Raw genomic sequence first — 57,097 nt, 5'->3', positions numbered from 1 at the left:
GCTGCGCGGCACCCGCATCGGCTTCGTCTTCCAGTCCTTCCACCTGCTGTCTCACCGGACGGTCGTGGAGAACGTGATGCTAGCCGAGGTGTACGGCCCGCATCCGCGAAGCGGCCGGCGGGCACGGGCCGAACAGGCACTGGAGCAGGTGGGCATGGGGCACCGTGTCGGCTTCGTCCCCGACCGGCTGTCGGGTGGCGAGCGCCAGCGCGTGGCCATCGCCCGCGCTCTGATGGCCAGGCCCGCCCTGCTGCTGTGCGACGAGCCGACCGGCAACCTCGACAGCCGCAACACCGAGGCCATCCTCGACCTGTTCGACGGCTTGCGCGCCGATGGCCTGACCATCCTGGTGATCACGCACGAGGACGAGGTGAGCGCCCGGGCCAAACGCCGGGTCCGGATCACTGACGGGGTGCTCCGTGAAGCTCCGTGACCTGTGGGCCGAGTCCCTGGCCGGGATGCTCGCCCGCCCGGTGCGCTCGGCGCTGACCACTCTCGGCACCGTCTTGGGCATCACCACGCTGGTGGTCACCCTGGGCATCGCGGCGACCGCGGGCAACCAGATCGTCGGCCGCTTCGACGAGCTGCTGGCCACCAGCATCACCGTCGAGGTGCCGCGCGGGGGCCACCACCCCCTGGTGTCCTGGGAGGCGGCCGGCGAACTGCGACGCCTGCGCGGCGTGACGTCGGCGACGGCGCTGGCGCAGAGCGACGGGAGTTCCAACCTCGTCGTGACCGCCAACAACCTGCTCGATCCGACCAGGGTGGCCGGGCAGACCCTCGCGGTCGTCGCGGCCACCCCCGACCTACCGGGGACCACCCACGGCCGGATGCTGGCCGGGCGCTTCTACGACGCCGGCCACGTCGCCCGCCGCGACCGCGTGGTCGTGCTGGGGGAGCAGGCCGCCGCCATGCTCGGCATCACCAGCCTGGAGCACGCGCCCGCCGTGTTCATCAAGGACCGCGCCTACACCGTCATCGGCATCATCGGCGGCATGCGGCGCGAGCAGATCCTGGCCAGCGCGGTCCTCGTCCCGCCCGCGCTCGGTCCCGACTTCGGGCTGAAGGACGTCACCCGCGTCCTGGTCGCCACCCAACTGGGCGCCGCCGAGCTGATCGCCCGCCAGGCGCCGCTCGCGCTCAGCCCCAACCGCAGCGGTGAACTGCAGGTGATCGCCCCGCCCAGCCCCAAGCGGGCGCGCGACGGCGCCCAGGACGACGTCAACGGCCTCTTCCTCGTCCTCGGCCTGGTCTCCCTGGTCGTCGGCGCGGTGGGCATCGCCAACGTCACCCTGGTCACCGTCATGGAGCGGGTCGCGGAGATCGGCCTGCGCCGCTCCCTGGGCGCGGCTCGCCGCCACATCGCCGCCCAGTTCCTGCTGGAATCCAGCCTGACCGGCCTGACCGGCGGGGTGATCGGGGCCAGCCTGGGCATGGTGGCCGTCGTCGCGGTGGCGGCCGTGCGTCAGTGGACCCCGGTCCTGGATGTACGGCTGGCGCTGGCCGCGCCCGTGGCGGGTGCGCTGGTGGGGCTCCTGGCGGGCCTGTATCCGGCGCTGCGCGCGGCCCGTATGGAACCGGTCGACGCACTGCGCTGAGCTTTGTGGCCCGGCCGGCCGTGCCACAAAGCTCTCCTCGACGCTCTTCTCGGCAACTGTGCGGCGTGGCCCGTCTCTCGCGCACCCCCGTCACTTCCTCCCGCGGAGTTCATACCCGGCGGGGTATGGGAGGCGGTCTACCTGGTCGAGGGCCTGCCGGCCAACGACTCGCCCGGCCACCGCGATGTCGCCAGTGCGCAGTTCCTCGGCCAGGTAGGTGAAGACCATCGCCGCAAAGTGTCGGCCCGGGAGCCGGCGGAGGTGTTCACCCCGACTGAAACGCGCCGGCGCGGGGTGCTGTGCGATACCTCGCGCCATGCCGGGAGCGGAGCTTTCCGGCCGCGATCGAGGGACCGGTGCGCCGAGGTCGGTGCACCCGTCGAGAACTTCGTTCGCGCGCTCGGCGGTGCGGCGGATGAGCAGGACGTGGTCGGTGACCTCGGCGGTGCGCCCGCCCGGTCCGGTCGCGATCCGGCGGGGTGCGTCGGCCCGCTCGACCGTCCATGTCGCCGGGTCCAGATCGATACCCGCGGCGACCTCCCGCGGGGTCGGGTACCGGACGTCGGGATCCTGGTTCCACGACCACGGCGCGGTCGAGCCGTGGTCGACGACCAGCAGCCGCCCGCCCAGGCGCAGCGCGTGCGCGGCCGCGCGCAGGACGGTTGCCCTGTCCAGGTCGAAGGGGGTGTGCAGGTAGTGGGCGCAGATCAGGTCGAACCCGCCCTGCGGGAAGGACTCGTGCAGGTCATGCCGCTCGGCGATGACCCGGTCGCCCAGGCCGCGTGAGCGGGCAAGGCCGGCGAGCCGCTCGACGGCCACGGCCGAGATGTCGACGGCGGTGACGTGCCACCCCCGGCGGGCGAGCCACAGCGCGTCGCCACCGTCGCCGCATCCGAGGTCCAACACGTCGCCGGGCGGCAGGCCCGTGACCGTCTCGGCGAGACGGTCGTTCGGCTGCGGGTCGGTGGCTGCGGGTCGGGCCGCGTAGACGCCCTCCCAGAACGTGACCGCATCGGTGGTGCTCATCGAGGCTCCTTCTGTCGGGATGCGCTCAGTCTTGCCGGACTCGCCACGATCTGGCACGAAATCTTGCGGTTCTGGCAAGATGGTCTCGTGGACCACGAAACGGAAGACGTGCTCGACGCGGTGGGGCCGCGGCTGCGTGCGCTGCGTCGTAACCGCGGCATCACCCTCGCCGACCTCGCGGCGACGACCGGGGTGTCGGAGAGCACCCTGTCCCGGCTGGAGAACGGGCAGCGCCGGGCGACCCTGGAGTTGCTGCTGCCGCTGGCCCGTACCTACGACGTTCCGTTGGACGACCTCGTCGGTGCCCCGCGCACAGGCGACCCCCGGATCCATCTGAAGCCGATCCGGCGGTTCGGGATGATCTTCGTTCCGTTGTCCCGGCGGCCGGGCGGTACGCAGGCGTTCAAGATGATCATCCCCGCTCAGCCGGAACCGCTCGAACCGACCCCACAGACTCACGAAGGCTTCGAATGGCTGTACGTGCTCAACGGTCGCCTGCGACTGGTGCTCGGCGAGCGCGACCTGACGTTGCCGCCCGGTGAGGCGGCCGAGTTCGACACGTCCTTGCCGCACTGGCTGGGCAGCGCCGACGGTGGTGTGGTCGAGCTTCTCATCCTGTTCGGCCTGCAAGGGATGCGTGCGCACGTGCGCGCCGGCACTGGAAGATCCACGACAACGACCTTTCCACCACCCACCTGCGGGGCAGGACGACGAAGCCGCTGACATCGTCGTTCCGTTTGACGATCTCCAGGGTGAGCTGGAGCTTCTCCTTGGCCCACGCGACGAGCCGGCCCGCGTACCCGCCGTCGGCCCAGATCAACGTGATCTTCTCGTACCAGTCGTGCAGGCGTTCCAGCGCGGGCCGGGCGCCGTCGCGGTCTTGTACGTTGGCGGCGGTGACCACAACGACGAGTAGCAGGCCCAGGCAGTCCACGATGACGTGCCGCTTTGCGGCCCTGCACTCTCTTGCCCGCGTCGTATCCGCGGCTTGCGGTGCCCACGGTCTCGGCGGCCCGTACCGACTGGGAGTCGGTGATCGCCGCGCATGGCAAGGTCACGGCCGCCCCGTGGCTCTGTCCACCCCTGGGAAACGGTCGATCTCGTTTCGGGAAGCGATCTTGTGGGGTCCTATTGCGCCGCAGGCCGGACCCACTCGTGAACACCCCACCAGGGGCCGTTCTCGAAACGGTTGACGAGATCCCGTCCGATCGCTTGATCGGGCGGGATTTCATCGTTTCCGAGGTCCTGGGGCCGTTGGCCAGTTCGATGCGGGTCTTCCACAACCGGCGGCGACGCCACAGCGCCCTGCGGATGCGCACCCCGATCGAATACGAGATGCTCTACCCGAACACCCGCCTGGCGTGAGAGTCAACCAAGCCGACTCCACAGAACTCGGGCACATCATTTCACCGGCGGCTCTACCGGATCGCGCCCGGCGGGCTCTCCGTCGTCAACGTCGGCACCCTTCAGTGGATCGGCCCCCTGGCGACAACGACCGATCGCTAGAGGTTCAGGGCGAGATCTCGCGATGCCGCCGAGACCGTGCGGAGCAGCTGGGGGAGCACCTCGTCGGTCATCTGCTCGCGACTGCGCAGCGTGGCCTGGCTGCCGACTTTGATCGCGGCCACCGCCTTGCCGTCCTTGCCGCGGACCGGCGCGGCGATGGCGAGCACGTGGGGGCTGAGCCGCCCTTCGACCAGGGCCCACCCCTGGGCGCGGATCTGATCCAGCTCGGTGCGCAGGGCGCCCTCGTCGACCACCGTCCGCGGTGTGTAGGTCTCCCGCTTGCTGGTGGCGAAGTAGTCGGCGAGCTGGGCCTCGGAGAGGTCGGCCAGGAGGACAAGACCGGTCGACACCGTGTGCGCGGGAACCCGGTCACCGACCGCCAGCCCGCCGTCGGCCGGGCGCCCGGACCTGGCCCTGGCCACGTAGATGACGTGGTCGCCGTCGCGTACCGCCGCCGAGGCGTCCTCGGAGAACTGTGCGGCCAGCGTGGTGAGCCGTGGCTGGAGCGTCTCGGTGAGCGACAGGCTCGTCAGGTAGGCGTAGCCGAGTTCGAGCGTGCGCGGGAGCAGGAAGAACTGGCGGTGGTCCCGCCCGACGTAGCCCAGCGACTCCAGGGTCATCAGCAGCCGGCGGGCGACCGCCTTGCTGAGGTGACCCCGCTCGGCGACCTCGGTGAGGGTCAGCGGACCCCGCTCGTCGGCGAAGACACGGATCACGGTCAGCCCGCGTTCGAGGCTCTGCACATGCTCCGAGGAGCGCTCTAGCTCTGTCTCCTGGTCCACCTTTGCCATGCGTGTCCCTCCGAACCGTCCCTGAGTCGAACTATCTTCGCATAGTGAACCAGAAGCCGTCGCCGGCTGAGTACGACTTGAGAAGTGTGGGGGAGATTCGACCATAAGTGAGCCTTGACATGTTACCTCTGCCGTGTCCACTATGGCGAACGAAATTCGAATAGCGAACTTTCGGCTGTGGCGGGGAAGAGGAGAGCGATGTCAGGACATCTACGGTTCGGGAGTTTCATGCCGCCCTACCACAGCCCGCTGAACAACCACGCCCTGGCGATCGAGCGCGACCTTGAGACCGTCGAACTGCTCGACAGGCTTGGGTACGACGACGTCTGGTTTGGTGAGCACCACTCCGGTGGCTACGAGTGTTCGCCGATGCCCGAGCTGATGATCGCTGCCGCGGCGCAGCGCACCCGCCGGATCCGGCTCGGCACGGGGGTGATCTCCCTGCCCTACCACCACCCGCTGATGGTGGCCGACCGGATGGTCTTCCTGGACCACATGACGAGGGGACGGTGCATCTTCGGAGTCGGTCCCGGCGCGCTGGTCGCCGACTCCCAGATGATGGGGATCGACTACGGCGACCTCCGCCCGCGCATGGAGGAGTCGCTCGAAGCGATTCTCGAACTGCTGACCTCGCCGGAACCCGTCACCCGCAAGGCCGAGTGGTTCGAGCTGCGGGACGCCCAGCTGCACGTCCGCAGTCACACCAGGCCCATGGTCCCGATCGCCGTCGCGGGAGCGGTCTCGCCGACGGGCCCCAAGCTGGCCGGCCGGCACGGACTGAGCCTGCTCTCCTTCGGCGCCGCGTCGACCGTCGGCTTCAACAAGCTGGCCGGCACCTGGGAGATCGTCGAGGCGGAGGCCGCGGCGTCCGGCGCCCGGGTGGAGCGCGAGGACTGGGCACTCGTCGGCTACATGCACGTGGCCGAGACCGAGCGTCAGGCGCGTGACGAGGTGCGCTACCAGATCCGGAGCTTCTTCGACTACCACCACACCGTCGCGCCGCCCCTGCTGGCCGACGTCGAGACGATGACCCACGACGAGCTCATCGACGGCATCAACGCCTCCGGTGCCGGCATCGTCGGAACCCCCGAGATGGCCGTCGCACACCTGCAGAAGCTGGTGGACCGGACCGGCGGCTTCGGCACCTTCCTCATCAGCAGTGTCGACTGGGCCAACCGCGAGGCGACGCGTCGCAGCCTCGAACTCCTCGCACGCGAGGTCATCCCGCACTTCGACGGCAGCATTCCGGCGCGGGCGGCCGCCTTCGCGCGGGCCAAGGCGCGGCAGGTCGCGGACGGCCGGCTCAGGGACGCCGGCCGTGAGAAGGCGACGGCCGCCTACAACGTGGCCGCGACGGCGACTGGTCAGCCGGATCGGGGCACCGTCTCCTGACCTCTGGCCCGCGCGCTCCCTAACCCATCAACGGCATTCATTTCGGGACACCCATCCCATTCGGGGCGATATTCCAGCACCACCGTAGGAGTTCAGCATGCCCAAAAACACCCTCTGGTCCCGTAATGTGCGCGTGGGTGCAGTAACACTTGCGCTTTTGGTGACATCGCTCGGCCTGACCGCATGCGGCGGCGAGTCGGCCGAGTCGGCCGCCGACACCATCGTGATCTTCCAGACCAACTCGTTCAGTGGCCAGGTCTCGAACAAGCCGCAGACCAAGACCGGCGCCCAGGCCGCCGTCGACGAGATCAACAAGGTCGGTGGGATCAACGGTCGCCGCCTCGAACTCGTCACCTGCGACAACACCGGTGACCCCAATGTCACCAACACCTGCCTCAAGAAGGCGCAGGAGGTCAAGGCGGCGGCGTTCGTGGGCTCGGCCATTTACTTCCCCGCAACCTGGAAGTTCCTCGAGCAGGCGAACATCCCCTATCTGCTCGGCACCGGGCTCACCCCCGACGAGTACAAGGCCAAGAACTCCTTCCCGCTCTCCGGGCAGGCCGGCTGGTACTACGGCATCGCCGACTATCTGAAGAAGCTCGGCGTCTCCCACCCGGCCATCATCCGGTGTGAGATCGACGCCTGCGCCTACGGCGAGACCCTCCTCACCGAAGCGCTGAAGCAGCAGGGCATGCCGGAGGCGAGGAGTGTGGTGGCGCCGCTGTCGACCACCGACTACAGCAGCTTCGCCGCCGCGGCGATGCGCGGCGACACCGACGCCGTCGTGGTCACGGGCAGCGAGGCGACCGCGACGTCCGAGGCCAAGGCGTTGTACCAGCAGGGCTTCAAGGGCAAGGTGATCAGCGTCTCGGCGTGCATCTCCACCCCGGCCGTCCCCAACCTCGGCGACGCCGGCAAGGACCTGTATGTGGTGGGCCTGCTGCAGCCCCCCACCCTGGACACCCCGCTGATGCGGACGTTCACCCAGAGCATGGACGCGGTCGACAAGGGCGCCAAGAAGGACGAGCTCGCCCTCTCGGCGTACGCGGGCGTCAAGCTCTTCGCCGAGGTCGCCAAGGGCCTCTCGGAGGTGAACGCCACGACGGTGCTGGACGCGCTGCAGAACGCGAAGGTCGGTGCCTACGACATCGGCTTCACCGCGCCGCTGCCCGGGGCCACCACCTCGCCGATCGCGGAGCTGCCCCAGCTGAAGTTCTCGCCGACCGTCACCTACAGCCAGATCCTCGACGGCACCATCAAGGAGAGCGTGGCCGGCTTCCACAACCCGTTCGTGGCGGCCTGACGCATCCGGGGCCCAGGAGGGTCGATGAACGAGCTCACCTTCATCCTGATCGGGATCGGTACGGGTTCCCTGTACGCACTGGTCGCCCAGGGACTTGTACTGATCTTCCGGGGATCGGGGATCGTCAACTTCGCGCAGGGGGCGTTCGCGCTCTTCGGTGCCTACGTCTACTACAACGTCGCGCAGCACACCGGCGCATCGCTCCTGGTGTGTCTGCTGGTCAGCGTCGCGGCCACGGGGCTGCTCGGCGTCCTGGTCCAGCTCCTCGTCCTCATGCCGATGCGACGGGCGTCGTCACTGTCGCGTCTGATCGCCACACTCGGCCTCCTGGTGACCCTTCAGGCGGCCGCAGTGGTGATCTACGGCGATCGCAATCTCGTGGTCCGGTCGCTGCTTCCGACCGACGGCATCGAACTCCTGCCCGGTGCCAGGATCGGCGCCGACCGGATCATCATCCTCGCCATCGGTCTGGTGACGACGGTGGTCCTGTGGGCCGTGTTCCGGTACACCTCCTACGGGCGCGTCACGACGGCGGTCGCGCAGAGCCCCCGTACCGCGGCGACCCTGGGGCACTCCCCGGATCGCATCGCCGCGGTCAACTGGGGGGTCGGCGGCGCGGTGTCCGGGCTCGCCGGCGCGCTCATCGTGCCCATCACCAACCTTGAACCGATCAATCTCCCCTTGATCGTGCTCCCGGCCCTGGCGGCGGCCCTCGTCGGCGGGTTCGCCTCCTTCCCGCTGGCCTTCGTGGCCGCACTGCTCATCGGGGTGGCCGAGTCGCTCATGGCGCTGCACCTCAACCAGCCCGGTGTGTCGCAGAGCGTTCCGTTCCTGGTCGTCATGGTGCTCCTGATGGTGCGCGGCCGGGGTCTTCCGCTCCGCAGTCATCTCCTGGACCGGCTGCCGAGCGTCGGCAACGGGCGGGTGCGTCCCGTCCCGGTCCTGGTCGTCGTCGCGCTGGTCGCCCTCGCCATGCTCGCCTCGGGCGAGGTGGCCAGCTACCTGACGGTGACCGTCACGATGGCGATCCTGTGTCTGTCCGTGGTGGTGGTGACGGGATACGCCGGGCAGGTCTCGCTCGCTCAGTACGTGCTGGGCGGTGTCGGCGCCTTCGTGGCCGCCACCCTCAGCAGCAGTCACGGGATGCCCTTCCTCGTCTGCCTGGCGCTCGCCGTACTGGCCACGATGATCCTCGGTGGCCTGGTCGGGGTGCCGGCACTGCGGTTGCGCGGTATCAACCTCGCGATCGTCGGGCTGGGACTCAGCGTGGCCGTCTACTCCCTGCTGCTCAACAACGAGCGCTACTCCGGCGGGGTCGACGGAATCCCGGTCGAGCCCGTCACCGTCCTCGGCTGGGAGATCGACCCCTTCTTCCATCCGGAGCGCTACGCCCTGCTCTGCCTGGCGGCTCTGGTCGTGGTGGCACTGGCGGTCTCGAACCTGCGGCGCGGCGACATCGGGAGGCGGCTGCTCGCGCTCCGCTCAAGCGAACGGGCGGCGGCGTCACTTGGTGTCAACGTCTACTGGTGCAAGATCTACGCCTTCATGATCGCGGCCGGTATCGCGGCCCTCGGCGGCACGCTCTTCGCGTTCATGCAGTCCATCGTGCTGACCGCGCAGTTCGGCGTGATGTCGTCGGTCAACCTGATCACGGTCACCGTGGTAGGCGGTGTCGGAAGCCTCCCCGGCGCCCTCGTGGGCGCCACCCTGATTCCCGGCGGTCTGGGCACCTGGCTGCTCAACGGCGCCGGGCTACAGGTCTGGCTCCCCCTGATCGGAGGGGTGTCGGTGCTGCTCGTGCTCCGCGCGGACCAGGGCGGCCTGGTCGACCTCAACGTGGGGCTCTACCGCTCGCTGCGTGACCGCCTCCGATCGCTCGGGAACGCCGCGAAGGTCTCTTCGGATCATCGAGAGCCGGCCGCCGGCACGCCTAAGGACATCTCTCCGGTCAGGGTGTCTCCCCTCGAACTGCGCGTCGAGGACCTCGGCGTACGCTACGGCGGCGTGGTCGCCCTCGAAGGCGTGAGCCTGCGGGTGAAGCCGGGCACGGTCCACGGGATCATGGGCCCCAACGGCGCGGGCAAGACCTCCCTGGTCGACGCGCTGACCGGATTCGCCCAGGTCGCCGCGGGGACGGCATATTTGGGCGACCGCCGGCTCGACGGATGCAGTCCGATGCGGCGCTCGCGCCTCGGTCTCCGGCGTTCGTTCCAGTCGGTCGAGCTGTTCTCCTCGCTCACCACCCGCGACAACATCGCGGTCGGCTGCGACGACGGAGCGCCGTCGTCGTACGTCACCGGGCTGCTCTGGCCGCGGGGCCCGCGACTGAGCGAGGCGGCGGAGGCGGCGCTGGAGAAGTTCGGCCTCTCCAGGGTCCTGGACGCGCCCGTCGAGTCGCTGTCGTTCGGCGACCGCCGCCTGGTGGCCATCGCGCGAGCGGTCGCGTCGGCCCCCTCGGTCATCCTGCTGGACGAGCCGGCCTCCGGGCTGGCGGACCGGGAGAGCGCCGAGCTCGCCGCGCTCGTCCGGTCGCTGGCCGACGACTGGGGGATGGCCGTGCTGCTCGTCGAGCACAACATCAACCTCGTCCTGTCGGTCTGCGACGAGATCACCGTGCTGCAGGCGGGACGCGTGCTCGCTCACGGAACCCCGGCGGAGATCTCGGCGGATCAGTCCGTCGTCGACGCCTACCTCGGTCAGAGCGCGACCCCCGGAGGAGTGGTGATCTCATGAGCGCCCCCATTCTGCAGGTGCGGCAGCTCAGCGCGGGATACGGTGATCTCGCGGCGGTGCATGGCATCGACCTGGTCGTCCACTCCGGCGAGATCGTCGCGTTGTTCGGGCCGAACGGCGCGGGCAAGACGACGACGCTGCTGACGATCGCGGGCGAACTGCCGGGCCTGGGCGGTGAGGTACGGCTCTTCGGGGCGCCGACGAAGGCGCCCGTCCACCACCGCGCGCGGCAGGGGCTGGCGTTCGTCCCCGAGGAGCGGGCGATCGTCCCGGGCATGTCGACGCGGGACAACCTCCGCCTCGGCCGAGGGGGCGTCGACCGGGCTGTCGCCGTCTTCCCCGAACTCGGCCGGCTCCTCGACCGTCCGGCCGGGCTGCTCTCCGGCGGGGAGCAGCAGATGCTGGTGCTGGCCCGGTGCATCGCCACGGAGCCGAGACTGCTGCTGGCCGACGAGCTGTCCCTGGGGTTGGCGCCCCTGGTCGTGAATCGGCTCATGGACACCCTGCGCCGGGTGGTGGACGAGCACGGTGTCGGCGTTCTGCTCGTCGAGCAGCAGGCCAAACGTGCCCTGTCCGTCGCCGACCGCTGGTACCTGCTGCGCCAGGGGGAGATCGCCGCCACGGGCGACCAAGGCGGTGACTGGCGGGAGGTCGAAGAGGCCTATTTCGGGACCCGCAGCCACCCACAGGAACTGGAGACACCCTGATGAGTACGACGGAACCGGCGACCGCCGGCATCCCTCTTGTCCAGGCCGGCCTGGCACTGGCCGACGGGCCGACCGTCCTGATCGGCGACGCCTGGCGCGAGGGTACGGGCACCACGGAGCTGACCTCCCTGAATCCGGCGACGGGTGCGGTGCTCGCCACTGTGCGCGCGGCCACCGTCGACCAGGCGGCGCGTGCGGTCGAGGCCGCTCGCGGGGCACTCGACGGAGCCTGGGGTGCGCTCAGCCACCGCGACCGGGCGGACCTGCTGGACTCCCTCGCCGACGTCATGGAACGGCACCGCGGTGAGCTCGAGGCGCTGGTGGTGACCGAACTGGGGTCACCGATCGCCAGTGCCCGTACGATGCAGGTCGGCGTCTCGATCGACAGGATCCGGTTCTTCGCCGATCTGGCCCGCCGGGGGCCCACCGGGGGCTGGGAACGCCATCTGCCGATGGGGGACGGGGTACCGGTCAGCACGAGTGTGCTCGTGTGGCAGCCGGCCGGCGTCGTCACCGCCATCACCGCCTACAACTTTCCGCTCGGCATCGCGGCGCTCAAGGTCGGGGCGGCCTTGGCCGCCGGTTGCGCGGTCGTGCTCAGCCCGTCGCCCCGGACCTTCCTGACCACGAGCGCCTTCGTCCGTCTCGTCCAGGAGGCCGGGTTCCCGCCGGGTGCGCTCAACCTGGTGACCGGTGACGCGGACTCCAGCGCGCTGCTCACCACGCACCCGAGCGTGGACGTGGTGACCTTCACCGGGTCGACCGAGGTCGGCCGCCGGATACAGGCGCAGGCGGCCGGCACGGTCAAGCGGGTGGTGCTGGAGCTCGGGGGCAAGTCGCCGAGCGTGATCCTGCCGGACGCACGGTTGGAGACGGCCGTGCGCGCCTCGGTCCTCCGCTTCACGCGCAATGCGGGCCAGGCGTGCGGCGCCACGACCCGGCTGGTGGTGCCGCGGGACAGAACCGGTGAGGTGGCCGCGCTGGCGCGCGAGGTGATCGGCGGACTCGAGGTGGGCGATCCCTGGCGTGAGTCGACGGCCGTCGGGCCGCTCATCCGCGAGGAGCAGCGGGCCTCCGTCGAGGGCGCCGTGGAACGGGCCACGGCGGCGGGGGCGGAGCTGGTCGCCGGCGGTGGGCGGCCCTCGATCGGAACGGGGTTCTTCATGAACCCCGTGCTGCTCGGCTCGGTCGCCGAGGACGCCGAGATCTGCCGCCAGGAGCTCTTCGGCCCGGTCGCGGTACTGCTTCCGTACGACGACCTGGACGACGCCGTCCGGCTGGCCAACGCGACCGACTTCGGTCTCAACGCGGCCGTCTTCGGACCTACCGGGAAGGCCATCGCCGTCGCCCGCCGGATCCGCTCCGGCACGGTCGCGATCAACGGCGGCGGCCCCAGCCGCCCCGACATGCCCTGGGGAGGCTTCGGCCAGAGCGGGGTCGGCCGCGACGGCGGCGAAGAGGGATTCAGAGAGTTCCTCGAGGTCCAGCATCTGCACTGGCCGCTGTGAGCCGGGGTCGGCGAGTCCGGCCGCTTTGCGAGAAAGGTCTTCCATGCTTCTGCGAATAGATCCGGCCGGCGGCGGATCAGTGTCTCTTGAGGATCCCGACGATCTGACCCGGCTGAAGATCGTCGCCCGTTCGGATGCCCGCGAGTCCGCGGTCTACGCCCTGCAGCGCGACCGGGTCGGCGTGATGGCCACCGACGGCACGGCGCTGGTCGACCCCGATGCCCTCCGGCGGCTCAGCGGTGACCGGGTCGGCCCCGGCTGGGAGGCGCGCTTCGCCGACATGCTGCGCATGGCCGGCGAGGTGGGCTGGACGGCGCCGGACGGACGGCTGTTCGTCCATACCGACTGGGTGACCGGCGAGGAGCTGGGCCTCGGGGCCGAGCCTCCGGTTGATCGCGACGAGCTCCGCCGGGCCCTGGGCCGCTTCGCCACCGGAGTGGTCGTGGCGGCTGCGGTGGGCGCGGAAGGACCGGTCGGACTCGCCTGCCAGAGCTTCACCTCGCTCTCGCTCGACCCGCCGCTGGTCTCGCTGGCGCCCGCGCGTACCTCGAAGAGCTGGCCCCAGATCGCGGCCACCGGCACCTTCTGCGTCAGCGTGCTGACCGAGGAGCAGTTGGACGTGTGTCAGCGCTTCGCGGTGTCCGGTGGCGACAAGTTCGCCGGACTCTCCTGGCACCCCTCCTCCGTGACCGGCAGCCCGGTCATCGACGACTGCCTCGCCTGGGTCGACTGCCGGATCGAGCTGGTCCACTCGGCGGGCGACCACGAGCTCGTCATCGGACGAGTCCTCGCGCTGGACGCCGCCGGCGGCCGCCCGCTGGTGTTCTTCGCGAGCCGCTTCGCCCAGCTGGCGCCGGCGGGAACGGTCACGTGAGCGCCCAGCCGCTGCTGGTCGACGCGGACGACACGAGCGTCGTCGTCAGCCTGAACCGTGCCGCCGTCCGCAACGCATTGGACCTGGCGACGGTGGAGGCGCTCCACACCGTCTGCGCGCGGCTCGAGAAGCATCCGCGGATCCTGGCCCTCCGGCTGACCAAGGCGCTCATCCATGCTCCGCGCTCGGCCCACCCGCTCGTCGCCAACCTGGCCCAGGCCGTGTTGTTCGAAACCGAGGAGAAGAAGGTACGGATGGACGCGTACCTCGACCGCCGGACGGTGCGGCCATGAAAGGACTGCCGGGCCGCGTCGTGGTCTGCGGAGGCGGACGGATGGGAGCGGGGATCGCGCACGCCTTCGCCTCCCGGGGTTCGGAGGTGACCGTTCTCGAGGTCGACGACGACGCGGCCGCCCAGGCCCTCGCGCGGGTCGAGCGCGACCTCCGGCGATCGGCCGGGGACAACGCCGGGGTGGTCAGATCGCGCCTGGCGGCGGCATCCGATCCGCAGGTGCTCGCCGGGGCGGAGCTGGTGATCGAGGCGGTTCCCGAGCGCCTCGAGGTCAAGCTCCAGGTGCTCCGGACCGCTCATCGGCACGCCCCCGACGCCGTACTCGCCTCCAACACGAGTTCGCTGTCCATCGACGAGCTGGCGGACGGCCTGCCGCGCCCCGAGCGGTTCGTGGGCCTGCACTTCTTCAACCCGGTCCCGGCCAGCGCTCTCGTCGAGATCGTGGTGGGCCGGATGACCACCGCCACGCTGGTCGAACGGGCGACCTCGTGGGTCGAGGCGCTGGGCAAGACCGCCGTCACGGTACGCGACCGCCCGGGGTTCGCGAGCAGCCGTCTGGGGGTCGCACTCGCGCTGGAGGCGATCAGGATGGTCGAGGAGGGCGTGGCGACGGCGGAGGACATCGACAACGCCCTGGTCCTGGGCTATCGCCATGCGACGGGGCCGCTGCGCACCACCGACCTGGTCGGTCTCGACGTGCGCCTGGCGATCGCCGAACAGCTCACGTCGAAGCTGGGCCCGCGCTTCGCCCCGCCGCGCCTGCTGGTCGAGAAGGTGGCCGCCGGTGAGCTCGGGCGTAAGTCGGGCCGCGGGTTCTTCGACTGGCCGCGGCCGTGATGTCAGCGACTGAGGTTGCCCGCGTCCACCGGCAGCGCCGCGCCGGTGATGTACCGGGCCTCGTCCGAGGCGAGGAACAGGACGGCGTTGGCGACGTCCTCGGGCTCGACCCAGGGCACGCGGAGCAGGTGCAGCGAGGTGAACGCCTCCATCGCGTCCTCCAGGGTCGGCTCCTCGAGATCCGGCCGGAAGGTGCGGTAGGTGGCCTCGTTGAAGATCAGGCTGGTGCGCACCGCGGTGGGATGAACCGAGTTCACCCGGATGCCGTACGGCGCCAGCTCGGCGGTCAGGCTGCGGGCAAGGCCGAGCAGGCCGTGCTTGGAGGCGGTGTAGGCGGACAGGGATCCCAGGCCCTTCAGTCCCAGTGTGGAGTTCACGAAGACGATCGCCCCGCCTCTGCCTCCGTCGATCATGGCCGGGGCCGCCGCCCGTACCGTGCGCTGCGCCCCGATGAGGTTCACTTGGAGCATCGACTCGAAATCCTGGGGATCCAGCTCCCAGGCAGGGACCTTGCGCCCAGAGATGCCCGCGTTGCAGATCAGCGTGTCGATGTGGCCGAATCGATCGACTCCGTCCGCCACGGCCGCCTCGAGGTCGGCGGAGGATCGCACGTCGGCGCGTCGCCAGAGGATGCCGCGACCGGTCGTCTCGACAAGCCGGACCGTCTCCGCCATGTCCGCCTCGCAGGCCAGTCCGTAGGCGAGCCCGTCGTCGTCGGCGAGCACGTCGAGAGCCACGATGTCGGCGCCCTCCGCGGCAAGCCTGACGGCGTGCGCGCGTCCTTGACCGCGCGCCGCGCCAGTGATCATGGCGACTCGACCTGCCATCCGCCCCATGTGCGCCTCCTGGAGTTCGGTATCCGAAAAAGAACCGATTTGCGAACCGACCATAGGATCCGCATTTCTCCCTGTCAACAAGGAAAAGGCCGATAGGGAGGGCTTCGTCCCCCTTGACATCCTCTCCGCAGAGCCTCAACATCTCGTAAATAGCGAACTAAGTCCAAATGCCGAACCCTGATGGTGTCCAGTCGGGGGACATGACAAGGAAGGACCTCTCCATGTTTGAGCATGTGATCTACGAGAAGTCGGGCAAGATCGCCCGGCTGATCATGAACCGCCCGGAGAAGCTCAACGCCCTGAACGTGAAGATGTTCGAGGAGCTGGTGGCCGGCCTGAAGATGGCCGAGGACGACGACGACATCAAGGTCATCATCCTGAAGGGCAACGGGCGGTCCTTCAGCACCGGTCACGACCTCAGTGAGGTCGGCTTCGTCTACGGCTTCTCCGACGGCAGGTCCGAGGAGGGCCGGCGCCGGCGGCCGAGCCAGCGGGTCCGTCTGCAGTTCGACCGCAAGCTCCTGGAGATGTACCAGGCCTTCATGTACTCGATGAAGCCGATCATCGCCCAGGTGCACGGTCACGCGATCGGCGGTGGCCTCTACCTGACCGAGGTGGTCGACCTCGCGATCGCCGCGGAGGACGCGTCCTTCAGCCACGCCGAGCAGCGCCTCATGGGAGGCGGGCGGTCGCTGGTCGGCAACACCGAGATCCTGCTGCTCGGCCCCAAGCGCGCGCGGGAGTTCCTGCTGTTCGGCGAGCCGATGAGCGGCGTACGGGCCGCCGAGATCGGGCTCATCAACAAGGCCGTGCCCGCCGACCGGCTGGAGGCCGAGACCGAACACTGGGCCGAACTGCTCGCCCGTCACCCCAAGGACGCCCTGGTGGTCGGGAGGGTCTTCCAGCAGATGGCGCTCGACTCCCTCGGGTACACGAGCCAGATGATGCGCGGCTACGTCGGCCACACCCTCAGCACCAACATGCGATTCGAAGACGACGAGTACAACTACTTCAAGGGGCGGCGGGACGAGGGCGCCCGCGGCGCGATGCACTCCCGTGACCGCTTCTTCACCGAGGCCCAGAAGTGACCGACCCGTCCGCGGAGCCGAGTGCCCCGGCGCCGTTCGACGGCATCCGGATCGTCGACCTGACGCATGCCGGGGCCGGGCCGTTCGCGACGATGCAGCTCGCCGACCTCGGCGCGACGGTGATCAAGATCGAACGGCTCCGGCACGGCGACGGCTCCCGTTACTTCGGCAGCCGCCTGGACGGTTTCGACGCCTCCGACTACTTCCTGGCGTTGAACCGCTCGAAAGCCTCCGTCGCGCTGGACTTCGCCCGACCGGAGGGCGCCGAGCTGGTACGGCGTCTGGTGGCCGACGCCGATGTCCTCATCGAGAACTTCCGCCCGGGCGTCCTCGCCCGGCACGGCCTCGACTTCGCCACCCTGGCCGACGCGCACCCCCGCCTCGTCTACTGCTCGATCTCGGCGTTCGGGCCGCACGGACCGTGGGTCGCCAACGGCGGCAACGACATCACGATCCAGGGCCTGTCAGGGCTGATGGCAGGGACCGGGTCCGGCGAGGGCGGTCCGATCAAGATCGGTTCCCCGCTGTGCGACCTGACGGCCGGGCTCTACGCGGCCTTCGGGATCGCGTCGGCGCTGCTGGCCAGGGAGCAGGTCGGTCGCGCGCAGCTGGTGGAGGTCCCGATGCTCGACGCCGCCATCTCCCTGATGGCCAGCTTCGTGCCGTCCGTCGCGGCGGGCGGGCCGCCGCCGCGACCGGAAGGTACCGGGCACGCCCAGATCGTGCCGTACCAGGCGTTCCTCTGCGCGGACGAGCGGCACCTGATCGTCGGGGCGTTCTCGAACCACTTCTGGCGTGCCCTGTGCGAGGTGATCGGCCGTACGGACCTCCTCGGCGTCGACGCGTACCGGACCAACGAGCTACGGGTGAAGAACCGGTCGGCGCTCGTCCCGCAACTCGAAGCCGCGTTCGCCACCCGAAGCCGGGCCGAGTGGCTGCGGCTGCTCGAAGCCGCGGCCGTGCCGTGCAGCCCGGTGCTGGGCGTCGACGAGGCGATCGTGTCGGAACAGGCCGTCCACAACCGGGTCCTGCGGTGGCTTGAGGTCGGGGACCGCAAGGTCGGGGTGACCCGTCAGCCGATCCGTGGATCGGCGTGGCGGGCCGTGCCCGCCACGATGCCGCCCGCGCTGGGCGAGCACACGCGTCAGGTCCTATCGGAGGAGCTGGGGATGTCCGACGCCGACATCGACGGCCTCATCGCCAGTGGCGTCGTGGAGAGCCGATGACGACCAACGATCAGAAAACGGGCGGCGGGGTCCTGGCCGGACTCAAGGTGCTGGACCTCGCACATCACTACTCGGCGGCCTTCGCCGGGGTACTCCTCGCCGACCTCGGCGCGGACGTGACGGTCGTGGAACACCCGGAGGGAAACGTGTTACGCGGCATGCTGCCGCAGCGGCACGGCGTACCCCTGTGGTCGACCCTGGTCGGCCGCAACAAGGGCAACATCAGCTTGAAGCTGTCCGAGCCGCGAGGTCAGGAACTCCTGCGGCAACTCGCTACCGAGTACGACGTCCTCATTGAGAACTTCCGTCCCGGCACCCTTGAGCGCTGGGGTCTCGGACCAGACGACCTGGCGGCCGCGGGCGCCGACCTGGTGATGCTGCGCGTGAGCGGCTACGGCCAGAGCGGGCCGAAGTCGGCACGCCCCGGCTTCGGCGGTGCGGCGGAGGCGATGAGCGGGCTCACCCAGATGACCGGTCCGGAAGGCGGGGATCCGATCCTCCTCTCCACCGCCATCGCCGACGGAGCCGCGGGCGCCTTCGGAGCCCTGGGAGTGCTGGCCGCGTTGTGGCAGCGGGCTTCGTCGCGGGCCGGCGGGGAACCTCGCCGACCCGGCGTCGAAGTGGTCGACATCGCGCTCTTCGAAGGGGTGTTCCGGCTTATCCCCACCCAGATCGTTGAATACGACCAGTGCGGCATCATCCCCGGCCGATCCGGCAGCGTACGGGAACACGGCGTGATCCGCGGGGTGTACCGCACCGGTGACGGTGTCGACTTCTGCGTGAGTTCGGTGGGACCCCGCGCGATACGCCGCCTGCTCGAGTCCATGGCGGCCGACAATCTCGTGGCCGAACTCGATCAGGGTGTGCTGGGCAGGGGCGAGGACGCCGTCGTCGACTTCGTGACCCGAAGCGAGAAGGCGTTCACCGCCTGGGCGGCCGGCTCGTCCTGGGCCGCGGTGGCGGCGGCGCTGGATCGTACGGGCATGGTCTACGAGCAGGTCTACACCGTGGCCGACATCGCCGAAGACGAGCACTTCCTCGCCCGGGAGGACGTGATCACCGCACACGACCCGATCCTGGGCGAGGTCCGGATGCCCGGCATCGTGCCCAAGTTCTCCGGCTTCCACCACGAGGTCCGCAACACCGGCAAACACATCGGCGCGGACAACGAAACCCTCTACGGGACCCTCCTCGACCTCACCCCCGACGCCCTCGCCGCACTCCGCAGCGATGGCGTCATCTGAGGGGGCGGCCAACGTCTGCTGATCATGGCGTTCCCCGGGAAGGGGGACAAGCCGGTCACGTACCGCAAGCCGCCCAACCGGTGAGCACGCCTCAGGCTTGCCCCGGCTCGGCCACCCGCTTGCCGGTCAGGCGGGTCAGGACGACGGCGAACCCCGTGCCCAGGAGCACGAGCGTCCCGGACAGGACCGTGCCGCCCGCCGGTCGCCCAGCCCCGACAGCCACCCGACCAGGCCGGCTCCGCTATTCCCGGTGGAAGGTGACGATCGACTCGGAATCACCGTTGGCCACGTCGACCATCAGCCACAGCTGGGAAGTGCCGGGGATCCGCTCGATCAGTGCGTGGTGCCCCTCCCCGCCCGGCGGGGGCACCTCTTTCGTCCAGTTCCGGCCGTCCCAGTGCAGGACCGAGACCCCACCGGGCTCGTCGTGGTCCTTGCCCGCGAACCAGACGTCGTCAGGCCCGAACGCGGTCACGCTCTGCAGCTCGGCCTTCCACGGCGGGATGATGGGCCGCTCCCAGGATCGGCCGTTCCAGTGCAGCACCAGGGGCCGCTCGCCGATGTTGCCCACCGCCCAGACGTCGTCGGGGCTGATCTGCAAGATCGTGGTGAGGGAGCCCTCGGGCAGTGTGGTCTCCTCGTACCTGCCGTTGTGCCCGTGCCAGAGCACGGGCCGCACCGAGTCCCGCATCCCGGCGACCCAGGTGTGACCGGCGCCGCTGTCCACCGCGACCAGCCTGGTCTCCTCGCCGCCGAGCACCTTTTCGGTGACGAAGGCGGTGCCGTTCCAGGTCAGTACCGCAGTGTCCGAGATCACGACCACCCGGCGGCCGTCCACGGCCACGTCCCGCCCGTACCCAGAGAGCCGGTACCGCCGCCAGGCGTGCCCGTCCCAGTGCTGGGCCAGGGTCTTGTCGAAACCTCCGCCCAGCATCCACGCGTTGCGCGGCCCGTCGGAGTCGATGCTCGCCAGGCCGCCCAGAGCATCCTCGACGGGCACCGCGCGCCACCGTGACCCGTCCCAGGTACGCAGCGACGTCCTCACGCTGTCCTCCCAGCCGGTGTACCCGATCGCCCACGCCAGCTCGGGACCGACAGCGGTCACGTCGCGCAGGCCACGCTCCCACGCGGTGTCGGTGGACAGACCGGGGACTTGGGCCCACCTCTCGGAGATCTCCGTGGTAGGTGTGGCCGATGCCGAAGGGGCCGACACGGTGGGCGTGCTCGACGGTGAGGGAGTCGACGCGGCGAGCGGGGGCTGCGCGGCACAGCCCAACGTGATCAAGCAGGCGGCCAGCGCCGTCACTCGCGACCTCATAGTGGCAAATCGTACGGCTTCCGCCTGCGGTTACCACCGGCCAAGGCCTCAGCCGTCGCTATGGATTGAACGAACGGGCGCCTCTCAGGCGCGGCCGGCCCACATGGTCAGGGCCGTCACCAGGGCGGCCGGGTCGCTGCCGGCCCACGCCACATAGCCGTCGGGCCGCAGGAACATCGCCTCGCCTTGCCCTCGCTGCAGGTGGCGGATCCGTCCCGACCACGGTGCTGCCGCCTTGACCAGCATGTCCTGCCCGGCGTCGGTCATCAGCAGCCCGCGTCCGTCGGCCATGACGGGCGCATCGGCAAGGCGCATGCCCAGCAACGGATGCCCCGGCCCCGGCAGCGGATAGCGAATGTCCGTCCCGGCCAGCATGCCCGCGATGACCTGGTTGGCTGCGGGCACGCGTAGCAGCTCGGCTACGATGCCGCGCAGTGCGAGGTGCTCCTCTTTCGGCTCCAGAAGCACCGACTGCGCGCGCGTGTTGGCCAAAACCCTCGCCGCCACCGGGTGCCGTTCGCGGTGGTAGGTGTCGAGTAGTTCGTCGTCACCGCCGTGGCGAAGCCGCACCGCCAGCTTCCATCCGAGGTTGAAGGCATCCTGTACGCCCAGGTTCAGTCCCTGCCCTCCCATCGGTGAATGGATGTGGGCGGCGTCCCCGGCCAGAAATACTCGCCCGTGCCGGTACTGCTCCACCTGCCTGGAGGCGTCAGTGAAGCGGGACGCCCACCGAATGCCGGACAGCTTGACCGTCGGGCCGAACTCTGCGGCCAGTGCCCGGCTCACCTCCTCCGGCGTGATGGGCGCGTCCCTGGGCAATTCCTGCTGTTCAGGGCCGTAGAACAGCAGCCGATGCACACCGTCTCCGAGCGGCGCCAGGTAGGACCTGCCGGTCGGAGACGGGGTCATGACCGGCAGTTCCCATGCCGACGGTGCTGCGCTGCCGAGCGTGATGTCGGCGACCACCATGGCCAGCCGCCCCTCCAGACCGGGAAAGTCCACCCCCAGCAGCCGGCGCACAGTGCTCCGGCCGCCGTCGCACCCGACCAGGTAGCCGGCGTGAATGTGCAGTTCTCCGGCTCTCGCGGTGACACCGGAGGCGTGCTGTGACAACTCGGTCAGCTCATGACCACGCATGATCTTGATGCCCAGCTCCGTCACACGAGCCTCGAGCAGAGCCTCGACTCGGCCCTGTGGAATGCCGATCATGTAAGGGTGGCGGGTATCCAAGGCTTTCAGGTCGAGGCGCATTCCCGCGAAGTGTCCGCCAGGGATTCGTTCGATCGCGCGTTCCATCAGTGGCGCGAACAGGCCGCGCAACTCCAGCAGTTCGGCGGTACGGGGTTGCAGCCCAAGAGCCTTGGACTGACCGCTGCGCTCGGCCATTTGTTCCACCACGAGAGTGGACAGCCCGGCCAGGCCTAGTTCGGCGGCAAGCGCAAGGCCGGTCGGACCTGCTCCGATGACGATCACGTCGACGTTCATGCGGGGAGTGTAAGTGTGCTCTGTTCGCTTACTGCAACGATAGTGGGATGCTCAGCCGTGGCATCGGCGCTCAGCGGCCGAACAGTCCATGCGGATCGAACAGGCGCTTCATGTCGCGCTGGTGCGGAGTACGCAGCACGTGGTGCCGAGGCCGTTCCAGATCCGTCGGCGGCGATCCGAACGGATAAGGCGTGCCCCCGGCCCGGCAGGCGAGGTGGTGGATGCGGCGGTTGCCGTTCAGCAGGGCCGCGACGCGCGCCGGAGTGGCTGGATACGCGTTGGGGAGCAGGCTGAAGAGCACCGGCTGGTCGCCGGCCGGCAGCAGCATGTTCGGCGTGCGCAGGGCGCGACGCGTCAGCACCTGGATGATGACGGGCCCGTGCTGCTGATCTGCCGGCGACCTCGTGTCGAGGGCGGCGCTGATCACGTCCGCCGACCGGCCTGCGGGCAGGAAGACACTGAGATACGGGTGCGAGGCCTGCCACAGCCCCGCCTCGGACATCAGCCGGACGTCCGGGGCCATCCGGTCGGCGAACTCCAGCGCGTCGCACTCCTTCGCGACCCACTGGCCGGGCGGCACGGACAGGCCCGACAACGGATCACACCTCGCTGCGGGCGTCCACCGGTCGCCCACCGGATGGGCGACCTTGATCTGGTAGATCCACGGCCGGTCATCCGGCGACGGCAGGTGGAGCCTGACGTCGGGGCCGAACGTGCGCGCGAGCCGATCCGGCTCGTTCGGGACCGCGAAGCCCTGAACGGAGATGACACCCGTGGTGGCGGTCAGGATCCGCTGGTCCTCGATCATCTGGTGGAGGTCCGCATAGAGCGCTTTGCAGGTACGGACGACAGGCGATGCCGGAACCAGGGGAAGCTGTGCGGCGACGATCACGCCGAACTGTCCGAAACCGGCTCGGCTCGCGTCGAAGAGGTGCTGGTTCCGCTGAGCAGAGCAGGTCACCACCTCACCGGTTCCCGTCACCACAGTCAGTTCGTCGACGTTGTCGGTCTGGCCGCCGGCGTGGAACGAGGAGCCCCCGAACCCGCCGGCCGACAGAGTCCCCCCGACGCTGAGCCCCAGATAGTCGGTGAGCACCGGAGGGATCAGGCCGTGTTTCAGCGTGTGCCGGACCAGGGTGTCCCAGCGCACGCCGGCGCCCACGTCGGCCTGCCGGGTGCGCTCGTCGACGGAGAGGTGGTCCAGTCCTGCGGTCGACAGCGCCAGCCCGCCGGAAACCTGGGCCTGTCCGCCCGTACTGTGCCGCCGGCCCTGTACGCCGATTCCCCAGCCCCGTTCCACGGCGAGGTTCACGGCAGCGGAGACCTGGCCGGCAGTGGTGGCCTTGAGCGCTGCGGCGGGACGGCAGCGGATCAAGCCTCCAAAATCGCCCGCGGCCGCGTCGAGTGCCCCGGCATCGGTCCGAATCGGAAGGCCGGCCGCCGCGGGCTCGGTCATCGTGATCCGAGAAGGTCGGCGGCGATTGCCGCAAGCGAGCGCGCTGGGCGTCCGACCAGGTCCGCGACGTCAGTGGTCACCGGTGCGGCCCAGTCCGTCCGGTACTCCCGGTGTATGTCGATGAAGGAGTCGACCCTCCACGCGGGGATCCCCAGGGCCAGCCATTTCCTCCGCGCATCCTCCAGGGAGACGTTCACATAACGGATGGGATGGCCGAGTGCCCGGGACAGGCGGTCGGCCACTTCGGCGAAGGACAACGCTTCCGGCCCGGTCAGCGTGTACGACCTGTGCTCGTGCCCGGGCTCGGTGAGGACCACGGCAGCCGCCGCCGCCACATCCCGATGGTCGATCATGCTTATACGCGACCCGCCCATGGGTGCCGAGAGCACGCCATCCCCCAGCGAGGCCGCGTAGATGGTGAGGTTGTGCATGAAGAAGTTCGGCCGCAGGTGGGTGTAGGCGAGCCCCGAGGCGGCGATCTCGTCCTCGGTCCGGGCGTGCCAGCGCGCCTCTCTCAGCGGTGAGTCCGGGCCGGCGCCCATCGCGGAAACCTTGACCAGGCGACGGACACCCGCCGACACGGCCGCGACCACGACGTTGTGCTGGAGCTCCACCTGAGCGGGCTCCTCCTTGGAGAGCAGGAACACCTGACCGACACCGCTCATGGCGGCGTCAAGGCCACGCGGGTCGTTCATGTTCCCGATCGCGATCTCGACACCGTGCCGCGCCAGGCGCTCCGCCTTGGACGCATCGCGGGTCAGCACCCGCACGGGGACGGCCTTCGTGGCGAGCAGCCGCACCAGTTCGCTGCCGATACGGCCCGTGCCGCCGGTGACCAGGATCATGTCCCCTCCCGCCTGGCGGTCAGCCGCACACCGACGATTCCTTCAGCAGGTGCCGCAGCCGTGCCCGGTGACAGGCCGGGCGCCTCGCATTCCGGGGCGGTGATCACGTCGTCGGTTTTCGATCTGGGCGGTCCTGGCTACTTGGGCGCGTTGCAGGAGGGTGGGAAGGGCGGCGATGTTGTGAGTGCCGAAGACGACGTCGACCCAGGGGGCGCGCTTGATGATGGTGCCGCGGTCCTTTTGCGCGAGGCATCCGCCGACGGCGATCTGCATGCCGTCGTGTTTGTGGTCGCGTAATCCGCGGAGGGATCGGTAGAGCTTGTTGTCGGCGTTCTCGCGGACGGCACAGGTGTTGAACACGAGAAGGTCGGGGGTCGTTCCGGGCTGGGCCGGTGTGTATCCGGACGCCTCCAGCATGCCTGCGATGCGTTCTGAGTCGTGCGCATTCATTTGGCAGCCGAATGTGCGTACTTCGTAGGTGCCGGGCATCGCGGCCTCCAACCCCTGCGGTTTTCTGCTTTGTGCAGTTGGCAGAGAAGGGCCTCCGTCCCGACGGTGGGGACGGAGGCCCTTGGAACTCTGGAGGCACCGGCGTTTTTAAGAGGCCGTGTCTCCGGGTGGAGTCTTTTTGAGAGACTCGACCCGGAACCCTTTTGAGAGGTTCCCTGCCGCCGGGCCCTTTTGAGGGGCCTGACCGCCGACCCTTTTAAGGGGTCGGCCGCCTCAGCGGCTTAACCTAGAAGTTAGTCAATCTCCCCATACTCGTCAAGATCTGTCTTAGTTTTATCCGAAATAGGGTGACCAGAGGGATATGGCATGGTGCCCTATCTGGGCAGATGACGTAATCGGCATCGCCAATCATGAGTTTCGGCGGCCCCGGCATCGCCCGGCGGGCCGACTTACCGGTCACGTCCACGGACGTGACCCAGATGCGTCCGGCGATCAGGGGCGCGGTGGATGTAAGGGAAATGCCGAGCGAGAGAACAATCACCGTGGCCGGTTTCACAGCCACCTCTCGGCAGAGGAGCAATTCACGGTCCCGAGTGTGGCGACGGTGTGGAGGTATGGGGCAGGTAGCGTGCAAACCATCGTACGGATGAGGCATCGCCCCTACCGTCGCAAGGTATGCAGACAGTGGATGTACTGGTCGTGGGTGCGGGACTGGCCGGCCTGCGCACAGCCCGCCTGCTCGCGCGACGGGAACTGAACGTGCTGGTGGTCGACCGTCGCAGGTCGCTCTCGGCGGGCATCCGCACGACAGGGATCTTCGTGCGCCGCACCCTCGATGACTTCGACGTGCCGGATAACCTGCTCGGGCCGGGTGTCCGGGACGTGCTGCTGTATCCGCCGTCGCGGCGGGCACCGATCCGGCTCACCAGCGACCGGGACGAGTACCGCGTGGCCGACATGGCGGCCGTCTACGAGCACGCGCGCCGCGTGGCGGAGTCGGCCGGGGCACGGGTCCTTCTGGGCGTACGGTACGTCGACGCGTCGATGGGTTTTGTGCGGTTCGCGGGTGCGGAACCGGTGACGGCCCGGTTCATCGTCGGCGCGGACGGCGCCCGCTCCCGGGTGGCCCGTGATCTCGGCCTTGATGTCAACCGGCGCTTCCTCGTCGGTGCCGAGATCGTCCACCCGATCGCGTCGGGCACGACCAACCCGGCGTTCCACTGCGTGCTGGATCCCCGGGTCGCTCCGGGGTACCTGGGATGGGTCATCGACGACGGCCGGCATGCACATGTCGGTGTCGCGGGATATCCGAACGCGATGCGCACCGGTATCCGCCACCTGCTGGACGCCTTCGCCGCGGACGCGCCTGGCCGCGTGGCGCCGGCCGGTCCGGTCGAGCGTCGAGGTGGTCCGATCCCGGTCGGCGGTGTGCTGCGACGGTTGGCGTGCCCCGCCGGGCTGCTCGTCGGAGACGCGGCGGGCGCGGTGTCGCCGCTGACGGCCGGTGGGTTGGACCCTTGCTTACGCATGTCCGAACTGGCCGCGGCGGTCACCGCCGGGTACCTGCGTACTGGCGACCAACGCATGCTGAGCCGGTACGACGGGGACGCGTTGCGGAGCCGGTTCCGAGGCCGGCTGTTGCTGCGCCGCGTGTTCGCCGGCATCCGATCCCCCGCTGCGGCAGAGGCGGCGGTGACCGTGCTACGCGGTCGTGCCGGTCGTGCCCTGGCGGCGCGGATCCTGTTCGGCGACGGCTCGTTTCCCGAAGTCGACCCACGGCTCGCGGACCTGGCGATCGACCACCCTCACCGGTAACACCGACCGGCTCTCATGATCCGCAGGACAGGTCCTAGGGTGGGGGAATGCCGCTCGCGTCCCACCGCGTCCTCCCATGATCAGGGAGACCCGCATGCTGCCCGCCCTCGCGGCGGGACCGGTCGAGGTGCCGTTCGTGATCCTGGGCTGGAGCGAGACCATCGCCCACGACACCACCTGGAACGAGCACTCCCACCCCTTCCACGAACTGCTCTGGAACGAGCGGGGCGCGTCCACGGCCGTGGTGGGGGCGCGGGTCTGGACGGTCACCCCCGCCCTGGGCCTGTGGATGCCCGCGGGCACGCTGCACTCCGGCTCGGCGATCGCGGGCACCTGGTGCCGCGCCAACTTCTTCGGCTTCGGCACCATGACCCCGATCTTCCCCACGCCCGTCGGCGTCGAGATCACCCCGCTGCTCCGGCTGCTGCTGGAGCGGCTCGCCGACACGGAGTTGTCCTCCGACTCGCGGGCGGTGACCGAGGCGATGGTGCTCGACGTGCTCACCCCTTCCTCGCGCGAACTGCTCCTGCACATGCCCACCTCCGACCTGCTGCGCCCGATCGCTGACGCGGTCCGGGACGATCCGGGCGATCCGCGGACGCTGGCGGACTGGGCGTCCTGCCTCGGCGTGAGCGCCCGCACGATCACCCGTGCCTTCAACGCGGAGACGGGCACCAGCTTCGCGCGCTGGATCGCGGCGGTGCGCGCCCAGCACGCGGTCGCGCTGCTCACCCAGGGCTGGGAGGTCGACGTCGTGGCCGAGGAGGTCGGCTACCGTTCGGCGAGCGCGTTCGGCGCGGCCTTCCGGCGGACGACCGGGCTGACACCGGGAGCGTTTCGAGCGCGCTGAGACTCCGGGACGCCGCAGGCCGCCTTCCGGACGCGGCGCTGGTCTCGTGGACGTGTCGCGCCCTCGTGCACGCACCGCCTGCGGGGTCGTCGCCCGGTCTCCGTGTCCCGATCTCGACAACAGCTGTCTCAAAAGGGCTATTGCGACAACTCGGTCATTTCTCCTATGGTTCCGAACAAGGCAAGCCTTACCTAACTAAGTCGAGGGCTTGTGGCAGTACGGTGTACCGCTCCACGAACGCAGGACCGCGATCCAGACGTGCGAGGGCCGGAACCCGCGGAATTCTGAGAGTGGAGTACGGATTGAAGCGTCCATACAGCCTTCGCATCCTCGCCGTGACGGCCGTCCTGCTGGGCATCGCGGGCTGTGGCGGCTCGTCGGAGACCAAGGGCGAGAGCACGAGCAGCAGCACGAGCAGCAGCCCGAGCGCCTTCCCCATGACGATCCAGCACGCGCTGGGGACGACCACCATCCAGGCGAAGCCGGAGCGGGTGGCCACGGTCAACTGGGCCAACCACGAAGCGCCGCTGGCCCTCGGCGTCGTCCCGGTCGGCATGGCCGCCGCGAACTTCGGCGACGACGACGGCGACGGGCTCCTGCCCTGGGTGGACGAGCGCCTGAAGGAACTCAAGGCCGAGAAGCCCGTCCTGTTCGACGAGACCGACGGCATCGACTTCGAGGCCGTCGCCGACACGAAGCCGGACGTGATCCTGGCCGCCTACTCGGGCCTGACCAAGCAGGACTACGAGACCCTGAGCAAGATCGCTCCGGTGGTGGCCTACCCGGACGCCGCGTGGGCGACCCCGTGGCGCGAGATCATCCGGATGAACAGCAAGGCCATCGGTCTCGCCGACGAGGCCGAGAAGCTCATCACCGACATCGAGGGTGACATCAGCCAGGTGGTCGCGAAGTACCCGCAGCTCAAGGGCAAGTCGGCGATGTTCATGACGCATGTCGACCCCAACGACGTGAGCGAGGTCGGCTTCTACACGACGCACGACACCCGCACGCTGTTCTTCGAGGACCTCGGGCTGACGATCCCGGGCAGCATCGCCGAGGCGTCCAAGGGCACCGACAAGTTCGCCCTGACCCGGAGCGCGGAGCAGATCGACCTGTTCGACGACGTCGACATCATCACCGGATACGGCGACGAGAAGGGCGAGTTGTTCGAGACGCTCCGCAAGGACCCGCTGCTGTCGAAGATCCCCGCCGTCAAGCGCGGCTCGGTGTACCTCCTGCCCGGCAGCACGCCCCTGGGCACCGCCGCGAACCCGACCCCCCTGTCGATCTCGTGGGTGCTGGAGGACTACGCCAAGGCGCTCGCCGAGGCCGCGGACAAGGTCAAGTGACGTCGGTCGACACCGACCGCCTGCCGGACACCGCCCTCGTGCGGCGTCCGGCGCGCGTCCGGGTTCTGTGGCTGCTTGTCGTGGTCGGTGTCCTGGCCGTGCTCATGGTGGCCTCCGTCGCCCTCGGCTCGCGCGACGTCGCCTGGTCCGATGTCTGGGCCGCGCTCGGCGGCGCGGAGGACTCCCTCGAACAGGCGGCGGTCGCCAAGCGGATACCGCGCACCCTGCTCGCGGTGGTGATCGGCGCCGCGCTCGGCCTCGCCGGCGGCGTCATGCAGGGCGTGACCCGCAACCCGCTGGCCGACCCGGGGATCCTGGGCGTCAACATGGGCGCGTCGCTCTCCGTCGTCACCGCCGTCGCGTTCTTCGGGCTCACGTCGCCGACCGGGTACATCTGGGTCGCGATGGCGGGGGCCGCCGTCTCGGCCGTGTTCGTGTACACCGTCGGGTCCCTCGGGCGTGGTGGGGCCACGCCCCTCAAACTCGCGCTCGCCGGCGCCGCCACGTCGGCGGCCTTCGCGTCCCTGGTCAGCGCCGTCGTGCTGCCCCGCAATGACATCGCCGGGGGCTTCAAGCTCTGGCAGATCGGCGGGGTCGGCGGCGCGTCCTACGAGCGCATCGGGCAGGTCCTGCCGTTCCTCGTCGTCGGCCTCGTCGTATGCCTGCTGTCCGCGCGGGCGCTGAACTCGCTCGCTCTGGGCGACGAACTCGCCGCCGGGCTCGGTGAGCGCGTGGCCGTCGTCCGGGCCACGGCCGCCCTCGGCGCCGTCGTGCTGTGCGGGGCGTCGACGGCCGTCGCCGGGCCGATCGCCTTCGTCGGGCTCGTCGTCCCGCACGCGTGCCGCCTGCTCGTCGGCGTGGACCACCGCTGGCTGCTGCCGTTCTCCGCCCTGGTCGGCGCGGCCCTGCTCACCGCGGCCGACGTCGTCGGCCGTATCGTGGCGCGCCCCGCGGACATCGAGGTGGGCATCGTGACGGCGCTGATCGGCGCCCCGTTCTTCATCCACATCGTCCGCCGCCAGAAGGTGCGTGAGCTGTGAGCGAGCGAACCGACAAACACAGCAGCGCTGCGCTCGCAGTCCCGACGAAGGAGGGGCTGTGAGCGAGCGTAGCGAGCGAACCAGAAAGCACAGCGGCGTCGCGCTCGCAGTCCCGACGAAGGAGGGGGCTGTGCGCGAGCGAACCAACGAGCACCGCGGCGCCCCCGCCGCCCCCCGGCCGTCCGTTGTCGAGGCCGTCGCCCGTGGCCGTCGCCGGAGCGCCTCCCGGCGCCGCATCGTCGTCCTGACGCTGGCGGTGCTCGTCGTCGCCGGGTTCGCCATGACCCTGATGTTTGGGCAGACCTTCTACCCGCCCCGCGACGTGATCAACGTCATCCTCGGCGAGCAGGTGCCGGGCGCGTCCTTCACGGTCGGGCGGCTCCGGCTGCCGCGGACCGTCCTCGCCGTGGTCGCGGGATTCAGCTTCGGCCTGGCCGGCGTCACCTTCCAGACGATGCTCCGCAACCCGCTGGCCAGCCCCGACATCATCGGCATCAGCTGGGGCGCGAGCGCCGCGGCGGCCATCGCGATCGTGTCGCTGTCCCTCGGCGGGACCCAGGTGTCGTTCCTCGCCATCGTCTCCGCCCTCGCCGTCGCCCTGCTGATCTACATCCTGGCGTTCCGGGACGGCGTCGTCGGCACGCGGCTCATCCTGATCGGCATCGGGATCTCCGCGATGCTCGAAAGCATCACCTCCTACGTCCTGTCCCAGGCCGCCGAATGGGACCTCCAGGAGGCCACGCGCTGGCTGACCGGCAGCCTCAACGGGGTGACCTGGGAGCAGACCCTGCCCGCGCTCGTCGCGCTGGTCGTCCTCACCCCCGTCCTGCTGTCCCTGTCCCGCGACCTGTCGATGATGCAGCTCGGCGAGGACACCGCCTCCGCCCTCGGCGTCCGTGTCGAACGCACCCGCGTCATGGTGATCGTCACCGCCGTCGGCCTGATCGCCTTCGCCACGGCGGCGGCCGGCCCGATCGCGTTCGTGGCGTTCCTGTCCGGCCCCATCGCGGCCCGGCTGCTCGGCCCCGGCGGCTCTCTGCTCGTGCCCGCCGGGCTCGTCGGCGCCCTCCTGGTCCTCGTCGCCGACTTCGCCGGCCAGTTCGCGTTCGACGTCCGCTACCCGGTCGGCGTCGTCACCGGCGTCCTCGGGGCGCCGTACCTCGTCTACCTGATCGTCCGCACCCATCGGGCCGGAGGCTCGCTGTGACCACGTCCCACTCCCTCGTAGCCGAGGGCCTCACGCTCGGCTACGGCGACCGCGTCGTCGTCGAGTCCCTCGACCTGGTCGTGCCGCCCGGCGAGATCACGGTGATCGTCGGCGCGAACGCCTGCGGGAAGTCGACACTCCTGCGCTCCCTGTCCCGGCTGCTCGCCCCCCGCGAGGGCCATGTCGTCCTGGACGGCAGACAGGTGCACCGCATGCCGGCCAAGGAACTGGCCCGCACGCTCGGACTGCTGCCCCAGTCGCCGGTCGCGCCCGAGGGCATCACCGTGCTCGACCTGGTCGGCCGCGGCCGCCACCCCCACCAGGGGATCTTCTCCCGGTGGAACGACAAGGACGACGCCGCGGTGGCGGCCGCCCTGGAGGCCACGCGGACGACGGACCTCGCCGACCGCGCCGTCGACGAGCTGTCCGGCGGCCAGCGCCAACGGGTCTGGATCGCCATGGCGCTGGCCCAGCAGACCGACCTGCTCCTCCTCGACGAGCCCACCACCTTCCTCGACGCCAGCCACCAGGTCGAAGTCCTCGACCTGCTGACCGACCTGAACCACACCCGCGGCACCACCATCGTGATGGTCCTGCACGACCTCAACCTCGCCGCCCGCTACGCCGACAACCTCATCGCCCTGGCCGACGGCCGCCTCCACGCCTCCGGCACCCCGGCCGAGGTCCTCACCGAGGACAGCGTCCGCACCGTCTTCGGCCTCGACAGCCGCATCATCGAAGACCCCGTCTCCGGCCGCCCCCTGATGCTCCCCATCGGCCGCCACCACATCCGGCCACAGGCAAGAGAGGCTCGGTCAGCAGCCTCAGCCACCTGCCGGGCCGAAGGGTGATCGCTCGGGCGCCGGTCAGTGGAAGTCTCTCAACGCCATGATCAGGCGTCTGGCCCCGGTCACGGCGGGAGTGGACGTCGGCCGCCTGAGCCGGGTGCCCAGACGCCGGGGTAATCGCCGACAGGACGGCGCAGCGAGGAGAAAAGCCTGTTGGCGCATATCGCCGTTTCTGTAGAGTTCGGCATCATGCGTACCCCTCGTATCGTCCTGCTGGCCGGGGCACTGGTCGGTCTGCTGCTCACCGGCACCGCCCATGCCAATGTCGGCACTGCCCGCACCGCCGGCGGTCCGGTTCCCACCGGATCCAAGGCGCTGACCCACAACCCGCTGTACCGCAGCGGCAAGATGACGGTGCCCTGCGGCCGCCATCCGGATGACTTCGCCAGCTTCGGCGCCGCCAAAAAGCACCTGACCGCGATGCTCGGCTGCCTGAACGCCTCGTGGTCCGCGCAGCTGAAGAAGGCCGGCCTGCCGTTCAAGAAGCCGGCGATCCAGTTCCTCACCAAGTCCACCAGCGCGTGCGAGGAGCGCTGGCCCGAATATGTCGTCGGCCTGTACTGCCCCGACCAGCGGAAGATGGTCATCCGAGTCAACGACTACGCCATTCAGGACCCGGCGGATCCGGACCTCCTGCTGCTGATCGCGCACGAGTACGCCCACCACGTGCAGAACCTCACCGGCATACTGGCCACCGCGCAGACGCCGGTCCGTACCAAGGCAAAGGCGCTGGAGCGCAGCCGTCGCGTGGAGCTGCAGGCCGAGTGCCTGGCGGGGGCGTTCATGGGGAGCATCTGGCCCTCGCAGCAGTACACGGCCGAGGACTGGGCGGAAGCCGTGGACATCCTCGGGCGTAGCGGCGATGAGGAGATCGGCGCGGAGCGCACCCACGGCACGAGCAGGAACCGGGCCGCCTGGCTGCAGCGCGGCTTCGACAAGGCCTCTCCGGGCGCGTGCAACACCTGGACCGCGACAGCGTCCAGCGTCGCCTGACGGCGGCCTCCTCGCGGGAGGAGAAAGCAGTGGCGGGCCCGTCCGTGATCGCTTCGTGCTGATCGTGGCGGGCCCGCTGTCGCTGATGCCGGCTGGTGAAACGGCCGCCCATCAAAGGGAGGCGTTGTCGTGTCCTGAGGCGCGGGTTCGGGACGGTCGTGGACTTGTCGCCGGCTGAGCGGGATGCGCCGGTCGGCCATGCAGACCATGAGCGCGGTTCACCGCACTCAGCTGTGATCCGCGCAGCATGGCGTCGGGTTCGGTACTTCGGCCGGCATCAGGCGTCCACCCGCGGCGGGCATGCACAGCAGGGTTATCAGCCCGTCGCGCCAGACCGGCCGGACATGGTCATTGGTCACGATGAGCATGTCATGCGCGGGTTCCCGGGTCTGGGCCAGCACCATCACCCGCTCGATCGCGGACCGCTCCAGCATCTCGCCGACGCTGAGGGTGCCGGTCAGCGCCTCCCGGCCGGCATAGGTGATGAGCCGTCCGCTCGCCCCGGTGGCGTGCTCGGCCGCCGCGAGCGCGGCGCCCTCCGACTCCGGACCGGTACGGCTCTCGCCGATCGCGGCCGACACCCCTTCGGGCAGCCCGGCCGGATCGACCGGTCCGGAGACGGCGAGGGAGCAGGCGACATGTGGTCGGCCGGTCCGCACGAAGTGTGTGCAGCCGACCGTGCCCCCCGGCAGGCCGAGCACCTTCACCACCTGGTGGAGAAGGTGCTCGGCCTCGCCGAGGGTGGAGGATCCCGCGTCGAGACCGAGGATCGTCATCGGCGCGGCAGAACCCAGATCGGGTTGCTGTAGAACCACAGGTCCTTCCACGGGTCGGCGTCACCGAAGATGTCGATCTGCGGGCCGTGCGGGTCGATGGAGGCGCCGAGCAGGCCGGGGGCGCTGCGGTTGCCGTCGGTGCCGCGCAGCCGCAGGTAGACCGGGCGGTCGACGGCGCCGAGCCGGTAGGTGAAGGTGACGGTGCCGCTGTTCTTGCCGACCTCGAAGGACTGCACGACCTTGGTGGCGGGCGTCGTGAAGACGTCCTTGTCGGCGGCCGGGCCGGTCATATCTCCCTGGATGACATCCACCCGGGCCAGAGTGGGGACGAACTGCGCCCAGTTCGGCTGGTTGGCCAGCGTGATCTCGATGGCGAGCTCGACCTTGTCGCCCCGCCGTACGTGCAGCGTGTCACCGAGGGTGACGCCGCGCTGCCCCCGGCCGGAGATCCGGGCACGCACGACCAGGCCGCTGATCAGGCCACCGTGGTCGACCCAGACGCGGCCCTGCCGGATGCCGTCCATCACCGCGCCGTAGGAGAATCCCTGCGACCCAACGTGCGTGCGGCTGTAGTAGCCGGGCCAGAAGTCACCCGCGGTCAGGTTCTGGACGCCCTTGTAGATCGGGTCCTCGTACTTGCCGTTGGCGTTGAAGTCGCTGTTCGGGCCGCGTTCGCTGGTGTCGGCGTAGACCGTGTGGGAGTCGGAGTTGGCGGTGATCCACCAGCCCTTGCCCTCCGCCAGGAGGCTGTCCCACAGACCGCCCACGGTGGCGGTCATCCAGTCGAAGCCGCCGAAGGTCTTGTAGCTCTCGGCAGGATAGCCGGGCCAGGAGTCGGCACCGGGAGTGCTGTCGTAGAAGCCGCGCCCGGAGCCGGGGCCGTGCGGCTTGGGGATGCCGGCCGCCTGGTGGCCGGGGGCGCCTTCCATGCCGACCGCGATGGAGGGCTGGGCGTCGCGCCACCCTCGGATCTCGTGCGGGGAGTCGAGGCCCTTGCGCGCCGGGTGGTTGGCCAGGAAGAGCGCGTCCTCGACGCGGCGGCGCCGGACGGCGTCGGCGAGGAAGTTCAGGCCGGCGATGGCCAGGACCTCGTTCTGCGGGGTGCTGGAGGTGGCGCTCTTGACCGACCCGTCGAAGGAGTTCTCGAACTCCTTGAGGGTGCTCACCTCGTTCCGGCCCGGGGCGACGAAGACGGTGCCGTGCTCGGCGGCCGGGATGTTCCACTCCAGGCCCTGGAAGATGAGGGCGTCCCTGACCTGGGCACGGGCGGCGACGATGTCGGGGTTGACCTTGTCCACGCCGATTTTGGCGTGCGTGGCGCCACCGTGGTCGGTGATGACCATCCAGTCCAGGCCGTAGGCGGTGGCGTGCCGCACCTGGTCGATCACCCGGTAGATGCCGTCCGAGCTGTACTGGGTGTGGATGTGGTGGTCACCGGCCAGCCACAGGTAACCGTCCCGAGGCTCGCGGTCACCGCGGCTGCGCGCCGTCGTCGCCTCCGCGGCGGCCAGGCCGGGCGTCCCGAGGACACCGGCAGCGCCCAGACCCGCGCCGAGCAGTCCGGCACGCCGGAACATCTGGCGCCGCGACAGCTGTCCCGGCGAGAGTTCCGCGTCGGGTACCGACATGTCCACGACCGGGGCCATCTCGCCCTGATCGCCTGGGTGGGTCGCATCGTGGTGATGCGGGGGAGAGTGGTCGTGCCCGTGGTTGTGTCCCATGTCGTGCCTTTCGTCCCGCCGGGCAGCTTCGCCTCGGCTACCTGGGCACCCTGGCCCAACCAGGTGAATCTCAGATGAATGGCGGCGGGCCGTTCAGCATGGTCTGTCCTGCGATCTGGAATCCCGCCCGGCGGCCCACCGCGGAGCGGTCGTCAGGGAACCGGGGCCGGCCACGTACGGACACGGTGGGGTGCGGTCCACCTCCTGGGCCTTCACTCGGCGGCCCGGTCCGCCGGCGGGGTCGAGAGGGCGAGCAGGCTGATCAGGTCGTAGGCCACGTGCGAGGCCGCGACCGACGTGATCTCGGCGTGATCGTAGGCGGGGGCCACCTCGACGACGTCCGCGCCGATCAGGTTGCCGCCGGCGAGGCCGCGCAGGATCTCCAGTAGCTCCCTGCTGGTCAGGCCGCCCGCCTCCGGGGTGCCGGTACCGGGCGCGTGCGCTGGATCCAGCACGTCGATGTCGATGGACAGGTAGAGCGGCCGGTCGCCGATGCGCCGGCGGAGCGCGTCGACGACCTCGTCCACGCCGCGCCGCATCACATCCGCGCTGGTGACGATGCCGAAGCCCATGCGCTTGTCGTCGTCGAGGTCCTGCTTGGCGTACAGGGGGCCGCGGGTGCCGACGTGGCCGATGGCCTCGGTGTCGAGAATGCCCTCCTCGATCGCGCGTCTGAAGGGAGTGCCGTGCGTGTATTCGGCGCCGAAGTAGGTGTCCCAGGTGTCGAGGTGAGCGTCGAAGTGCAGGAGCGCGATCGGTCCGTGGCGGCGCGCGGCGGCGCGCAGGAGCGGCAGCGCGATGGTGTGGTCGCCGCCGATGGTGACCAGCCGGGTTCCGTCCGCGGTCAGGCCCGACGCGGCCTCCTCGATGGTCTCGACGGCCTCGCCGATGTCGAACGGGTTGCACGCGATGTCGCCCGCGTCGGCGACCTGCTGGGTCGCGAACGGCGAGACGTCCAGGCCCGGATGGTACGGACGGAGTAGGCGGCTGGCCTCCCGGACGGCCGAGGGGCCGAACCGCGCTCCCGGGCGGTAGGACACGCCGGTGTCGAACGGCACTCCCACGATCGCGACGTCGGCGCGCCCGACCTCGTCCAGGCGGGGCAGCCGGGCGAAGGTCGCCGGGCCGGCGAAGCGCGGGACGCGTGAGGAGTCGACAGGCCCCCGGGGCTCGGTCATTCTGGTCAATCCTCTCGGGTCGGCGGGTCCGTGCGTCGTCGTATCGGCCGCGGCGCACGCGGATCCCAGGTCGCGATCATGCGAGACAGGCAGGCGCATGCCGAGACTAGTGAGCTCGGGCCACGACGATCCCTGGCTGAAGCGTCCAGCTGCGTTGTGCGAATCGTCCATTCCGCCACCCCGAACACCGGTTCATAAACTCGGTCCCACATACGAGTCGAGGAGGGTCGTGAGCGACACGATCAAGCAGGCCGGGCTTCCGGCCGCGTTCGCCTGGTCCCCGAAGGGCTGGCCGTCGGAGCGCGCGTTCAGCGAGCGGGACGCGGCCGAGGTCTGGTGCTACACCGACAGGTTCTCCTACTTTCCCGGCGAGACGGTGCGGTTCCATCTCAGCGCCGGCGTCCCGTCCTTCGAGCTGCAGGTGCTCCGCGACGGGCTGGAGCCACAGGTCGTGTGGTCATGTCCGGGGCTGTCGGCGGGCCGCTTCGAGGCGCCGGCCGATGCCCACGCCAATGGCTGCGGCTGGCCCGTCGGTCTGGAGCTGAAGATCCCCGACGACTGGCGCAGCGGTTTCTACATCGTCGTTGTGCGCGCCACCACCCCGGCCGGCGAGCTGTGGGAGCGCGAGCACTTCTTCGTCGTCAAGGCGCCCGCGCACCGGCGAGCCCGCGCCGCGCTCGTGCTGACCACCAGCACGATGCTGGCCTACAACGACTGGGGCGGCGCCAATCACTACCGCGGCCTGGGCGACGACCCCCGCAACGACGCCGGATCGCCGCTTGCCTCGACGCAGCGGCCCATCGCCCGCGGCATGATCCGCAAGCCGGCCGGCGCGCCGCGCGAGGCCAACACGGGATCGCTGCCGATGTACGGCGCCCCGCGCTACCCCTCGTATGAGTGGGCGCGCCTGTTCGGCTACAGCCGCCACCACGCCGACGCGTTCTGGGCCACCTACGAGCGGCACTTCGTCGTCTGGGCGGAGCGCCACGGGTACGAACTCGACTACCTGACCCAGCACGACCTGCACTTCGACCCCCACGCGCTGGACGGGTACTCCTGCGCGATCGTCGTCGGGCACGACGAGTACTGGTCGTGGCGCATGCGCGACGCCGTCGACGCGTTCGTCGACGCGGGTGGCAACCTGGCCAGGTTCGGCGGCAACTACCAGTGGCAGGTACGGCTCAGCGAGGACGGGACCACGCAGTACTGCTACCGGCTGCCGTCCGCGGATCCCGGCGCGCGGGAGGCGCCCCATCTGGCCACGACGGTGTGGGAGGCGAAGTCGGTCGGCCGGCCGGGCGCGACCACCATGGGGCTCAACGGTCTGGGCGGGATCTACAACCGTTACGGCGTGGCGACGCCGCGCTCGTCGGGCGGCTTCACCGTCTACCGGCCGCACCACTGGGCCTTCGAGGGCAGCGACCTCTACTACGGCGATCTGCTCGGCGGGCCGCCGTCGTTCCTGGCCGCCTTCGAGCTCGACTCCGTCGAGTACACGTTCCGGCGCGGGTTGCCGTACCCGACGTTCGAGGACGGCGCGCCCGAGACCTTGGAGATCCTCGCGCTCGCGCCCGCCGTGCGGGGCGAGGAGGACCGCTTCGGCGGCCGGGTGCCGATCGGCGGGCCCGAGGAGGAGGTCTACAACTACAACGCGGACCTCGGCGACGATCTGCCTGACTACGTGCACGAAGGCGAGATGCGCGGCGCCGGGATGATCGCGGCCTTCACCCGTGGCGACGGCGAGGTGTTCAACGGGGGCGCCACGGAGTGGTCCCATGTGCTCAGCCTTGGAGACCCGTTCGTCGAGCGCATCACGCACAACGTCCTACGCCGCTTCGGAGCCGCCGTGTGACCGCCGAACATATTCCAGGCATCGACCAGGTGCGGGCCGTACACGCCGGGGCCGGCGAGCGTTTCGTGCCCCCGCTGAGCGACTACCACCTGCTGTCGGAGGAGTGGGTGGAGGAGGAGTTCCGGATCTTCGGCGGTGCGGCGAGCTCGTACACCGGCGGCTTCTGGACGGGCGAGCCCGGCGCGGTGCGATTCGACTCCTGGCCCTACGACGAGATCTGCGTCATCCTCAAGGGCCGCGTCGCGGTGCAGGACGCGGCGGGGCGGCGCAAGGAGTTCGGCGCCGGAGAGTCGTTCCACATTCCTCAGGGATTTCGCGGCGACTGGATCACCATGGAGCCGAGCGCGAAGGTCTTCATCGCGGTGAGCCGCTGAGCTGCGCCGATGGCGAGGGCATGGCGGCATTGACACTAGAGTGACGGCATGCTGCCACTCAGCGTGTTCGTCGCTCGGCTGGGGCTGCCGGTACGCGCGGGTGAGGATCATCTCGACGTCCCGATCCGCTGGGTGCACGTCAGCGAGTTGACCGATCCCTCGCGCTACCTGCAGGGCGACGAGCTGCTCCTGCTGGCGGGCACCAACCTGCGGCCCGAGCTGAGCACGGAGTACGTGGCCCGGGTCAAAGCCGCCGGGGTCGCGGCCATCGGGTTCGGCGTGACGCCGGTCTTCGACCGGGTGCCCGAAGAGCTCGTGGCGGCCTGCCGGGCGCACGGCCTCCCGCTGCTGGAGGTCCCTGCCGCGGTGACGTTCGAATCCTGCGCCGAGCTGCTCTACGGAGAGTTGCTCTCCTCGGAGATGTCGGAGATCAAACGGCTCACCGACGCCCAGCGTGCCCTGATCAAGGCCGCCACCGGCCCGTCCCCGCTCACCAGGACGCTCGAGCTACTGGCCACGCACATGGGAGGGTGGGCGCTGCTGTCCGATCGGGTCAGGCCGCGGGAATGGGCCGGGGGCGAGCCGCGGATCGACGATGAGGTACGGGTCGCCATCGACCGGGTCTGCGCCAGCACGCGCCCGACGAGCGTCACGATGAGCTCGGTCGACCAGCGGGTCATGGTCCAGTCGGTGGCCGGCCCGCTGCCCTGCGGCTACGCGCTGGCCGTGGGCGCCCCGATCGTGGCCGGGGTCACCGACCGTGCCCTGATGACGATGGCGGCCTCCCTGCTCAGCCTGCTCATCCCCGCTCCGGCGGACAACTGGCCCGCCCACCAGGTCGGCCGGGCGGCGCTGGCCCTGGCACTCGACCCGCACTCACCCCGCTGGGTCCGGCACGCCGCGGACGTGTTCGGCGTCCAGGGCTCCGGTGCCCGCTGGCGGGTCGTCTGCGCGCGTGCCGCCGCCGGCACGGGTACCTCTGCCAGGCTCGGCGAGCTCGCCTCCATGCTGGCCTCGCCGTTCGTCGACCAGGACGGCGAGGTGTCCATCGCCCTGCTGCCTGAGTCCGTGCCGCCGGCCCGGATCACCGACGACCTCGGGCGGGCCGGCTGGCTGGCCGGGATCAGTGCGGCTCATCCGGCCGCGCAGCTGAGGGCGGCGTACGAGGAGGCCGTCCAGGCGCTGCGCACGGCCCTGTTCCAGGGCGCCTGTGTGATCAGCGGGACCGAGGTGGACGGGCTCGCCGCGGCGCTGGACATGAGCCGCCTGCGCGACTACGCGGACCGCCGCTTCCGCCCCCTGCGCGAGCGCCGTCAGCAGGACGCCGCCGACCTGCTCGCCACGTTGCGGATCTGGCTGCGGCACAACGGCCACTGGGACCGTGCCGCCGAGGAACTCGGCGTGCACCGCAACACCGTCCGTCACCGCATCGGGCAGATCGAGACCAGCCTCGGCTGCCGGCTCGGCGACGCGGAAACCCGCATGGAGCTGTATCTCGCCCTGCGGGCGCTCGAGGAGATCTAGGAGAGCCGGACTGTGCGGAACGTACAGTCGCGGCACTGTGGCCTGGATGGAACGTCACTCGTCCAGCACTCAGGGCCCGCCATAGGCTCCCCCCTAATCGGCCAGGCGGCTCGGTTCCCAGGCCCTCCCCCCTCTCCTCCATCCCGTGCACCGGTGTCCTGCCCCGGAGTAAGGAGCGAACACATGCCAGGTCACGTCACCGGAAGTCCCGCGAACAGGCCCGACGCCCTGGCCGGCAACGTCATGGGGACAAAGGACCTCGTCTTCACCGTCCTGGCGGCTCTGGCCCCCCTGACGCTCATCGTCGCCGTCGCCCCACTGCACTTCCTCAAGGGCGGCGCAGCCGTCCCCGGCGGCTACCTGGTCGCCGGCGTGGTCATGGCGCTCTTCGCCGTCGGTTTCATGACCATGAGCCGCTACGTCCGCAATGCCGGAGCGTTCTACGCGACCATTGCCCGGGGGCTCGGCAGGCCGACCGGCTCGGGCGCGGCGATGCTCGCGGTCGCGGCCTACAATGCCCTGCAGATCAGCACGTACGGCGCGCTGGGCGTCTACGCCAACACCACCTTCGCCAAGTACTTCCACCTCGACGTGCCGTGGTACGTGTTCGCGCTCATCGGCCTGGTGTTCGTCGCCTGGCTCGGATACCGCGGCATCCACACCAGCGCCCGGATTCTCGGGATCCTGCTCGTTCTGGAGACCGTCGTGCTGGTCGTGCTGGCGGTGTACGTCCTGGCGAAGGGCGGGGGCGGCGACTGGTCGGCCTCGTCGTTCTCGCCCGCCACCGTACTGGACCCGGGCAACGGCGCCATGTTCGCCCTGGTCGCCGGGGCCTTCATGGGCTTCGAGGCCACCGCGATCTTCAGTGAGGAGGCGCGCGGCGGCATCCGGACGGTCCGGCGGGCGACCTACATCGCGGTCGCCTTCATCGCCGTCTTCTACGCCTTCATCACCTGGATCATCGTCCTGGCCTACGGTCCGGCCAAGATAGCCGCCGCGGCCGAGGCGGACCCGGTCAACCTCGTGATCACCGTCTTCGACACCTACGTGCCCGCCCCGATCGTCGAGGTGATGAACATCCTGCTGCTGACCAGCGCGTTCGCCGCCCTGCTCGCGCTGCACAACGCGGCCAACCGCTACTTCTTCGCGTTGGGCCGCGAGGGACTCCTGCCGCAGGTGCTGGGCCGTACGCACCCGCGGACCAGGGCGCCGTGGGCCGCGGGTCTCCTGCAGACCGCCGTGGCGGCGGCCGTCGTCGCCGTGTTCGCCGCCTTCGGGCTCGACCCCTACCTGGGGCTGCTGCTGTGGGGCAGCGCGCTCGGCTTCCTCGGGATCATCACCCTGTGGGCGCTGTGCAGTCTGGCGGTCATCCGGTTCCTGCGCCGCGAGGCGCCCGAGGCCGGGCTCTTCCGCACGACGATCGCCCCCGGGCTCAGTTTCGCGGCCCTGGCCGTGCTGCTCCTCCTTGTGCTGACCAACCTGCCGCTGCTGACCGGCGCAGGTACCGTCACCAATGTCCTGATCGTGGGTGTCGGCCTGGCCGCCGTCGTCGCCGGCGTCGTACGGGCGCTGTACCTGAGAGCCCGCTCGCCCCGGCTCTACGCCGGGCTGGCGCAGACATCCGTCGACGAGCCGCGAGACCTGGCGGCCGACAATGCCTGAACCCTCCACGGAAGGCCGGGGCTACCGGCCGGTCGACCTGGCCGCGGTGTTCAACGCACCGCGCTCGGTCCTCGATGACGGCGAGTCCTACCCACTCGGGCCGCGCACCTTGTACGGCATTCCCTTTCTCTTCGGGGACGAGCGCGCGGACACGGCACTGCTGCGGGTGTCCGGAGAAGCCGTCGGCATTCCGGTGGAGCGCGCCTTCGAGTGGATGGTGATCGCCCACGCTCTGGAATCCTCAGACCTGTTCGACGGCCAGACGGTCGGTGGCGTCTGCGCGCACTACACGCTGCTCTACGAGGACGGTCACGCCGAGCGGCTGCCGGTCCGCCAGCGTTTCGAGATCGGGCCCACGCCGCGGTTGTGGAGAGACCGGGCGATCCCGCTCGACTGGGGGCAGACGCCGTTCCTGGCCGTGCCCGACGCCCAGCACCGGCTGATGCCGCGCACCCACGGGCGCTTCGACGCGGCCGGCGCCCGGTTCGTCGACATCGACGACCCGCAGGCCAGGTCACCGTACGTGCTGCCCTACCGCTTCTACCTGTGGCCGTGCCGCAACCCGCGGCCCGACGTGCCCGTGCGCGCCCTGGAAATCCGCTCGCTGGGCCCGAGCGTCCTCATCGGCGCCGTGACCACCAGCGAACTCGACGAGGACCCGTTCGGGCGCACGGTGTGGCGCGACGTCCTCCTCGATCTCGATCCGCCGGCCGGCGCGGTCTCGGAGGAGTTGTCGGTGACCGTGGACCGCGGCTCCGCGACCTACCTCTATCGCCGGGTGGGCGGGGTGGACGGCCCCACACCGGCCTGGGGGGCGCCCGTCGAGGAGGAGCGGCGCGCCTATGTGCGCGTCGCCGCCACCCCCTCGGCCCGGCTGGCCCTCAGGCGGGGAACGTCCGAGATCAGCACCTGTGGCTGGCAGGACCTGCTCGCCGCAGGCTCGCATCGCGACCGCGGGATCACCTGGCGCGTGCCCGACGCCGGGCGGGCCTGGGTACGCACGGTGGTCCGCGACGCGGCCACCGGCGAACCCGTCCCGTGCCGGATCCACTTCCGGTCCACCGACGGGGTGCCCTACCCACCGCACGGCCACCACGGGCACATCAACTCCGACGGCAACACCTGGAACCTTGACATCGGCGGCGACGTCAGGCTCGGCGCCACAACCTACTCCTACATCGACGGCACCTGCGAGGGCTGGCTGCCCTTGGGCGAGGTCACGGTGGAGGCGGCCCGCGGGTTCGAGTACCAGCCCTTGCACACGACCGTCACGGTTCGCCCCGGCCAGGCCGAGCTGGAGCTGACGCTGACCCGGATGACCGACATGGCCGCGACCGGCTGGTACAGCGGCGACACCCACGTGCACTTCGTCTCGACCCTCGGCGCCGAGCTGGAGGCGCGCGGCGAGGACGTACGCGTCACGAACCTGCTGCTCAGCCAGTGGGGGCATCTGTTCACCAACACGGAGGAGTTCACCGGGCACCCGCACACGTCGGCCGACGGCCACACCCACGTCTTCGCGGGCCAGGAGAACCGCAGCGGCATGCTCGGCCACATCAACCTGCTCGGCCTGCGGCGCCCCATCATGCCCTGGTGCACCGGAGGGGCCGAGGAGTCGGAGCTCGGCGGCGGTCTGGAGACCACGCTGTCCCACTGGGCGGACGAATGCCACGAGCAGGGCGGCACCGTCGTCCTCGCGCACTTCCCGGTGCCGAACGGCGAGGCCGCCGCCCTGCTCGCCACCGGCCGGCTGGACGCCGTCGAGATGATCGCGTACGACCCGTACAACATCCGGGAGTACTACCGCTACCTGAACGCTGGCTACCGGGTGACCCTGGTCGGCGGCACCGACAAGATGAGCAGTGAAGTGCCGATCGGCCTCATCCGCACCTACGCGCACGTGCCGCCGCACGAGGACCTCGACTACTGGACCTGGTGCCAGGCCGTGCGGGAGGGCGCCACGTTCGTTACGAGCGGCCCGCTCCTACGACTGGACGTCGGCGGCCATCGGCCGGGGCAGGAGGTCCGGGTGCCCGCGGACACGACCGTCCGCGTCCAGGCACGAGCCGAGTCGATCTTCGCCATCGACCGCATCGAGATCGTGGCCAACGGGCGCATCGTCGCCGAGCACCGGTCCCATCGCCCGGAGTACGCGCTCGAACTGGCCGCCGACGTGCCGATCGCCGAGGACTCGTGGATCGCCGCGCGGTGCTACGGTCCGGGCGCCGATGTCGCCAGGCACCACGACGTGTGGGCCAGGCCCATCATGGCGCACACGTCACCGGTCTACCTGCGCACCGGCGAGGACTACAGCCGCTTCGACGGGCTCACCATCGAGCACATGCTGAACCTTGTCGACGGCTCCCTGGCCTACATCGATGAGCGGAGCCGGCGCCTGTGGCCAGGCCAGGTCTGCCATCGCCACGGGCAGGAAGACCACCTGGCCTTCCTGCGGGCCCCGTTCCTGCAGGCTCGCGAGCTGCTGCGACGGCGTGCGGGCGAGCAACGCTGACGGTGGACGCCGTCACGGTCGCCGGGTGGCTCGCCTGGGTGATGCCCCGACGTGCGTGCCGGCCGACTTACCGGGACATGGTCTGAGCGCGGTGATCGGGGTCGCCATCGCCGCCGCGACAGCCGTACGCCGCGCCGGGCGTGCTCCCGATCGTGAGCCGGCCACCCACCTCCGCCGGCCGCTTCCGCATCGTGCGCAGGCCGTAACCCCTGCCGGGTGCGGACATGACCGCGGTCTCGTCGAATCCGGCGCCGTCGAAGACGTCCAGCTCGGCAGCACTGGAAGAATGTGACCGTGGACCGCCGTGGTTTCCTGCTCGCCGGGCTCGCCCTGGCCCTCACCGCGTGCGGTCCCTCCGGCATGAAGGGATCCGCTGTGCTCAACGAACAGTCGCTGACCGCCGCCGCCCAAGGCGACGTGGCCAAGGTCCGCGAGGCGATCGCGAACGGGGCCGACATCGAGGCCCGGAACCCGCAGCGCCGTACCGCCCTGCTGCTCGCCGCGGCGGCCGACCACGTGGAGGTCGCCAAGGTCCTGGTGGCCGCGGGCGCGGACCCGAACGCGCTGGATTTTCAGCACGACACGCCCTGGCTGGTGACAGGGGTGACCGGCAGCGTGGCCATGCTGCACGCGCTGCTCCCGGCCAGGCCGGACCTGACCATCAGGAACCGGTACGGCGGGGTCTCGCTGATCCCGGCATGTGAGCGCGGCCATGTGGACTACGTGCGCGAGGTGCTCAAGACGGACATCAACGTCGACCACGTCAACGACCTGGGCTGGACCGGACTGCTGGAGGCGGTCATCCTCGGCGACGGCTCCGCGCCGTACCAGGAGATCGTGGGTCTGCTCATCGCGGGAGGCGCCGACGTGAACCTGGCCGACAAGGACGGCACGACCCCGCTCCAGCACGCACTCGACAGGGGCCAGAGCGAGATCGCCGCGATCCTGCGTTCCGCCGGAGCACGGTAATCCGTCTCCATCGCGATGATCGGCGGCGCCTTCGGGGCCGGACTTGAGGACGACGGCACCGTCCACAACGCCGCCGGAAGCAGAGGGACGGCGAAGCCGATCCCGGGGGCGGCGGGGTGGTTTCCCGACCGAGGGGTTCAACGCGTTGAACATCGTGTCGCGGGCTGACCGCCTGCGGCGTCGCGCGTGCGTTACCGTGTCCGTCGGCCGGGGCACGCCCGTGGGCACGGTGCCGCGCGGCTTCGGCACCCACGCCATCGGGTCGTTCACCTGCTCGTAGTAGATCTGGGCCGAGGAGCCCGCGGTGCCCGTCAACCAGTAGACGCTGACATTGGTCAGGAGCCGGTCGCGGTCGATGGGCGTCCCGGCCCACCGGTGGAAGATCTTGGCGATCCAGGCCAGACGGTCCCGCAGGGCGTCGAGTTCGGCCTGCGCCACGTCGATACGGAAAGGGACAACGGATGTGCTCTGTGTCATGAGCGCGACCATAGGATCAATCGCGGTCAGGTAGCGTCCGTCAGGAACCGGGGGGAGGACCCCGCTAGGGGGTGAGGACGACCTTGTTGCATTCGTCCTGCTTGTTCTTGAACATCTCGTAGGCGCGCGGGGCGTCCTGCAGCCGCATGCGGTGGCTGATGACGACGCTGGGATCGATGTCACCGTTGCGGATCCTGCCCAGCAGGGGTTTCAGATAGCGCTGCACGTGACACTGGCCGCTGCGCATCGTCAGTGACCGATTCATCAGCGAGCCCATCGGGAACTTGTCGATCAGGCCACCGTAGACGCCGACCACGGAGACGACGCCACCGTTGCGGCAGGACATGATCGCCTCGCGCAGGGCGTGTGGCCGGTCGGTCTCCATCCGGGTCGCCTGCCTGGCTCGGTCGTAGGCGTGCGCAACGCCGGCGGGGTGATGGGCCTCCATGCCCACCGCGTCGATGCAGGCGTCCGGACCCCGGCCGGCGGTCATGTCCCGCAGCGCGTCGAGGACGTCGACCTTCTCGTAGTCGAGCGTCTCGGCACCGGCGCGCTCGGCCTTCTGTAGCCGGTAGGGGAAGCGGTCGATGGAGATGACCCGCTCAGCGCCCATCAGGAACGCGCTGGCGATCGCGAACTGGCCGACCGGCCCGGCACCCCATACGGCGATGACGTCTCCGGGCTTGATGTCGCACATCTCCGCGCCCATCCAGCCGGTGGGCAGGATGTCGGACAGGAACAGCACCTGCTCGTCCGGCAGGTCGTCCTCGATCTTGATCGGTCCCACGTCGGCGAACGGCACCCGCGCGTACTCCGCCTGACCTCCGGGGTAGCCGCCGAGCATGTGGGAGTAACCGAAGATCCCGGCGGGAGAGTGACCCATGAGCCTCTCCGCCATACCGGCGTTGGGATTGGAGTTCTCGCACACCGAGTACATGCCGTGCTCGCAGGCGCCGCAGGCGCCGCAGGCGATCGGGAAGGGCACCACCACGCGATCGCCGACCCGTAGTTTTCGCACCTCGGGCCCCACTTCCACCACCTCGCCCATGAACTCGTGGCCGAGGATGTCGCCCTTCTTCATGGTCGGGATGTAGCCGTCGTAGAGGTGCAGGTCGGAGCCGCAGATCGCGGTCGAGGTGATGCGGACGACAGCGTCATGAGCGTTCAGGATCGTGGGGTCGGGAACCTCCTGGACCTCGACGGTGTTGCGACCCATCCAGCAGTTGGCTTTCATGAGGCACTCCCTGACATCACGGGCTGGGCGGGGCGTTGTACGGCGTGCCGCAGGGCGTGGGCGCCCTCCAGGCTCCCTTCGGAGCGGACCACCTCTCCGGTCTCCATGACCTGCTTGAACCGGCGCAGGTCGTCTCGTACCTGCTGCTCGGGATGCTCGCCCAGCAGCCTGGCGAAGGCCGCGCCCACCTTGCCGCCCGGAGGGGCGTACCTGAGGTTCACCCGCACCTCCGTGCCGCGTCCGCCGGGCGCGTCGGTGAAACGCACGGAACCGCTGTTGTCGACGGTGGCCTTCCCGGTGGAGCGCCAGGTGATCACCTCGCCGGAGCGGTCCTCGACGATCACGGCCTCCCACTCGATGGCCTTCTTCGCGGGACCCTTCACCTTCCAGTGCGATCGCCCATCACCGATCGTCCGCACCGACTCCAGGTGCGCCATGAAGCGGGGAAGGTTCTCGAAGTCGCGCCAGTACCGGTACACGTCCTCACGGGGGCGATTGATCGTGACGGCCGCGTGCAGGCTCATCCAGCGCGCGGACCCCTCCTCCGGACGGTGCCGGCTCGCGCGTATCGCGGCGCACAGGTCGGCGGCCGTGACGACGGCGACCGTCGCCGCCACCGCTGTGACGCGGCCACGTCTCCGGCCGGTGCGGCCGGCGATCGCCCGGCCCAGCAGAGCCAGGTCCAGGGCATCACCCGCGACCCGGGCCCACACCCAGGGCGCGGGATCGCGGCTGCTCAGCAGGGTCGCCGCGTGAAACAACTGCCGTACGCCCACCAGCACCACCGCGCCGAACGCCTTGGGCGAGTCGTCGACCCCGGCCAGGCGGCTGACGGCACCCGGTGCGGCGAGCTGCGCCACGCCCAGTCCCAGGCTGGTCCAGCCCAGCGCGCGAACGAGAGGGGGAATCGGGTATTCGTGTTCTTCAACCATGATCTTCCTCACCTGGGTGGTGGCTTCCCGCCGCTCCGGCGGTGGCCACGACCGCTCTCGCCGCCCCATCCGCAGTAGGGGCACCCCGCCCGGACGGTCGTCCCTCCGGTCTACGGCGCACCCGCGGTAGTTCTCGTCCCTACCCCCGCTGACCTGGGATGACACCGACCGTCCGAATCCTTCAAATAGTCCTGTACTTTCCGGAGACGTCCCCTGTGGCACGTCTTCGGTGATCGGGGGCGGCCCGCAAGCGCCGGTCGCCGGTACTCCGGCCTCTTCGGGAGTCGATGGGATCCGAACGGCCTTGTCGTTCGTCTCGTTCCGCGGGGAAGAGGCCCGAGACCCCTCGCGCGAGGGGGTTACCGGCCGTCACGGAGGGCGGTGTCGAGGGCCGCGATCCGGCTCCTGCCGGTGGTCGGCGCGGTCTCCAACCGTCAGCAGTGCCATACGTCAACTCTCCGAACAATCAGCGCCGCTAGGCTTGTTCGGGGAGGTGGTGGCCGTGTCCGATCAGCGGGGAGGGGCCGTCGGCGAGGAGTCCGGGCCGTTGCGCGTGACCATCGGCCATCTACTGCGGCGGGTCTTCACCGGCATCACCGGCGAGGCCATACGGGGCGGGCCGCAGTCCCGTGACTTCGTGGTGCTCGACGTGCTGGCCGACGAGGACGCGCCCTCGCAGCAGGACCTCGCGCACCGCCTCGGCATCAATCGGACGATCATGGTCAAGCTGCTCGACCGGCTCCAGCAGGCCGGTTACCTCACCCGGACCCGCAACCCGGCCAACCGCCGTACCTATGTCCTGTCACTGACCGACGAGGGCCGTACCGCGTTGAAGGACATGCGCCAGGCCGTCGCCGACCGGGACGTCCGGCTCACCGCCCCGCTGACCCCGGCCGAACGGCGGCGCCTCACCGAGCTGCTGAGCAGGCTGGTCGCCCACGACGAGCGGTCCACCGTCGCGAGCACCGAACACCTCATCGCCCAGGCCCATTACCACCTGCGCCGGCTCGGCGACCACAGGTTGGCGGAGTACGGCCTGCGCACCCGTCACTTCGGCCTGCTGCCCGCCCTGGACCGGCTCGGGCCCTGCCCCCAGCAGCAACTCGCCCAGTACCTGGACCTCACCGAACCGGCCGCCGCGTCGCTGGTCGAGGAACTCGTCCAGGCCGGGCTCGTGGTCCGCGGCCAGGACCCGCACGACCGCCGCCGCTACGCCCTGGAACTCACCGACCTCGGCCGCGCCCGCCTCCCCGCGGTCCGCGACGCGATGCTGGGCGTCGAGCACGACGTCGAGAAGACCCTCGGTCCCGAAGGCGCCCAGGACCTCCGCGCCCTGCTCGTCAAACTCCTGCGGTAGGCGAGTTCAGCGGAAGCGCTCCACTCGGCCCTCGTGCCAGACCGGTTCGGGGCTCTCGTAGACGGCTCCGTCGGCGCCGAAGATCAGGAAGCGGTCGAGGTCGGCGGCGAACCAGCGGTCGTGGGTGACGGCCAGGACGGTGCCGGAGAAGGCGGCCAGGCCCTGTTGCAGGGCCTCGGCGCTGGCCAGGTCCAGGTTGTCGGTCGGCTCGTCGAGCAGGAGCAGGGTCGCGCCTGACAGCTCCAGCAGCAGGATCTGCAGGCGGGCCTGCTGGCCACCGGACAGGGTCTCGAAGCGCTGGGACGCGGCGGGGGCGAGTTCGTAGCGGGCGAGGGCGGCCATCGCGTCGTTCAGAGTGAGCGGGTGACCGGCCAGGACCAGTTCGACCGGGGTGTGGCCGTGCAGGTCGGGGCGGGCGTGGGTCTGTACGAAACGACCGGGCACCACCCGCGCTCCCAGCCGTACCGAGCCGGTGTGCCGCACCGTGGGCGCCGCGTCGCCCGCGGCCTCCTGGAGCAGGAGCAGGAAGTGGGACTTGCCCGAGCCGTTCGAACCGAGCACCCCGATGCGCTCGCCGTACCAGATCTCGGTGTCGAACGGCCGCATCAGGCCGGTGAGCTCAAGGTTCTCGCAGATGACGGCACGCTTGCCGGTGCGGCCGCCGCGCAGCCGCATCCGCACGTTCTGCTTCCTGGGCGGGCGTTCCGGTGGGCCGGCCTCCTCGAACCTGCTCAGCCGGGTGCGCGCGGCGCGGTAGGCCGAGGAGACCGCGTCGTTGTTGGCGGCGGTCTGCCGCAGGGTGCGCACCAGGTGTTTGAGCTTGGCGTGCTCCTCGTCCCAGCGCCGGAGTCGCTCCTCCAGCCGGGCGATACGGGCCTCGCGGCCCTGGGCGTAGGTGGCGAAGCCCCCGCCGTGCACCCAGACGCCACGTGACTCCACGGTCACGATGCGGTCGGTGGCGCCGGCCAGCAGCTGCCGGTCATGGGAGACCAGCAGCACGGTCTTGGTGCTGGCCCGGAGCTGGTCCTCCAGCCACTGCTTGCCCGGCACGTCCAGGTAGTTGTCCGGTTCGTCCAGCAGCAGGACCTGGTCCGGGCCGCGTAGCAGGGCCTCCAGGACCAGCCGTTTCTGCTCGCCTCCCGACAGGGTGTTCACCGGACGGTCCCGGACGGTGTCGTAGGGCAGGCCCAGGGCCGCGGTGGTGCAGGTGTCCCAGACGACCTCCATGTCGTAGCCGCCGGCGTCGGTGTAGTCGGTGATCGCCTGCGCGTAGGCCAGTTGGGTCTTCTCGTCGTCGTGAGCGGCCAGCGCCGACTCCGCCCGCTCCAGGCTCGCGGTGGCCGTGCGGACCCGGTCGGGTGCCACCGAGAGCAGCAGGTCGTGCAGGGTCCGGCCGTCGCGGACGCTGCCGATGAACTGCCGCATCACCCCCAGCCCGCCGGAGTGGACCACGCGGCCGTCGTCCGGCTGCACATCTTGGGCGATCAGCCGCAGCAGGGTGGTCTTGCCCGCGCCGTTCGGTCCCACCAGACCGGCCTTGACCCCGTCGCCGATCCGGAACGACACCTCATTCAGGAGCAGGCGCCCGTCCGGCAGCACGTAGGTCAGCCGGTCCACCTCGATATGTCCCGCCACTGCCGCCCCCTTTTGCTTGACACGGGTGCCGGATCGTTGTTCCAGTGACCGGATCAATGATCCGGTGCTCGATCAACATACTAGACTCGCCCTCGTGGAGAAGAGCAAGGCGGGAAACGTGTGGCTGCGATCGTCCGGGGGCGCGGGGCGCGAGGCCCCCCCGCTCAGCCGGGACCGGATCGTCGAGGAGGCCGTGGCCCTGCTGGACGAGGAGGGCGCCGGCCGCCTGACCATGCGACGGCTCGCCGAGCGGCTCGGTACCGGCTCCACCACGCTGTACTGGCACGTCAAGACCAAGGACGACGTCCTCGACCTCGCGCTCGACGCGATCTTCGCGGAGGTCGAGATCCCGCGGGAGGGGGAGCGCGACTGGCGTGCCGGCATCACCGCGCTGATCGGAGGATGGCGCGCCACGCTCCTGGAGCACCCCTGGTCGGCGGCGCTGCTGGGCCGGCCGATGCTGGGCCCCAACGTGCTCGCCCGCAGCGAGTTCCTGTACGCCACCCTGCTGGGAGCCGGGGTCGTCGAGCCCCGCCTCACCGCCGCGGCGTACGGGCTCTCCAATTACGTCATCGGCTCCGCCCTGATGCAGGCCACCTGGCTTACCGGTGAGGAACCGGCGGTGCGGCAGGCGGCCGGAGAGCACCTGCGTGCCAACCGCGAGCGCTATCCCGCGCTCGCCGCCCATGGCCCCCTCGTCGTGGACGGCGACTGGGACACCGGCTTCGCCCTCGGCCTCACCTGGCTCCTCGACGGCATCCAGGCGAGCCGTGCTCCGTCGACGTGATCGGTCGAGCACCGGGAAGTCGCCGCGGCACACCCCTCGGGGGTCACGGCGCCGCTTGACGTCCCGGAGCCGGGACGGCGTGCCGGGGTGAAGGCGGCCGCGGCCCTCTCCGTTGTAGGAGGGCCAGGGCCTGGGTGATCTCCTGTCGCCCGGTGCGGATGGCGGTCGCGGTGAACGGCAGCCGGCCGGTGGGCCGGAGTCGGTGTTGGGGCGGTGGGTGCTCACCGCCCCAACGGGGTCATGCGAAGGTGAGGGTCAGCCGCGGCGCCACTTCTGGTTGGCGCCGCCGTTGCACTCCCAGAGCTGGAGCGGGGTGCCGCCACCGCCCCAGCCGGTGACGTCCACGCACTTGTTGGCCTGCGGGTTGACCAGGTCGCCCGCGCCGCTCAGGACGAACTGCTGTGCCGGGTTGCCACTGCAGTTGGCGAGCTGGATGGCGGCGCCGTTGGCGGTGGAGCCCCAGGCCACGTCCATGCAGAGGCCGAAGGCGCGGACGGTGCCGTCGCCGGGGAAGGTCCAGTTCTGGGCGTTGGTGTTGTTGCAGTCCCACAGCTGCAGGCGCTGGCCGTCGGCGCCGTTGCTGTTGGGCACGTCGATGCACTTGTCCTGCCAGCCGATGAGCCGGCTGGTGTTCCCGCCGCCGGTGGTGGTCAGGGTCAGGCCGTACGCGCCGAGGACCTCGTTGACCGGCTGGTAGAAGGTGTTGCCGCCGGTCGAGCAGTTGCCGGAGCCGCCGGAGGTGATGCCCTGGGCCTGGTCACCGGTGATCCAGGCGCCGCCCGAGTCGCCGCCCTCGGCGCAGGCGGTGGTCTGGGTGAGCCCGTAGACCAGCGATCCCGAGTAGTTGACGGTCACGTTCTTGGCCTGGATGACGCCGCAGCGCCAGCCGGTGGTGCGCCCGGACCGGCAGATGGAGGCGCCGACCACGGCCTCCTGGGAGCCCGCCACCGAGACGTTGCCGCCGCCGTAGTTGTTGACCCACGGGCGGGGTGTCCAGTTGCCGTTGGTACGGACCCAGGCGTAGTCGTTGCCGGGGAACGACGAACCGGCGAAGGTGCCCTGGCTGACGTTGTTGTAGCCGAGGGTGGGGCTGCCGGTGCCGCCGCAGTGCCCGGCGGTGACGAAGCCGCCGTTGTTGACCGAGAAGCCGACCGAGCAGAGCGTGTTGCCGTTGATGACGTACTGGTCGCCGCCGCGGATGTCGTAGAGCGGCCTGGGGGCCTGGCCGACGGCGACCTTCACCGCGTCGGAGTCGACGGCGCTGCTCTTGACGAAGCTCTGGGCCGCGTCGCGGTCGGCGGCCGACACCACCACGGTGTTCGCGGCCAGGTCCACGTGCCAGCTGTAGATGTCCTTGCCGGCGGCCTCGGCGGCCTTGTCGAGGGTGGCCTTCGTGGCGTCCAGCTGCTTCTCGCTGCGTGGCACGATCACCGGCAGCGCGCCCGCCCTGCGGACGAGCTCGGCGTCCTGGCTGTTCAGAACGCCGACGAAGAGCCGTCCCTCGGCGGGGGTGAACCAGGCGCCGGCGAACCGGTCGGCGAGGTGTTTGCGAAGGTTCCGCTCCACCACCGATGCCCCGGCCTCGTGGGCCTGCCGGATGCGGGCCTGGGTGGGGGTCAGGCCGAGATCACGCTGTAGCGCCTGCTCGGGGGAGGCGGACGCGGACGGGTTCGGGCCGGGCGGGGCGGCCTGTGCGGGGGCTGCTGGGAAGACCAGCGCGGCGGCGACTACCGCCGCGCCGGTCAGCACGGTGAATCTCACGGCAGGTCCTCTGAGGTTGGGGGGTGGACGAGGCGTGAGAGCGCTCTCTTGAAAGAAACTTTTACATTTGTAATTTTTTAAGTCAAGAAGGTCATCTCCCGAATGTGATCGTCGGGCGGGGTCTCGCCGGCCCGCATCCCGTTCGTGACCTGCGAGGTTCCCGGGGCTGCCGGGGATGTGGAAACTTGTGTGCCGGTCCAAGGATGAGCGGAATGCCGGTGTTCTCCGGCGCTGGTCAAGGGCGCGAAGACAGCCTGGGCGCGGCATGGGGAGATCATCCTGCGTGAGGCGGAGATCGCGGCGAGCGTCGCCGCCTTCCGCACGGCCAGGGGCATCGGCACCGGGAGGTGATCGACCTGATCGCCGGTGGGCTCGCCGACACCGGGCAGCCGGAGGACGGCGTCTTCGTGGGGTGGGTGAGGGACGGCGGCGGCCACCTGGGCGCCGGCCACACCCGCGAGCAGCCGGGGATCAACGCAGGTCGATCGGGGTCATGTGTGGAATACCGGGCCGGCGTGGTGAGCCGGCCGGGGCGCGCCGTGGAAGCGGGCCCCGGCCAGGGGGTGGATCAGATGGAGCCGCTCTCGATCGCCTGCTTCAGGCCCGCCTGGGTCACCTCGTGGGAGGCGACGCCGTTCGCGACGACGAAGTCGATCAGTGAGGTGTCGGCGTCGAAGGTGAGGTACTCGGTGACCTTGGTCTTCCCACCGATTAGCTTCGTGAAGACGATCTTCTGGTGCGTGACGACGCCGGGCAGCGACCAGGTGTCCGTCTCGTAGTAGAGGCCGTCGGCGTGGATGCGCTGCTGCGCGTGCGTGTTGCTGGTGACGATCGCGCCCTCGTAGGGGATCTCCTCGACGGCGGTGAAGTTGATGTGGCGCTTGCCGTTCTTGAACCAGTCCTTGTGGGTGACGACCCGCTTCAGGAACGAGTGCATGCCGACGTGGTTGTTGATGTTGGAATATGCCGCGAACACCTTGGTGACGGGGGCGTTGATCGTGATCGAGATGCTGCTCTGGGCCCGGCTCCGGCCGGAGCTGGCGGCGGGAGGCGTGGTGTCGTAGAACTTCTGGGTGTCCCATGCGGTCTGCCACTCGGCGGCGAGCTGGGCGTCGCTCGCCGGAGTGTCGGCGCTGGCGGGGCTGGAGAAGACGGTGATGACAAGGGCCGCGGCGAACAGTTGGGCCGCGAGGAGTCGAAGGTGCTTCTTCACGTGTACCCCAAGAGGAGGCAATAGGTGCATGTGATCTTCTATCGCATGTTGTTGTGATCTACGAGATTTCGTGGCGAAGAAGTGATAAATTTTCGCGACGCCGCACACCTCGGCGCGATGTACCGGGCGCTGGTGACCGCTGCTCTCGGGCGCCTTCAGGTGCCTTCCTGCCGGGGCAGGACCACCTCCCGCAGGATGAGCAGGACGGCTGCGGCGATCGGGATGCCCGGCAACGCACCCACCACGCCGAGCAGCGCGCCACCGAGCAGGGCTCCGGTGCCGCGCCCGCCCGGGTCCTCGTACGGCTCCGGTCGGCCGCGGCGCCGGAGCACGCAAAGGGAGATCAGGTCATGTTGACGTACTGGCGGGGCCGGAGGGCGTGGCTGCGGAGGGCGGCCAGGGCGGCTGAGCGTCCGGCGGGAGTGAGGCTGCCGTCGACGCGCAGGCCGAAGGCGTCCAGGCGCCTGTTCAGCTCGGTGAGCGAGGCGTCGACCTCCACGGTCTGCCACTCCGCGCAGTCGATCACCGCCGTGACGTGGTCGCGGTCGGCGGGGGCGCCGTCGGCGAGCAGCATCAGCGCCACCTCCCTGGCCGAGGTACGGAAGCCGTTCTCCCCCGAGACGGGGGCGAGCAGCGCGGAGGCGGCGGTCTCCCAGAGCAGGTCGGCGTCGCCGAGCAGGCGCTCACCCGCCGGGGTGGTCACCAGGCGCCTGCCACTCTGGCGCAGCGCGCCCATGTGGCCCTGGGCCACCTCGCGGACCGCGGCCAGCTCCGCGCCGCTCCAGGTGCTCTCCGCGAGCACGGAACGGGCGAGGTTGTCCCGCTGGGTCAGCGGGATGCCCCCCGGGCGGCGGCCCACGGTCAGCAGCCAGCGCAGCGCGCCCAGGTGAGCCTCGTCGGGTGCCGGGATGGGGGCGTGCAGGCGTACCTCGAAGGGCTGGGCGAGCTCGCGCCAGGCGGTGCCCCGGCCGAGGACCCAGCGGTTGAGCCGCTCGCCCTGGACCCGGTGGAGCCAGTTGTCGCCGCCCAGCTCCGAACGGGGCGCGGTGAGCCAGTGGCTGGTGAGCGTCTGCCGTTCGGCGGAGTCGGGGGTGAGCCTTCCCGAGACGATGGCCAGCTCCAGCGCGGCCGAGCAGGCGCCGTGCGCGCCCAGCTCCTCGGGGCCCATGATCGAGCTCCAGTGCAGCTCGGGAACGTCGGGCGGGAGCACGCCCGTGGCGTCCAGGGCGCTCTGGTAGGCCGCCATGCCCGCGTCCTCGCCCAGGCGGGCGTAGGTGCGCAGGATGTGGGCGGTGGTGGGGGAGGAGCAGAGGGCGGCGTAGCGCTCCAGGCCGCCCAGCCGCAGCAGCAGGCCCAGCGCGTGGGCGATCACGGTGCGGTCTCCGGTGACCTTGGAGGGCAACGTGTACCAGAGGAACTCGCACACGTTGAGCTCGGTGATCGTCTCCAGTGGCTCGCCACCGGTCAGCCAGTCGATCGCGCTGCGTGCGTGCTCGGCGGAGGCGGGCTCGGAACGCTCCAGCTCCGACAGGAGTGCGGCCACGTCCGGTGCAGGCATGCCTCGAAGTCTGCCGTATGCGGGCCTGCTCTGACGATGAACGTGACGTAATGGATCCTGCACGGTGCCTACCCTAGGAAATGTCTTCTAAGTGGCTCATATGCGAGCTGTCAGATCCAGCCTTTCTTGAAAAGCATTCGTGAACTCCACTCGGCGTAGGGGATGATCTCGGCGGTGAGCACCGGGTAGAGCCACCAGAAGTTGACCAGTGCCAGCAGGGTGAAGGCCCCCACGATCGCGGCACCGGCCATCCGCCGCCCGGGCGGGGCGCCGGACGGGCCGATGATCATTCCGGCCGCGAGCACGATCGCCAGGATCATGAACGGGACCATGGGGATCGCGTAGAACAGGAACATGGTCCGGTTGTCGGCGATCGCCCAGTAGAACCAGGGGAGCCAGCCCGCGGCGTAGCCGAGGAGCACGGCCCCGGCGCGCCAGTCGCGGGTGGCGACGTACCAGGCGACCATGGCGATGAGGGCGGCCAGGCCGCCGTACCAGATGACCGGGGTGCCGACACCCAGGACCGCCTGCGAGCAGCTGTCGGTGCCGCAGGCGCCCTTGGGGCTCTCGTAGAAGAACGCCACGGGGCGGAGCAGCAGCGGCCAGGACCAGGGGTCCGACTGGTAGTTGTGCGGGGTCGCCAGCCCGGTGTGGAAGCTCAGCACCTGGAAGTGGTAGCTCAGCCAGGAGCGGAGGGAGTCGAAGACGAAGAACACCGGGCCCTGCGAGGTCGCCTGCGCCCAGTTGCGGCCCCAGCCGCCGGGGGAGGCGAACCAGCCGGCCCAGGAGACGATGTAGGTGAGGGCCGGCAGCAGGGCCAGCGCGGGCAGGGCGCTCGGCAGGTCCTTGCCGAAGACCCCGCCGTACGGTCTGCGCAGGCCGATGGCCCTGCGGGCGCCGGCGTCCCAGACCAGGGACATGATCGCGAAGGCGACGAGGAAGAAGATCCCCGACCACT

48 protein-coding genes and 3 pseudogenes (1 of these 51 cut by a window edge) are annotated in these 57,097 nt (G+C 70.1%); 30 read left to right on the top strand and 21 right to left on the bottom strand.

The window, feature by feature from the left end; genetic code table 11:
* Both ACWD3H_RS34900 and ACWD3H_RS34895 read left to right on the top strand, forming a co-directional pair.
* Nucleotides 1-433, top strand: partial view of an ABC transporter ATP-binding protein gene (locus ACWD3H_RS34900; protein ID WP_451958023.1) — the 3' portion only. Its footprint begins 245 nt before the window's first position; the window shows 433 of its 678 coding nt (coding positions 246-678); the start codon falls outside the window, past its left edge; the stop codon is at nucleotides 431-433.
* Entirely contained in the window at nucleotides 420-1,598 is a 1,179-nt protein-coding gene (locus ACWD3H_RS34895; RefSeq protein WP_451958022.1) for an ABC transporter permease, read from the top strand. The genes ACWD3H_RS34900 and ACWD3H_RS34895 overlap by 14 nt, the downstream gene beginning before the upstream one ends.
* A gap of 90 nt (nucleotides 1,599-1,688) precedes the next feature.
* Here the strand turns inward: ACWD3H_RS34895 and ACWD3H_RS34890 are convergent, their stop codons facing one another.
* Nucleotides 1,689-2,624: a class I SAM-dependent methyltransferase gene (locus tag ACWD3H_RS34890; protein ID WP_451958021.1), complete on the bottom strand. Its 936-nt coding sequence runs from the start codon at nucleotides 2,622-2,624 to the stop codon at nucleotides 1,689-1,691.
* Between the two features lie 87 nt (nucleotides 2,625-2,711).
* Here ACWD3H_RS34890 and ACWD3H_RS34885 point away from each other — a divergent pair, with 87 nt between their 5' ends.
* Nucleotides 2,712-3,347 carry a helix-turn-helix domain-containing protein gene (locus ACWD3H_RS34885; protein ID WP_451958020.1) on the top strand — a complete coding sequence of 212 codons (636 nt, stop codon included), beginning with the start codon at nucleotides 2,712-2,714 and terminating at the stop codon, nucleotides 3,345-3,347.
* Here the strand turns inward: ACWD3H_RS34885 and ACWD3H_RS34880 are convergent.
* Nucleotides 3,235-3,585, bottom strand: a pseudogene (locus ACWD3H_RS34880) (transposase); the annotation flags it as partial. The gene ACWD3H_RS34885 and the pseudogene ACWD3H_RS34880 overlap by 113 nt on opposite strands.
* A gap of 251 nt (nucleotides 3,586-3,836) precedes the next feature.
* On the opposite strand from ACWD3H_RS34880, the gene ACWD3H_RS34875 reads away from it, so the two are divergent.
* The gene (locus ACWD3H_RS34875) at nucleotides 3,837-3,989 is read left to right on the top strand and encodes a hypothetical protein (protein WP_451958019.1); all 153 of its coding nucleotides are present in this window, start codon (nucleotides 3,837-3,839) and stop codon (nucleotides 3,987-3,989) included.
* Between the two features lie 137 nt (nucleotides 3,990-4,126).
* On the opposite strand, the gene ACWD3H_RS34870 is transcribed toward ACWD3H_RS34875, so the two are convergent.
* Nucleotides 4,127-4,921 carry an IclR family transcriptional regulator domain-containing protein gene (locus ACWD3H_RS34870; protein ID WP_355562771.1) on the bottom strand — a complete coding sequence of 265 codons (795 nt, stop codon included), beginning with the start codon at nucleotides 4,919-4,921 and terminating at the stop codon, nucleotides 4,127-4,129.
* Nucleotides 4,922-5,119: 198 nt separating this feature from the next.
* Between ACWD3H_RS34870 and ACWD3H_RS34865 the strand changes: the two genes are divergently transcribed.
* The 8 genes from ACWD3H_RS34865 (at nucleotide 5,120) to ACWD3H_RS34830 (ending at nucleotide 14,567) form a co-directional block, all read left to right on the top strand.
* The gene (locus tag ACWD3H_RS34865) at nucleotides 5,120-6,313 is read left to right on the top strand and encodes an LLM class flavin-dependent oxidoreductase (RefSeq protein WP_355562768.1); all 1,194 of its coding nucleotides are present in this window, start codon (nucleotides 5,120-5,122) and stop codon (nucleotides 6,311-6,313) included.
* A gap of 160 nt (nucleotides 6,314-6,473) precedes the next feature.
* Nucleotides 6,474-7,616, top strand: coding sequence for an ABC transporter substrate-binding protein (locus ACWD3H_RS34860; RefSeq protein ID WP_355562783.1), 1,143 nt, complete (start codon nucleotides 6,474-6,476; stop codon nucleotides 7,614-7,616).
* Between the two features lie 24 nt (nucleotides 7,617-7,640).
* Nucleotides 7,641-10,349, top strand: coding sequence for an ABC transporter permease subunit (locus ACWD3H_RS34855; RefSeq protein ID WP_451958018.1), 2,709 nt, complete (start codon nucleotides 7,641-7,643; stop codon nucleotides 10,347-10,349).
* Entirely contained in the window at nucleotides 10,346-11,056 is a 711-nt protein-coding gene (locus ACWD3H_RS34850) for an ABC transporter ATP-binding protein (RefSeq protein WP_355562762.1), read from the top strand. The genes ACWD3H_RS34855 and ACWD3H_RS34850 overlap by 4 nt, the downstream gene beginning before the upstream one ends.
* Entirely contained in the window at nucleotides 11,056-12,564 is a 1,509-nt protein-coding gene (locus ACWD3H_RS34845) for an aldehyde dehydrogenase family protein (RefSeq protein WP_355562760.1), read from the top strand. Before ACWD3H_RS34850 ends, ACWD3H_RS34845 begins: the two co-directional genes overlap by 1 nt.
* 43 nt (nucleotides 12,565-12,607) lie before the next feature.
* Nucleotides 12,608-13,438, top strand: a complete 831-nt coding sequence (locus ACWD3H_RS34840) for a flavin reductase family protein (RefSeq protein ID WP_451958017.1) — start codon at nucleotides 12,608-12,610, stop codon at nucleotides 13,436-13,438.
* Nucleotides 13,435-13,731, top strand: a complete 297-nt coding sequence (locus tag ACWD3H_RS34835; RefSeq protein WP_451958016.1) for a hypothetical protein — start codon at nucleotides 13,435-13,437, stop codon at nucleotides 13,729-13,731. The genes ACWD3H_RS34840 and ACWD3H_RS34835 overlap by 4 nt, the downstream gene beginning before the upstream one ends.
* Entirely contained in the window at nucleotides 13,728-14,567 is an 840-nt protein-coding gene (locus ACWD3H_RS34830) for a 3-hydroxyacyl-CoA dehydrogenase family protein (protein WP_451958015.1), read from the top strand. Before ACWD3H_RS34835 ends, ACWD3H_RS34830 begins: the two co-directional genes overlap by 4 nt.
* Nucleotides 14,568-14,569: 2 nt before the next feature.
* Here ACWD3H_RS34830 and ACWD3H_RS34825 read toward each other — a convergent pair whose 3' ends face one another.
* The gene (locus ACWD3H_RS34825; protein WP_451958014.1) at nucleotides 14,570-15,394 is read right to left on the bottom strand and encodes a mycofactocin-coupled SDR family oxidoreductase; all 825 of its coding nucleotides are present in this window, start codon (nucleotides 15,392-15,394) and stop codon (nucleotides 14,570-14,572) included.
* A gap of 230 nt (nucleotides 15,395-15,624) precedes the next feature.
* Between ACWD3H_RS34825 and ACWD3H_RS34820 the strand changes: the two genes are divergently transcribed.
* The 3 genes from ACWD3H_RS34820 to ACWD3H_RS34810 are packed head-to-tail and all read left to right on the top strand — an operon-like array spanning nucleotide 15,625 to nucleotide 18,961.
* Nucleotides 15,625-16,491 carry an enoyl-CoA hydratase/isomerase family protein gene (locus tag ACWD3H_RS34820; protein WP_451958013.1) on the top strand — a complete coding sequence of 289 codons (867 nt, stop codon included), beginning with the start codon at nucleotides 15,625-15,627 and terminating at the stop codon, nucleotides 16,489-16,491.
* A complete protein-coding gene (locus ACWD3H_RS34815) occupies nucleotides 16,488-17,717 on the top strand; it encodes a CaiB/BaiF CoA transferase family protein (RefSeq protein ID WP_451958012.1) in 1,230 nt (409 codons plus the stop codon). Before ACWD3H_RS34820 ends, ACWD3H_RS34815 begins: the two co-directional genes overlap by 4 nt.
* A complete protein-coding gene (locus tag ACWD3H_RS34810) occupies nucleotides 17,714-18,961 on the top strand; it encodes a CaiB/BaiF CoA transferase family protein (protein WP_451958011.1) in 1,248 nt (415 codons plus the stop codon). The genes ACWD3H_RS34815 and ACWD3H_RS34810 overlap by 4 nt, the downstream gene beginning before the upstream one ends.
* A 91-nt stretch (nucleotides 18,962-19,052) precedes the next feature.
* Here the strand turns inward: ACWD3H_RS34810 and ACWD3H_RS34805 are convergent, their stop codons facing one another.
* The 6 genes and pseudogenes from ACWD3H_RS34805 to ACWD3H_RS34780 all read right to left on the bottom strand — a co-directional run.
* Nucleotides 19,053-19,184, bottom strand: a complete 132-nt coding sequence (locus ACWD3H_RS34805) for a hypothetical protein (protein ID WP_451958010.1) — start codon at nucleotides 19,182-19,184, stop codon at nucleotides 19,053-19,055.
* 18 nt (nucleotides 19,185-19,202) lie between these two features.
* Entirely contained in the window at nucleotides 19,203-20,279 is a 1,077-nt protein-coding gene (locus tag ACWD3H_RS34800) for a hypothetical protein (protein ID WP_451958009.1), read from the bottom strand.
* A gap of 84 nt (nucleotides 20,280-20,363) precedes the next feature.
* A complete protein-coding gene (locus ACWD3H_RS34795; RefSeq protein WP_451958008.1) occupies nucleotides 20,364-21,764 on the bottom strand; it encodes an FAD-dependent monooxygenase in 1,401 nt (466 codons plus the stop codon).
* A gap of 70 nt (nucleotides 21,765-21,834) precedes the next feature.
* Complete coding sequence (locus ACWD3H_RS34790) at nucleotides 21,835-23,220, bottom strand: FAD-binding protein (RefSeq protein WP_451958007.1); 1,386 nt, start codon at nucleotides 23,218-23,220, stop codon at nucleotides 21,835-21,837.
* Complete coding sequence (locus tag ACWD3H_RS34785) at nucleotides 23,217-24,065, bottom strand: SDR family oxidoreductase (protein ID WP_451958006.1); 849 nt, start codon at nucleotides 24,063-24,065, stop codon at nucleotides 23,217-23,219. Before ACWD3H_RS34785 ends, ACWD3H_RS34790 begins: the two co-directional genes overlap by 4 nt.
* A gap of 117 nt (nucleotides 24,066-24,182) precedes the next feature.
* Nucleotides 24,183-24,554 (bottom strand): annotated as a pseudogene (locus ACWD3H_RS34780) (tRNA (N6-isopentenyl adenosine(37)-C2)-methylthiotransferase MiaB); the annotation flags it as partial.
* Nucleotides 24,555-25,190: 636 nt separating this feature from the next.
* Here ACWD3H_RS34780 and ACWD3H_RS34775 point away from each other — a divergent pair.
* From ACWD3H_RS34775 to ACWD3H_RS34745, 7 genes are all read left to right on the top strand, one after another.
* The gene (locus ACWD3H_RS34775) at nucleotides 25,191-26,330 is read left to right on the top strand and encodes an NAD(P)/FAD-dependent oxidoreductase (RefSeq protein WP_451958005.1); all 1,140 of its coding nucleotides are present in this window, start codon (nucleotides 25,191-25,193) and stop codon (nucleotides 26,328-26,330) included.
* A 76-nt stretch (nucleotides 26,331-26,406) separates the two neighbouring features.
* Entirely contained in the window at nucleotides 26,407-27,180 is a 774-nt protein-coding gene (locus ACWD3H_RS34770) for a helix-turn-helix transcriptional regulator (RefSeq protein WP_350960799.1), read from the top strand.
* 302 nt (nucleotides 27,181-27,482) lie between these two features.
* Complete coding sequence (locus ACWD3H_RS34765) at nucleotides 27,483-28,529, top strand: iron-siderophore ABC transporter substrate-binding protein (RefSeq protein ID WP_451958004.1); 1,047 nt, start codon at nucleotides 27,483-27,485, stop codon at nucleotides 28,527-28,529.
* Nucleotides 28,526-29,569, top strand: a complete 1,044-nt coding sequence (locus ACWD3H_RS34760; RefSeq protein WP_451958003.1) for a FecCD family ABC transporter permease — start codon at nucleotides 28,526-28,528, stop codon at nucleotides 29,567-29,569. Before ACWD3H_RS34765 ends, ACWD3H_RS34760 begins: the two co-directional genes overlap by 4 nt.
* Nucleotides 29,570-29,699: 130 nt before the next feature.
* Complete coding sequence (locus tag ACWD3H_RS34755) at nucleotides 29,700-30,776, top strand: FecCD family ABC transporter permease (protein WP_355562780.1); 1,077 nt, start codon at nucleotides 29,700-29,702, stop codon at nucleotides 30,774-30,776.
* Nucleotides 30,773-31,627, top strand: a complete 855-nt coding sequence (locus ACWD3H_RS34750; protein ID WP_355562716.1) for an ABC transporter ATP-binding protein — start codon at nucleotides 30,773-30,775, stop codon at nucleotides 31,625-31,627. The genes ACWD3H_RS34755 and ACWD3H_RS34750 overlap by 4 nt, the downstream gene beginning before the upstream one ends.
* 186 nt (nucleotides 31,628-31,813) lie before the next feature.
* Nucleotides 31,814-32,617: a neutral zinc metallopeptidase gene (locus tag ACWD3H_RS34745; protein WP_451958002.1), complete on the top strand. Its 804-nt coding sequence runs from the start codon at nucleotides 31,814-31,816 to the stop codon at nucleotides 32,615-32,617.
* A 227-nt stretch (nucleotides 32,618-32,844) separates the two neighbouring features.
* Here ACWD3H_RS34745 and ACWD3H_RS34740 read toward each other — a convergent pair whose 3' ends face one another.
* The 3 genes from ACWD3H_RS34740 to speB all read right to left on the bottom strand — a co-directional run bounded on the left by ACWD3H_RS34740 (nucleotide 32,845) and on the right by speB (nucleotide 36,292).
* Nucleotides 32,845-33,393 carry a hypothetical protein gene (locus ACWD3H_RS34740; RefSeq protein ID WP_350960786.1) on the bottom strand — a complete coding sequence of 183 codons (549 nt, stop codon included), beginning with the start codon at nucleotides 33,391-33,393 and terminating at the stop codon, nucleotides 32,845-32,847.
* Complete coding sequence (locus tag ACWD3H_RS34735) at nucleotides 33,390-35,039, bottom strand: PHP domain-containing protein (RefSeq protein ID WP_451958001.1); 1,650 nt, start codon at nucleotides 35,037-35,039, stop codon at nucleotides 33,390-33,392. Before ACWD3H_RS34735 ends, ACWD3H_RS34740 begins: the two co-directional genes overlap by 4 nt.
* A gap of 287 nt (nucleotides 35,040-35,326) precedes the next feature.
* Nucleotides 35,327-36,292 (bottom strand): agmatinase, encoded by a 966-nt coding sequence (speB, locus tag ACWD3H_RS34730; protein WP_355564403.1) that lies wholly within the window; start codon nucleotides 36,290-36,292, stop codon nucleotides 35,327-35,329.
* A 229-nt stretch (nucleotides 36,293-36,521) separates the two neighbouring features.
* On the opposite strand from speB, the gene ACWD3H_RS34725 reads away from it, so the two are divergent.
* The 6 genes from ACWD3H_RS34725 to ACWD3H_RS34700 all read left to right on the top strand — a co-directional run bounded on the left by ACWD3H_RS34725 (nucleotide 36,522) and on the right by ACWD3H_RS34700 (nucleotide 45,185).
* Nucleotides 36,522-38,144 (top strand): N,N-dimethylformamidase beta subunit family domain-containing protein, encoded by a 1,623-nt coding sequence (locus ACWD3H_RS34725; RefSeq protein WP_451958000.1) that lies wholly within the window; start codon nucleotides 36,522-36,524, stop codon nucleotides 38,142-38,144.
* Nucleotides 38,141-38,518 carry a cupin domain-containing protein gene (locus ACWD3H_RS34720; RefSeq protein ID WP_355564409.1) on the top strand — a complete coding sequence of 126 codons (378 nt, stop codon included), beginning with the start codon at nucleotides 38,141-38,143 and terminating at the stop codon, nucleotides 38,516-38,518. Before ACWD3H_RS34725 ends, ACWD3H_RS34720 begins: the two co-directional genes overlap by 4 nt.
* 48 nt (nucleotides 38,519-38,566) lie before the next feature.
* Nucleotides 38,567-40,042, top strand: coding sequence for a PucR family transcriptional regulator (locus ACWD3H_RS34715; RefSeq protein WP_451957999.1), 1,476 nt, complete (start codon nucleotides 38,567-38,569; stop codon nucleotides 40,040-40,042).
* Nucleotides 40,043-40,225: 183 nt separating this feature from the next.
* A complete protein-coding gene (locus ACWD3H_RS34710) occupies nucleotides 40,226-41,704 on the top strand; it encodes an APC family permease (protein WP_451957998.1) in 1,479 nt (492 codons plus the stop codon).
* Nucleotides 41,697-44,216, top strand: coding sequence for a CehA/McbA family metallohydrolase (locus ACWD3H_RS34705; RefSeq protein ID WP_451957997.1), 2,520 nt, complete (start codon nucleotides 41,697-41,699; stop codon nucleotides 44,214-44,216). The genes ACWD3H_RS34710 and ACWD3H_RS34705 overlap by 8 nt, the downstream gene beginning before the upstream one ends.
* Before the next feature lie 294 nt (nucleotides 44,217-44,510).
* Entirely contained in the window at nucleotides 44,511-45,185 is a 675-nt protein-coding gene (locus tag ACWD3H_RS34700; protein ID WP_350928498.1) for an ankyrin repeat domain-containing protein, read from the top strand.
* Nucleotides 45,186-45,726: 541 nt separating this feature from the next.
* Here the strand turns inward: ACWD3H_RS34700 and ACWD3H_RS34695 are convergent.
* Together ACWD3H_RS34695 and ACWD3H_RS34690 are read right to left on the bottom strand one after the other, a co-directional pair.
* Nucleotides 45,727-46,896, bottom strand: a complete 1,170-nt coding sequence (locus ACWD3H_RS34695; protein ID WP_451957996.1) for a zinc-dependent alcohol dehydrogenase — start codon at nucleotides 46,894-46,896, stop codon at nucleotides 45,727-45,729.
* Nucleotides 46,893-47,828, bottom strand: a complete 936-nt coding sequence (locus ACWD3H_RS34690) for an SRPBCC family protein (protein ID WP_451957995.1) — start codon at nucleotides 47,826-47,828, stop codon at nucleotides 46,893-46,895. The genes ACWD3H_RS34695 and ACWD3H_RS34690 overlap by 4 nt, the downstream gene beginning before the upstream one ends.
* Nucleotides 47,829-48,330: 502 nt before the next feature.
* Between ACWD3H_RS34690 and ACWD3H_RS34685 the strand changes: the two genes are divergently transcribed.
* Nucleotides 48,331-49,185 carry a MarR family winged helix-turn-helix transcriptional regulator gene (locus tag ACWD3H_RS34685; protein ID WP_451957994.1) on the top strand — a complete coding sequence of 285 codons (855 nt, stop codon included), beginning with the start codon at nucleotides 48,331-48,333 and terminating at the stop codon, nucleotides 49,183-49,185.
* A gap of 6 nt (nucleotides 49,186-49,191) precedes the next feature.
* Here ACWD3H_RS34685 and ACWD3H_RS34680 read toward each other — a convergent pair whose 3' ends face one another.
* Nucleotides 49,192-50,820, bottom strand: coding sequence for an ABC-F family ATP-binding cassette domain-containing protein (locus tag ACWD3H_RS34680; RefSeq protein WP_451957993.1), 1,629 nt, complete (start codon nucleotides 50,818-50,820; stop codon nucleotides 49,192-49,194).
* Nucleotides 50,821-50,914: 94 nt separating this feature from the next.
* Here ACWD3H_RS34680 and ACWD3H_RS34675 point away from each other — a divergent pair, with 94 nt between their 5' ends.
* Nucleotides 50,915-51,607, top strand: coding sequence for a TetR/AcrR family transcriptional regulator (locus tag ACWD3H_RS34675; RefSeq protein WP_451957992.1), 693 nt, complete (start codon nucleotides 50,915-50,917; stop codon nucleotides 51,605-51,607).
* Nucleotides 51,608-51,862: 255 nt separating this feature from the next.
* On the opposite strand, the gene ACWD3H_RS34670 is transcribed toward ACWD3H_RS34675, so the two are convergent.
* From ACWD3H_RS34670 to ACWD3H_RS34650, 5 genes and pseudogenes are all read right to left on the bottom strand, one after another.
* Nucleotides 51,863-53,368 (bottom strand): ricin-type beta-trefoil lectin domain protein, encoded by a 1,506-nt coding sequence (locus tag ACWD3H_RS34670; protein ID WP_451957991.1) that lies wholly within the window; start codon nucleotides 53,366-53,368, stop codon nucleotides 51,863-51,865.
* A gap of 568 nt (nucleotides 53,369-53,936) precedes the next feature.
* Entirely contained in the window at nucleotides 53,937-54,581 is a 645-nt protein-coding gene (locus ACWD3H_RS34665; protein WP_451957990.1) for a hypothetical protein, read from the bottom strand.
* A gap of 155 nt (nucleotides 54,582-54,736) precedes the next feature.
* Nucleotides 54,737-54,913, bottom strand: a complete 177-nt coding sequence (locus ACWD3H_RS34660; RefSeq protein WP_451957989.1) for a hypothetical protein — start codon at nucleotides 54,911-54,913, stop codon at nucleotides 54,737-54,739.
* Nucleotides 54,914-54,924: 11 nt separating this feature from the next.
* On the bottom strand, nucleotides 54,925-56,139 hold the full coding sequence (locus tag ACWD3H_RS34655) for a hypothetical protein (protein ID WP_451957988.1): 1,215 nt from the start codon (nucleotides 56,137-56,139) through the stop codon (nucleotides 54,925-54,927).
* A 110-nt stretch (nucleotides 56,140-56,249) separates the two neighbouring features.
* Nucleotides 56,250-57,097 (bottom strand): annotated as a pseudogene (locus tag ACWD3H_RS34650) (phospholipid carrier-dependent glycosyltransferase); the annotation flags it as partial.

The organism is Streptosporangium sp. NPDC002607, from assembly GCF_053592655.1.
The sequence above is the reverse complement of the archived record's forward strand: the minus strand, read 5'-3'. Positions and strand labels throughout refer to the sequence as shown.

What these genes read in the sequence shown, in the direction of transcription:
- ACWD3H_RS34745 (WP_451958002.1), top strand. Translation starts at nt 31,814, where the DNA reads ATGCGTACCCCTCGTATCGTCCTGCTGGCCGGGGCACTGGTCGGTCTG.
- ACWD3H_RS34795 (WP_451958008.1), bottom strand. Translation starts at nt 21,764, where the DNA reads ATGAACGTCGACGTGATCGTCATCGGAGCAGGTCCGACCGGCCTTGCG.
- ACWD3H_RS34775 (WP_451958005.1), top strand. Translation starts at nt 25,191, where the DNA reads ATGCAGACAGTGGATGTACTGGTCGTGGGTGCGGGACTGGCCGGCCTG.
- ACWD3H_RS34705 (WP_451957997.1), top strand. Translation starts at nt 41,697, where the DNA reads ATGCCTGAACCCTCCACGGAAGGCCGGGGCTACCGGCCGGTCGACCTG.
- ACWD3H_RS34715 (WP_451957999.1), top strand. Translation starts at nt 38,567, where the DNA reads ATGCTGCCACTCAGCGTGTTCGTCGCTCGGCTGGGGCTGCCGGTACGC.
- ACWD3H_RS34785 (WP_451958006.1), bottom strand. Translation starts at nt 24,065, where the DNA reads ATGATCCTGGTCACCGGCGGCACGGGCCGTATCGGCAGCGAACTGGTG.
- ACWD3H_RS34695 (WP_451957996.1), bottom strand. Translation starts at nt 46,896, where the DNA reads ATGAAAGCCAACTGCTGGATGGGTCGCAACACCGTCGAGGTCCAGGAG.
- ACWD3H_RS34810 (WP_451958011.1), top strand. Translation starts at nt 17,714, where the DNA reads ATGACGACCAACGATCAGAAAACGGGCGGCGGGGTCCTGGCCGGACTC.
- speB (WP_355564403.1), bottom strand. Translation starts at nt 36,292, where the DNA reads ATGACCGAGCCCCGGGGGCCTGTCGACTCCTCACGCGTCCCGCGCTTC.
- ACWD3H_RS34800 (WP_451958009.1), bottom strand. Translation starts at nt 20,279, where the DNA reads ATGAGGTCGCGAGTGACGGCGCTGGCCGCCTGCTTGATCACGTTGGGC.
- ACWD3H_RS34850 (WP_355562762.1), top strand. Translation starts at nt 10,346, where the DNA reads ATGAGCGCCCCCATTCTGCAGGTGCGGCAGCTCAGCGCGGGATACGGT.
- ACWD3H_RS34735 (WP_451958001.1), bottom strand. Translation starts at nt 35,039, where the DNA reads ATGGCCCCGGTCGTGGACATGTCGGTACCCGACGCGGAACTCTCGCCG.
- ACWD3H_RS34825 (WP_451958014.1), bottom strand. Translation starts at nt 15,394, where the DNA reads ATGGCAGGTCGAGTCGCCATGATCACTGGCGCGGCGCGCGGTCAAGGA.
- ACWD3H_RS34655 (WP_451957988.1), bottom strand. Translation starts at nt 56,139, where the DNA reads ATGCCTGCACCGGACGTGGCCGCACTCCTGTCGGAGCTGGAGCGTTCC.
- ACWD3H_RS34845 (WP_355562760.1), top strand. Translation starts at nt 11,056, where the DNA reads ATGAGTACGACGGAACCGGCGACCGCCGGCATCCCTCTTGTCCAGGCC.
- ACWD3H_RS34790 (WP_451958007.1), bottom strand. Translation starts at nt 23,220, where the DNA reads ATGACCGAGCCCGCGGCGGCCGGCCTTCCGATTCGGACCGATGCCGGG.
- ACWD3H_RS34710 (WP_451957998.1), top strand. Translation starts at nt 40,226, where the DNA reads ATGCCAGGTCACGTCACCGGAAGTCCCGCGAACAGGCCCGACGCCCTG.
- ACWD3H_RS34865 (WP_355562768.1), top strand. Translation starts at nt 5,120, where the DNA reads ATGTCAGGACATCTACGGTTCGGGAGTTTCATGCCGCCCTACCACAGC.
- ACWD3H_RS34840 (WP_451958017.1), top strand. Translation starts at nt 12,608, where the DNA reads ATGCTTCTGCGAATAGATCCGGCCGGCGGCGGATCAGTGTCTCTTGAG.
- ACWD3H_RS34855 (WP_451958018.1), top strand. Translation starts at nt 7,641, where the DNA reads ATGAACGAGCTCACCTTCATCCTGATCGGGATCGGTACGGGTTCCCTG.
- ACWD3H_RS34820 (WP_451958013.1), top strand. Translation starts at nt 15,625, where the DNA reads ATGTTTGAGCATGTGATCTACGAGAAGTCGGGCAAGATCGCCCGGCTG.
- ACWD3H_RS34770 (WP_350960799.1), top strand. Translation starts at nt 26,407, where the DNA reads ATGATCAGGGAGACCCGCATGCTGCCCGCCCTCGCGGCGGGACCGGTC.
- ACWD3H_RS34870 (WP_355562771.1), bottom strand. Translation starts at nt 4,921, where the DNA reads ATGGCAAAGGTGGACCAGGAGACAGAGCTAGAGCGCTCCTCGGAGCAT.
- ACWD3H_RS34740 (WP_350960786.1), bottom strand. Translation starts at nt 33,393, where the DNA reads ATGACGATCCTCGGTCTCGACGCGGGATCCTCCACCCTCGGCGAGGCC.
- ACWD3H_RS34830 (WP_451958015.1), top strand. Translation starts at nt 13,728, where the DNA reads ATGAAAGGACTGCCGGGCCGCGTCGTGGTCTGCGGAGGCGGACGGATG.
- ACWD3H_RS34890 (WP_451958021.1), bottom strand. Translation starts at nt 2,624, where the DNA reads ATGAGCACCACCGATGCGGTCACGTTCTGGGAGGGCGTCTACGCGGCC.
- ACWD3H_RS34690 (WP_451957995.1), bottom strand. Translation starts at nt 47,828, where the DNA reads ATGGTTGAAGAACACGAATACCCGATTCCCCCTCTCGTTCGCGCGCTG.